The sequence below is a fragment of the Ruegeria sp. AF5 genome (assembly GCF_056541905.1).
The window spans coordinates 112,919-170,589 of the sequence record NZ_JBQFYZ010000006.1 but is presented as its reverse complement, the minus strand read 5'-3'; the positions used below and the strand labels follow the sequence as shown (position 1 = coordinate 170,589).

At 52.1% G+C, this 57,671-nt stretch carries 38 protein-coding genes, 1 tRNA gene and 4 pseudogenes (2 of these 43 running past the window's edge); 12 read left to right on the top strand and 31 right to left on the bottom strand.

Translation table 11 applies throughout. From position 1 onward, the window contains the following. On the top strand, positions 1-467 hold the 3' portion of the coding sequence (locus ACR0DS_RS11350) for a DUF6653 family protein (RefSeq protein WP_480559345.1). 46 nt of this gene lie to the left of the window's left edge; the window shows 467 of its 513 coding nt (coding positions 47-513); its start codon lies beyond the left edge, outside the window; its stop codon occupies positions 465-467. Positions 468-575: 108 nt separating this feature from the next. Here ACR0DS_RS11350 and ACR0DS_RS11345 read toward each other — a convergent pair whose 3' ends face one another. The 8 genes from ACR0DS_RS11345 to ACR0DS_RS11310 form a co-directional block, all read right to left on the bottom strand. Then, positions 576-989, bottom strand: coding sequence for a CHAP domain-containing protein (locus ACR0DS_RS11345; protein WP_480559347.1), 414 nt, complete (start codon positions 987-989; stop codon positions 576-578). Between the two features lie 327 nt (positions 990-1,316). Then, the gene (locus ACR0DS_RS11340) at positions 1,317-2,822 is read right to left on the bottom strand and encodes a VWA domain-containing protein (protein ID WP_480559349.1); all 1,506 of its coding nucleotides are present in this window, start codon (positions 2,820-2,822) and stop codon (positions 1,317-1,319) included. Beyond that, positions 2,813-4,333: an AAA family ATPase gene (locus tag ACR0DS_RS11335; RefSeq protein ID WP_480616734.1), complete on the bottom strand. Its 1,521-nt coding sequence runs from the start codon at positions 4,331-4,333 to the stop codon at positions 2,813-2,815. Before ACR0DS_RS11335 ends, ACR0DS_RS11340 begins: the two co-directional genes overlap by 10 nt. A gap of 200 nt (positions 4,334-4,533) precedes the next feature. Beyond that, positions 4,534-5,049, bottom strand: a complete 516-nt coding sequence (locus ACR0DS_RS11330; protein ID WP_480559353.1) for a hypothetical protein — start codon at positions 5,047-5,049, stop codon at positions 4,534-4,536. A gap of 124 nt (positions 5,050-5,173) precedes the next feature. Further along, positions 5,174-5,821, bottom strand: a complete 648-nt coding sequence (locus tag ACR0DS_RS11325; protein ID WP_480559355.1) for a hypothetical protein — start codon at positions 5,819-5,821, stop codon at positions 5,174-5,176. Positions 5,822-5,832: 11 nt separating this feature from the next. Next, positions 5,833-6,579: a hypothetical protein gene (locus tag ACR0DS_RS11320; protein ID WP_480559357.1), complete on the bottom strand. Its 747-nt coding sequence runs from the start codon at positions 6,577-6,579 to the stop codon at positions 5,833-5,835. Between the two features lie 585 nt (positions 6,580-7,164). Continuing rightward, positions 7,165-8,271: an alkene reductase gene (locus tag ACR0DS_RS11315; protein WP_480559359.1), complete on the bottom strand. Its 1,107-nt coding sequence runs from the start codon at positions 8,269-8,271 to the stop codon at positions 7,165-7,167. 122 nt (positions 8,272-8,393) lie between these two features. Continuing rightward, the gene (locus ACR0DS_RS11310; RefSeq protein ID WP_480559361.1) at positions 8,394-8,990 is read right to left on the bottom strand and encodes a TetR/AcrR family transcriptional regulator; all 597 of its coding nucleotides are present in this window, start codon (positions 8,988-8,990) and stop codon (positions 8,394-8,396) included. A 348-nt stretch (positions 8,991-9,338) separates the two neighbouring features. Between ACR0DS_RS11310 and ACR0DS_RS11305 the strand changes: the two genes are divergently transcribed. The 6 genes from ACR0DS_RS11305 (at position 9,339) to ACR0DS_RS11280 (ending at position 13,289) form a co-directional block, all read left to right on the top strand. Then, a complete protein-coding gene (locus ACR0DS_RS11305) occupies positions 9,339-9,875 on the top strand; it encodes a nucleoside deaminase (RefSeq protein ID WP_480559363.1) in 537 nt (178 codons plus the stop codon). A gap of 276 nt (positions 9,876-10,151) precedes the next feature. Then, positions 10,152-10,376 carry a hypothetical protein gene (locus ACR0DS_RS11300; RefSeq protein WP_480559365.1) on the top strand — a complete coding sequence of 75 codons (225 nt, stop codon included), beginning with the start codon at positions 10,152-10,154 and terminating at the stop codon, positions 10,374-10,376. Positions 10,377-10,787: 411 nt separating this feature from the next. Next, a tRNA-Ile gene (locus tag ACR0DS_RS11295) sits at positions 10,788-10,881 on the top strand. A gap of 226 nt (positions 10,882-11,107) precedes the next feature. Beyond that, entirely contained in the window at positions 11,108-11,599 is a 492-nt protein-coding gene (locus ACR0DS_RS11290) for a hypothetical protein (RefSeq protein ID WP_480559367.1), read from the top strand. Between the two features lie 2 nt (positions 11,600-11,601). Further along, positions 11,602-12,900 (top strand): AAA family ATPase, encoded by a 1,299-nt coding sequence (locus ACR0DS_RS11285; protein ID WP_480559369.1) that lies wholly within the window; start codon positions 11,602-11,604, stop codon positions 12,898-12,900. A gap of 80 nt (positions 12,901-12,980) precedes the next feature. Next, the gene (locus ACR0DS_RS11280; RefSeq protein WP_480559371.1) at positions 12,981-13,289 is read left to right on the top strand and encodes a hypothetical protein; all 309 of its coding nucleotides are present in this window, start codon (positions 12,981-12,983) and stop codon (positions 13,287-13,289) included. 164 nt (positions 13,290-13,453) lie between these two features. On the opposite strand, the gene ACR0DS_RS11275 is transcribed toward ACR0DS_RS11280, so the two are convergent. From ACR0DS_RS11275 to ACR0DS_RS11245, 7 genes and pseudogenes are all read right to left on the bottom strand, one after another. Beyond that, on the bottom strand, positions 13,454-14,164 hold the full coding sequence (locus tag ACR0DS_RS11275; RefSeq protein WP_480559373.1) for a M48 family metalloprotease: 711 nt from the start codon (positions 14,162-14,164) through the stop codon (positions 13,454-13,456). Positions 14,165-14,599: 435 nt separating this feature from the next. Beyond that, positions 14,600-14,905, bottom strand: a pseudogene (locus tag ACR0DS_RS11270) (IS110 family transposase); the annotation flags it as partial. Positions 14,906-15,113: 208 nt separating this feature from the next. Further along, positions 15,114-22,430 carry a calcium-binding protein gene (locus ACR0DS_RS11265; protein ID WP_480559375.1) on the bottom strand — a complete coding sequence of 2,439 codons (7,317 nt, stop codon included), beginning with the start codon at positions 22,428-22,430 and terminating at the stop codon, positions 15,114-15,116. A 63-nt stretch (positions 22,431-22,493) separates the two neighbouring features. Further along, complete coding sequence (locus ACR0DS_RS11260) at positions 22,494-23,411, bottom strand: hypothetical protein (RefSeq protein ID WP_480559377.1); 918 nt, start codon at positions 23,409-23,411, stop codon at positions 22,494-22,496. Positions 23,412-23,692: 281 nt separating this feature from the next. Beyond that, the gene (locus ACR0DS_RS11255) at positions 23,693-24,625 is read right to left on the bottom strand and encodes an IS5 family transposase (RefSeq protein ID WP_480559379.1); all 933 of its coding nucleotides are present in this window, start codon (positions 24,623-24,625) and stop codon (positions 23,693-23,695) included. Between the two features lie 39 nt (positions 24,626-24,664). Continuing rightward, positions 24,665-24,787 carry a hypothetical protein gene (locus tag ACR0DS_RS11250; RefSeq protein WP_480559381.1) on the bottom strand — a complete coding sequence of 41 codons (123 nt, stop codon included), beginning with the start codon at positions 24,785-24,787 and terminating at the stop codon, positions 24,665-24,667. Between the two features lie 222 nt (positions 24,788-25,009). Next, positions 25,010-25,363 (bottom strand): annotated as a pseudogene (locus tag ACR0DS_RS11245) (integrase core domain-containing protein); the annotation flags it as partial. Between the two features lie 92 nt (positions 25,364-25,455). On the opposite strand from ACR0DS_RS11245, the gene ACR0DS_RS11240 reads away from it, so the two are divergent. Then, positions 25,456-26,805 carry a right-handed parallel beta-helix repeat-containing protein gene (locus tag ACR0DS_RS11240; protein WP_480559382.1) on the top strand — a complete coding sequence of 450 codons (1,350 nt, stop codon included), beginning with the start codon at positions 25,456-25,458 and terminating at the stop codon, positions 26,803-26,805. Positions 26,806-27,343: 538 nt separating this feature from the next. On the opposite strand, the gene ACR0DS_RS11235 is transcribed toward ACR0DS_RS11240, so the two are convergent. Continuing rightward, positions 27,344-29,359, bottom strand: coding sequence for an alpha/beta hydrolase (locus tag ACR0DS_RS11235; RefSeq protein ID WP_480559384.1), 2,016 nt, complete (start codon positions 29,357-29,359; stop codon positions 27,344-27,346). A gap of 523 nt (positions 29,360-29,882) precedes the next feature. On the opposite strand from ACR0DS_RS11235, the pseudogene ACR0DS_RS11230 reads away from it, so the two are divergent. Then, positions 29,883-30,926 (top strand): annotated as a pseudogene (locus ACR0DS_RS11230) (DEAD/DEAH box helicase family protein); the annotation flags it as partial. Between the two features lie 1,714 nt (positions 30,927-32,640). Here the strand turns inward: ACR0DS_RS11230 and ACR0DS_RS11225 are convergent. Beyond that, positions 32,641-33,800 (bottom strand): IS3 family transposase gene (locus ACR0DS_RS11225; RefSeq protein WP_480559386.1). Its coding sequence is split into 2 segments (ribosomal slippage): positions 32,641-33,551 and positions 33,551-33,800, totalling 1,161 coding nucleotides; the frame shifts between segments, so codons are not numbered across the junction. On the opposite strand from ACR0DS_RS11225, the gene ACR0DS_RS11220 reads away from it, so the two are divergent. Beyond that, positions 33,781-34,296 carry a hypothetical protein gene (locus ACR0DS_RS11220; protein ID WP_480559388.1) on the top strand — a complete coding sequence of 172 codons (516 nt, stop codon included), beginning with the start codon at positions 33,781-33,783 and terminating at the stop codon, positions 34,294-34,296. The genes ACR0DS_RS11225 and ACR0DS_RS11220 overlap by 20 nt on opposite strands. Here ACR0DS_RS11220 and ACR0DS_RS11215 read toward each other — a convergent pair. The 5 genes and pseudogenes from ACR0DS_RS11215 to ACR0DS_RS11195 form a co-directional block, all read right to left on the bottom strand. After that, a complete protein-coding gene (locus tag ACR0DS_RS11215) occupies positions 34,293-35,693 on the bottom strand; it encodes a hypothetical protein (RefSeq protein WP_480559516.1) in 1,401 nt (466 codons plus the stop codon). The two genes, ACR0DS_RS11220 and ACR0DS_RS11215, sit on opposite strands and share 4 nt — an antisense overlap. Before the next feature lie 42 nt (positions 35,694-35,735). Then, positions 35,736-36,089, bottom strand: a pseudogene (locus tag ACR0DS_RS11210) (TniQ family protein); the annotation flags it as partial. Continuing rightward, positions 36,086-37,075, bottom strand: a complete 990-nt coding sequence (locus ACR0DS_RS11205) for a TniB family NTP-binding protein (protein WP_480559390.1) — start codon at positions 37,073-37,075, stop codon at positions 36,086-36,088. The pseudogene ACR0DS_RS11210 and the gene ACR0DS_RS11205, both read right to left, overlap by 4 nt. Continuing rightward, complete coding sequence (locus tag ACR0DS_RS11200) at positions 37,072-39,030, bottom strand: transposase (RefSeq protein WP_480559392.1); 1,959 nt, start codon at positions 39,028-39,030, stop codon at positions 37,072-37,074. The genes ACR0DS_RS11205 and ACR0DS_RS11200 overlap by 4 nt, the downstream gene beginning before the upstream one ends. Further along, positions 39,027-39,734, bottom strand: coding sequence for a hypothetical protein (locus ACR0DS_RS11195; protein WP_480559394.1), 708 nt, complete (start codon positions 39,732-39,734; stop codon positions 39,027-39,029). The genes ACR0DS_RS11200 and ACR0DS_RS11195 overlap by 4 nt, the downstream gene beginning before the upstream one ends. A 74-nt stretch (positions 39,735-39,808) precedes the next feature. On the opposite strand from ACR0DS_RS11195, the gene ACR0DS_RS11190 reads away from it, so the two are divergent. After that, complete coding sequence (locus tag ACR0DS_RS11190) at positions 39,809-40,636, top strand: hypothetical protein (protein ID WP_480559396.1); 828 nt, start codon at positions 39,809-39,811, stop codon at positions 40,634-40,636. Between the two features lie 232 nt (positions 40,637-40,868). Here the strand turns inward: ACR0DS_RS11190 and ACR0DS_RS11185 are convergent, their stop codons facing one another. The 4 genes from ACR0DS_RS11185 to ACR0DS_RS11170 all read right to left on the bottom strand — a co-directional run bounded on the left by ACR0DS_RS11185 (position 40,869) and on the right by ACR0DS_RS11170 (position 51,447). Next, a complete protein-coding gene (locus tag ACR0DS_RS11185; protein WP_480559398.1) occupies positions 40,869-41,537 on the bottom strand; it encodes a hypothetical protein in 669 nt (222 codons plus the stop codon). After that, entirely contained in the window at positions 41,509-47,925 is a 6,417-nt protein-coding gene (locus tag ACR0DS_RS11180; RefSeq protein WP_480559400.1) for an NACHT domain-containing protein, read from the bottom strand. The genes ACR0DS_RS11185 and ACR0DS_RS11180 overlap by 29 nt, the downstream gene beginning before the upstream one ends. 417 nt (positions 47,926-48,342) lie before the next feature. Next, positions 48,343-50,760: a DNA topoisomerase (ATP-hydrolyzing) subunit B gene (gene gyrB / locus ACR0DS_RS11175; RefSeq protein ID WP_480559402.1), complete on the bottom strand. Its 2,418-nt coding sequence runs from the start codon at positions 50,758-50,760 to the stop codon at positions 48,343-48,345. 114 nt (positions 50,761-50,874) lie between these two features. Further along, a complete protein-coding gene (locus ACR0DS_RS11170) occupies positions 50,875-51,447 on the bottom strand; it encodes a TetR/AcrR family transcriptional regulator (RefSeq protein ID WP_480488096.1) in 573 nt (190 codons plus the stop codon). Positions 51,448-51,547: 100 nt separating this feature from the next. Between ACR0DS_RS11170 and ACR0DS_RS11165 the strand changes: the two genes are divergently transcribed. Then, complete coding sequence (locus ACR0DS_RS11165) at positions 51,548-52,114, top strand: carboxymuconolactone decarboxylase family protein (RefSeq protein WP_480559404.1); 567 nt, start codon at positions 51,548-51,550, stop codon at positions 52,112-52,114. On the opposite strand, the gene recF is transcribed toward ACR0DS_RS11165, so the two are convergent. The 5 genes from recF to ACR0DS_RS11140 form a co-directional block, all read right to left on the bottom strand. Continuing rightward, positions 52,111-53,208, bottom strand: a complete 1,098-nt coding sequence (gene recF / locus ACR0DS_RS11160) for a DNA replication/repair protein RecF (RefSeq protein ID WP_480559510.1) — start codon at positions 53,206-53,208, stop codon at positions 52,111-52,113. The two genes, ACR0DS_RS11165 and recF, sit on opposite strands and share 4 nt — an antisense overlap. Positions 53,209-53,267: 59 nt before the next feature. Beyond that, on the bottom strand, positions 53,268-54,389 hold the full coding sequence (dnaN, locus tag ACR0DS_RS11155) for a DNA polymerase III subunit beta (RefSeq protein WP_480483945.1): 1,122 nt from the start codon (positions 54,387-54,389) through the stop codon (positions 53,268-53,270). A 224-nt stretch (positions 54,390-54,613) separates the two neighbouring features. Further along, positions 54,614-55,999, bottom strand: coding sequence for a chromosomal replication initiator protein DnaA (gene dnaA / locus ACR0DS_RS11150; protein WP_480488104.1), 1,386 nt, complete (start codon positions 55,997-55,999; stop codon positions 54,614-54,616). A gap of 555 nt (positions 56,000-56,554) precedes the next feature. Then, complete coding sequence (gene rpsT / locus ACR0DS_RS11145; protein ID WP_039541017.1) at positions 56,555-56,818, bottom strand: 30S ribosomal protein S20; 264 nt, start codon at positions 56,816-56,818, stop codon at positions 56,555-56,557. A gap of 225 nt (positions 56,819-57,043) precedes the next feature. Beyond that, positions 57,044-57,671: the 3' portion of an enoyl-CoA hydratase gene (locus ACR0DS_RS11140; protein ID WP_267363125.1), read on the bottom strand. 149 nt of this gene lie beyond the right edge of the window; 628 of the gene's 777 nt are visible here — the last part of the coding sequence; its start codon lies off the right edge, out of view; the stop codon is at positions 57,044-57,046.

Below are 57,671 nucleotides of genomic sequence, written 5' to 3'. Positions count from 1 at the left end.
AGGTTTGGTTGCGACATACAAATCCTTGGTCTGTCTGGACTTGCGTACTTACGCCGTTGCCCCTTTTGGCGTTGGCGATCTGGAGTCGCGCGTGGATTAGCGGCTGGGCATGGGTTGCTGTTGGCCTGGTTCTGGTCTGGGTCTGGATCAATCCGCGTACGTTTTCACAACCCAAGACTTTTGACAGCTGGTCAGCGCGAGGTGTATTGGGGGAGCGTGTCTGGCTGCGGCACCAAGACAAGATTGCGGCGCATCATATTCGAGTAACCAAAACACTTGCTTATATCAGCGGGTTGGGTCTTCTGCCGTTTGCGTACGGCCTCTGGGTGTTCGACTTGGGATTCACGTGCTTCGGCATAGTTGTGATCTCAGGTGGCAAGATGTGGTTTGTTGACCGAATGGCGTGGATCTGGAGCGACTTTCTGCGTGATGGTGGGTCGTTGGAAGACCTGGCAGTTGGGACCTAGCCGAGAAACCTGGCTTGCCCAAAGTACCAGCGGAAGCCTTCACGACCGAGATGAGGGTCGCCTGCGGCGCTTTCCACGGGATCGCGGTAGATGCGAAGAGAACTTTGGTTACTCGTTAAATTTCGGATATATGAACCCGTTCACCGGGTAGAAACTACCATACCGGCCCGGATGGGTTTCGACCCGGACCAGCGTCCAATCATTGTTTTTGGATACATCCCTGACACCCATCTTCAGTGAGACCTTGTTGCGGTGCCAGTTGGCGTGGTTCACGACGACTTCCCGCGCAGATACAACATCGGACACGACAGCTACATGGCCGAGGGGCATTCCGCGAGTTGCCCGAAACGACATAACCGAACCGACAGCAGGCTCATTGCCCCGCGCAAAACCATTGCGCGCCTTACCCCACCAATCCTTGGCATTGCCGCGAATTTCTATACCACTGAGGTTACGTGCGTAGGGTACGCACCACACCCTTTGCCCCAAAGCCTGCTTTTTAGAGACCTCTTGCAGCGTCATAAACTGACGTTCCGGATCGAGATCCGGGTCGTTTGGGCTCTGTGCGCAGGCAGAGACAAGAGTTAAAAACCCCAACGCAACCACAGCGCGTTTGGTTGTGGTTAGAAACGGCCAAATGCCACTCGTTTTTCGGGTACTGTATTGCAAGAAACCTCAACGCCGGTTTGGGTGGTCGCGGAGTTTTACGGCGATCTTGCGGGCTATGAAAAGAGACCAGTCAGTTCTCCGGCAGGAAAATGCCGGTTGCCTACGCCGCTTTTGGGGCCAATGAGCGTTTCGACGTTTGAGCACCTGAAACTACGGGGGGCCGGGCCAGATCCACAGAGTTCATGACACTCGGTCAAATATTAGGTTACTTGCTCGTTCGGACACGCGTTGCTGAAAGCCGATCAGTTCGTGTACGCTGCTTGAGACCGGATCAAACACCCATTCTTGATCAAAGAGACTCTCTAAGCGCTGCGACATGAATGTCCGATCCACAACCAGAGAATTGAAGCGATTACCTTTTGTTCTTTGCGAGTAAATCATCTCTGAAACTTGCTCGGGCAAACTCGCCATGATGAAATCGGAAACAACAAGAACATCTGCTTTTTCATAGGCCTCTTTCTCCATCACCTCTAATGAGTGAAGGAGTGCAGGAGCGACATCTGTTCCTCCGAGAAAGGACATATTCAAGAAATTCATCAACCGGTCCAAACTAAACCCGTTTGACATGTCCAGAACATCAATTTCTGTCGAGAAGTTGATTATGTAACATGGACGCTTTTGCTCTTTTGCCTTGCTAGCCATGAACAAGGCAATAGCCTTGGCAATTGCCTCCGGCGTACCGGACATGGACCCGCTAGTGTCCACGCAAATGATCATCGGTCCCAGCTGTTCCTTTTCAGTCACCTGGCGATCCTGCTCTGTTTCAACCGTTTGGACACTTGTTTGAATACCCTGCATATCAAAGCACATCAGGCGCGCTTCAAGGTACTTGATATCGAACAGCAATTCAGTTTCTGGATCGGCAAGGAGTGCTAATTCACTGGGCAAGGCGTGCTCCAGGTCGCGACCCAGCCGCACGCCGACGATTTCTTCTTTCGAGTTTATGTCTGGTTGCTGCACTTCCATCGACATTGAGACTCTGGCGCGTTCTATCCGCTCGGAAGCCTCCAGTTGACGAATTTTGCCCAATAGGTCGCAAAGTGATCGAACGCCCTCATCTTCAGCAAGATATTGCGCCCAGCTACGAAACCTCTCGATGTCTTGCGGAGATAGACTCCCAGCCGACAGATCGAACAATATCCCACTGTCCAGACCAAGCACTACAAGCGAGGTCTTCAACCTTTGGAGCAAATCAAGAAGTTCAGCAATATCTCGGATCAACTCTGAGCGCAGTTCTTCTATTCTTGCAAATTCCCATTCACTGCGCGCCTTATCGAGCGTTTTTTGCCACTCAAATGTCAACTGCTGAGGAGAAACGAGCTGTTGTCTGAGAGCTTCCTCCAAAGCGCCCTTTGGTTTTCTTTGCGTGTAAAGCAATTTCCAGTATGCAGCGTTCCTGGGCTGACCAACGGCCTCGCACAGTTCCAGATAATCCCGCACCGCGGCTTTACGCACGGATTTGAGTTTTCGCTTCTTTGATGGCAGTTGTCTCCATTCCTCGAAAGCGCGTTCGTGATCGTCGAATGGCGACTCCGCTTCCACGATGTCGCCCGCTTCTTGTTTCCAGAACCTGACTTTATCCTGAACATGGGTCTTGATGCTTTGCGCATCCTCCAGAATATCAGAGTAGCGCTTCAACGCAGACCAGATATCGCCCGCCTCTTCGAGGACCGCATTCACTCGCATAGAGCTTCGAGCCTTTGGCAGTCTGCAATCCGCTGTTCGATACTCTCGATTTGAGCGCGAATTCCAGACAACGCGATTTGGGATTTTGCCTTGGGGACAAACGGAGAGGCCAATTCCGCCTCGTACCCTTCAAACCGCTTCTTCACATCCAGAAGAGCGGTTTTGTAAGCTTTTCTAAGTTCAGCACCGCTTGCCTTGAGGTCTTTAATAAGCCGAGCGTTCACGTCGCCTTTCTTTTCCCCTTTGTGAAAAAGGACACGCGGAGAGAACGTTGTGGGTTCGATATTATGACCGTAGCTGCCTTGGATAAAGTAGTGTTCATACTCTAACTTACATGTCCCCTGCCCATCAAAGTCACACGCCACCTCAGATAGCTTGTTGCCGCTCGCATCCACCGGGTGAAACTCACCTTTACTCTTCATCTTGCTCAGGGGGATATAAAAGGTCCTATTTTCTCGACCGTATGCACCGCGATTTCGCGCTATGACCTTAAAGTACTCTTTCCCATTTTTGAGCTCCGTGTCATAGACATCTTCGGTATGGTACAGTTCCGTTCCAATTTCTTTGTCCAAGCTGTCCTTTTGCCGATCCAAGTCAGCAAAATTGAACCCGCTATCAAAGCCGGATTCCTTGATCGCCTTGGCGACGATATCCATGACTTCATCGCGGTTATCCTCATGCGTCCAAAGGCAATGTTGCAGTAGTATCGCGTCGCTATGGTTCGTTTCCGTGCGGTCATTGAAGAACGCGGCCGCTTTCATCAGCGTTGCAGCCCGCTGCCATCTGCGATCTGAAACATAGACTTTCAGCTCATCGTAGCGCTTAGCCAGTTCGGTGCGTATCAGACCAATGATGATAAAGGTCTCTTTGGACAGAGACACATCGTGAATGCGATTGTGCCAATCGGCCCATTCGTCCGTTGTGATGGCCACGTCCTCGGGAACGTCGACTTCTGCCTCGGTCGGTTTGCTGTTCAAAAGGCATTCGAAATGACCAGAGTCTTCAATAGGCCCCACCAACAGTCGGACAATGAACCGATCAAAAAGTGCCTCCAGTCCTTGATTAGGCTCGGGCGTTTCGTTGGATGCAGCGATCAACGCCTTTAGAGGGGCTGCCTCGATCTTCGTGCCATTTCTGAATATTCGTTCATTAACAAGCGTAAGAAGTGTATTCAGGATTGCCGGGCTGGATTTCCAGATTTCGTCGAGGAAAGCGAATTCGGCAGTGGGCAGATAGTTTTCCGTTTTGCGCGTGTATTTGTCTGCCTTGAGATCCTTGATGGAAACGGGGCCAAAAACTTCTTCCGGTGTGCTGAACCTGTTCATGAGGTATTCGAAATACTCAGGGCTCTCGAACGCGCTCGCAATTCGGCGGGATATCAGGCTTTTTGCAGTGCCTGGAGGACCGTAGAGAAAGATGTTCTGGCCACACATAGCCCCCAATAAAGCAACCGAGACAATTTCTTCGCGCTCGAACATGCCGTCGCACAGCACATCGATTAAAGACCGCACGCGCTCTTGGTGCCCGCTTTGGGCGAGCCGACCCTCTCTAACTATTGGGGGCTCTCGACTTTCTGCCTCAGTGTTTTGCTTCGAAACGGGTATTCCGGATGGTGTCGAAACTTCTTTGTTCAATTCCTGATTCCTTATTGCATTGAAAGTGCGGTTATCTTTTCTCTGCCGCCCCACCAGAGCTGGGTGCTTTAGACCAATCAGATACCCAGCTTTCGAAAGGCAGCCTCAACTTCGGGTTTCAGTTCCCATGTAGCGTTGTTGTTGTCGAAGTTTGCGAGGATACCACTGTAGAAGCTGGCATCACGAATGTCTGAAGCGTCCGCCGGCCACAAATCTGCTTCCCGGTTTTTGCACATTGTCCCAAAATGTAGATGCCAGGTTTGTGCGTCCCAACCAAGCGCCCTGCTGAGCTCGGTCGAAGTCGATCCAGGGCGGTTCATCAGGGCACGAATTAGTCCTACTTCAGTTTCGGTGGGTGGAGTGCGCGTGAAAGCTTGAATAACCCTATCAACCGGTTTCATTCCTGACAGTTTTTGGTTTTGAGCCCTTCGCTCCTCCTCCTCTAATCCATTGAGGGCCGCAATCAGTTGCTTCGCGGCATCCCGTTGCAATTCGGTGCCGTCTTTGATTAGCTTTTCAGCGTTTCGGAGCATGGTTTGACGCTGAGAAATACTCTTTTGCGGCAAACTATGGATGATCTTTTCAGTTTCCATTAAGTTTCCATAAAATCAGGTAGTTTTCTTGGATGGCGATCCAGACCTCGGGCATGTATCTGGCGGTTTGCCGGCAAAAATTCAGAACAGTAGCAATTCGAGACTCTTCCAACGCGCGCTGAGATTACTCACCTTCAAAGCTGATACCCTCTTCTTTGAGCAGGGACTTTACTTTGTTCAGGAAACTTTCAGTGCCACCCTCAGAGAAAAGTTCTGCCAACCTACCTTCGACATACATGCAGCGGCATCCTCCCAGAGGATGGTCGTACCACTGATCAGCTACTTCCTCCCATTCGTCGTCAGCCCACAAAGCCGCAAAATTATGCTCTGCGTTCTCTGTTGCGCGATAGGCATACAGCCAGATGACACTATCCGTTTCCTCCACGCCGGGCAGCTTGGATGGATCGGGGCCCTGAAAGCCGGGACCACTTGGGTTTTCATCGCTGTCGAACTTGTCATCTGTCCTAATGGCATATCCAATGAACCAGTCGCCTTGCTCCAAGGTTTTTTTGTTTTGGACAGGTCCTGAAGATGCCAAGACTACGTCGAAGTTAAAGTACGGCAAACCATCCCATGCCCAGCGTTTTGCAATGTTCGTGTCCCTACGAGGAGGTTGATTGAAGTCCGATGCTTCCCAATGAGAAAATGTTAGGCTAGGAAAGGTGTCCTGTATCTGACTCATCAAGTGAATTACACGCTGTTGGTAAGCAGCTACAATCCGGTAGGCTCGACGCACATCCGTAAGAGCCTTGTCGAAATCCGTGTGTTCCATGGCCTATTGCCTCAATAAAATGTTGTATTTGATTTTGTAAGCTCGCCGAGCGTCGTGTCCGGCTCTTGCATAGGTTCTAAAGCCTCCAATTGGCGTGGGACCGTACGATGGCGATATCCGAATAGGGCCAAGCTTTCTTCAATGTCAGCTAACAAACGCCCCTCTTGGAGAGAGGTCGCCCTCGCTTCGCTCACTGCTTTTGCAAGCTCATCCCAGCCAATCGAGATAAGCCCGGAAAATGGTACGAGCGGCATTTTGACCTTAACTGAGCGGTGAAATTTAGCAGGATCTATGTGTCCGCCAGAACCGCCAAGTGCCAAGATGTAAATCTGTTCAGGAAGGTGGCTATCCGCTTCGGTAAGAGACTGATGCCAACTCTCGATCTCAACCATAAGCTGGTTATGGAGTTGATGTGCACCATGCTTCGCCTCGACGATCACATGAACAAGGCGCGCTGGATCTCCTAGGCTGAACTCGATGAATACGTCTGGCTCGACGCCTTTTTGACGTTCTTCATGGGGCCAAAGTGGCCAAAACTCGATTTTAGTGATCTCTGCCACTCGATATCTTGGGAGTTGCCCCTTGGCAGCACTTGATAGGATGCGCCAAACCTCCGCCGGGTTCATGTAAGAAAACCGCTCAATAACAGTAGCGGTTACAAGGTCTTCATTTTCACGGAAGAGTTTTCGCCACGAAATTTTCTCGCCTGAATCAGCATGAAGCCGCCCTGACTTTGAGTTCAAAATTGCATTCAGCATTATTGGGAATAATCTATGATCTAAGTTTACTGGTCACACAGCGACCCAATGTGCCGTTTGAGCCTCGCTGCTTCCCAATGCAGACTTACGGCATAGGGCATGCATTCGCCACAACTTTTTGTTGAGTTACCTTACGTTAACGCCGCCTACGCGAACGTTTAAGGAGATTTCCTGAGAGAGGGTTTTTTCCTCATCCATGTGCAATCTGCCGGAGTTCAGGCTGTCCACGTGTTCAGCTTTGTCACTCCAGTCGATACAGAACGTGGTGACCGTGGAGACCTTTGAGCAGCGTTGGTTCTATTTCGGCAAATGACAAATTCGTTCTTCCACCGACCGTGGCCAAAGTCGCATCCGAAACAAGTACACCGCACATCTTCTTCAACTAAAACCGGGCGCTTCTCAATCAAGAGTGCATTCTGATTGGATATATTCAACCCTGATCATATAGCAGCAGTTCATTCGCAGGCTTGTGTTGGGCCCTCGCTTCAAGAATGGATAGCTCAGTAATTGCTAGGTGAGCGCGTCCATGCTGGCGCGCTCACTTTGCTCGGTTTAGCCCGTCGCTAAGGGGTTAGGAGCGATGTATCACTCTGCGGCGACCGCTTCCTCTTCCAGTGCCGGATAATCGGTGTACCCTTTTTCATTGCCGCCGTAGAGAGTGGTTGGATCGAGCTCATTCAGTGCGGCGTCTTTCTCCAGCCGGCTGACAAGATCCGGGTTGGAAATGAACGGCCGACCAAAGGCCACCAGATCGACGGCTCCGGATTCAACCGCTTCAATTGCCATTTCCCGGTCGTAAGAGTTGTTACCCATTTTCGCACCGTCAAACAATTCATAGAGCGCCTTCAGATCGCAACCTTCCGGAATATCGCGCGGGCCGCCGGTCTGTCCTTCTACGAGATGGAGATAGGCCAACCCATAGGTATTCAGCAATTTAATCGCATGTGCGAATGTCGTCTGCGGGTCGCTGTCGGAAATGTTATTGGCTTCCGAGAATGGGCTGAGGCGAACACCCACACGGTCGGCACCCCACACGTCGACAACCACATCCGTGACCTCTTGCAGGAACCGTGCCCTGTTCTCGATAGGACCGCCGTATTCGTCTTCACGCTTGTTGGACTCATCGCGCAGGAACTGATCAATAAGGTATCCGTTGGCTGCATGGATCTCGACACCGTCGAAACCCGCTTTCTTGGCGTTTTCCGCGGCTCTCCGGTAGTCCGCAACAATGCCAGCAATTTCTTCGTTGGCCAGTGCCCGCGGTTCAGATGTTTCAACAAACTGTTCACCATCAAACGTCTTGGCCTTAGCGCCAATTGCAGATGGCGCAACAGGGGCGCCACCACCCTGCTGCAAACTGTAATGCGAAATCCGGCCCACATGCCAAAGCTGGATCACAATCTTGCCGCCCTCAGCATGGACGGCCTCAGTCACTTTTTTCCAACCATCGATCTGCGCTTCGGAATAAATGCCGGGCGTCCAGGCATAGCCCTTGCCTTGGGGCGAGATTTGCGAAGCTTCCGTGATGATCAGGCCAGCGCCCGCCCGCTGCGCATAGTACTTGACCTGCAATTCATGGACGCTGTCATCCTCGGCTCTTGCCCGGTTGCGGGTCAGTGGCGCCATGACCACGCGGTTTTTCAGTTCGATTGCACCAGCTTTGATGCCGGAGAACAGTTTTTCATCAGCCATTGCTGTTTCCTTCTTTGGTCAACTTCGTTCAGATAATTTTGGACTGTTTAGTCCAAATTTAAAGTTACCGCTTCTTGTTGGAGTTTGTTTTTCGTTTCATGCCCTTATGGTTAGGGGAGGACTTAAGGCGAAATCACCAACCGGGCTTGTTTCAGGGTTTGCGATATCTGCTCAGCGGAAACGCCCGCCTTGCGCAATGCCAACGTGCCGATTGCAAGGGAGGCATACGCCCGCGCCTGGTCGAGGGCCCGACTCGGATCTGAAGGTTCAAGCGCTCTCGCTATTACCTCGCCAATACTCTCCAAATGGTGCCGGCCGAGAACCGCCACTTCATCATCATGCGGCGCAAGCTCAGTAAGGCAATTGATCAACATGCAGCCGTCACGACCGCCTTGCGGGTTCGCCAAAGCTTCCATCATCGCACCAACGGAGTCTTCCCCACCCGCGTCCGCAACGTCACGCAGAGATTTCAAGGCACGTCTTGAATAATGGCGGAGAGCTTTGTGAAACAAAGCCTGTTTGTTGCCGAATGCTCCATAGAAGCTGGACCGGCTCAACCCCATGGCCTTGGTCAGATCATCCACAGACGCGGTCTCGTAGCCTTTGTGCCAGAAAACGCACAAGGCTTTTTCCAAAGCTTCGGCTTCGTCAAAAGCACGAGGCCGACCCGGGCCTGCGGATGATTTGATGTCGCCAACTGGAAAAGTTTCTGTGCTCATGGGCTAGAAATGGAATGGTCAGTCCGGAAATTCAAGTCACTGGTAGAGCTTTTTTGGAATGGTCAGTCCGGATTGCAGCCAGCGACAGGATTTTTTGGCCGGTTAGGTGGAAAATCCGCTTTGTAATCTGCTGGGCGATGATCTTGCCGCCATGGAGAAAGTCTGTGCTTCGCTTAAAATTGTAAAGAGTGTAATCAGAGCCGCCGTTTGTGTCAGGGAAGCACTGTCGAGCAAACTCTAGCTTGGGGCAGTTTTCGCCAGTTTCTTTTAGATAGGCAAATACGGCAGAATTGCCAAAAAGGAGTTGGAGGTTTACGTCGTCCGAGATGCCAGGGGGAGTGCGGTCTCATGAAACCTGATCAACACACACGCCGAATGGACAATCACGAAGTTGAGGAACCGGGCTGCCATCCTGGCCCAGGTCACGCAAGGCGTGACTTGCTGACCGCAACTGGCTTTGCTGGCCTGGCGCTTGGCTTGAGCAGCATAGCTTATGGTCAAACGATTGAAGCAAAGATCGAAGCAATACTACAACCGCCTGAGCCCAACGAAGAGACTTTTATGAGGCGTGCCTTCGAGATGCGTCAGGCCGCGATTGACAAAGGCGATCAGGCGTTTGGCGCCGTCATCGTTCGCGACAGGACTATTATCGGTCAATCTTGGAGCAGAGTTATTTTAGATCAAGATCCGACAGCTCATGCCGAAATGGTCGCGATCAGGGATGCCGCCCAGCGTACCAATAGTCGAGATCTGAGCGGAACGGTGATGTATTCATCTTCCCAGCCCTGCCCGATGTGTGAGGCAGCGGCGTATTGGGCAGGGGTTAGCCAGATGATCTATGGGCGCGGCCTAGTCAAAGGCGGTTATCCAAGACTATGCCGCTAACCAGTCATTCAATTTGCTTTGGCATGCTGGCGCATCACCCCACTTCGATCCTCGGATAGGGATCGAATTTGGATTAGGATGCATCGATTTTGACTGCTCGGCATGTTTCACGGAGCGGATTGCCTTTTTTTCTAAGGCGACAGGCTAATGAACATAGCCGTGGACCAGTTCAAATGGGGAGTCTCACGACTGAACAGCCCCTTCCGACTGGTCCAAGTTGGCCGCTAGTGCACGAATTTTTTTCTCCACTTAGGATGGCTATGATAAAATGAGCGAATGGAGCCTGATCAGATCATTTCAATTGTCGCCGTCGGCATCAGTGTATTTGGTTTAGCAGCATGTTGGCTGGCATGGCAAAGTCTGCCCGAAGAGCCGAAAGCGGCGACAGACGAAGAGATTGAAAAAGTATTCTTAGATAAGACCAAGACCCGAGCAATTTTTGTTGATGACATCGAATATCAGAAAAGGATTCGGAAGGAATTCTCCGATAAAGACGAATGACTTTTTCATCTTCTTTGTGATGGTGGATCCTCAAGCCATCCAAACCTTGGGGAGCACGCTTGTTTTCATTGTTCCAATCTTATTCCTGAGACCGTGGAACCGACGAATGCTAATCGCATCCAACGTTTTCAAGGCCTTTTCCGTGACGCTGCAAATACGAATAACCTGAGCATCAGGATCGGTCGATTCTTCACTAAGGGAAGTCACGGAAGCTCGTATCAAATTTGCAGCCCCGTAACATGCCGAGAAAAATAGTTAATTATCTCAATTGACTGCGCATCATTTTACATGACGCTTCAGTTTCCATCTTGACGTAGGCGCAGGAATTGGACCAGCCTTAGCGCATGTCAAACGCACGCACCATCTGCCACCGAATATCGACCTGAGGTCGATAGCCCACGCGAAACCCGTGGGAGGCAGCATTGGTATGCGGGCGGGGCTTATACCCCTGTGATAGCTCCAGATTAGAGTGCACGAGTCGGTTCGATTCCGACGCCTCCTACCATTTTCAAAGGAGGAATTTCTTGTGCGGGAAAGTAAGACTCAGCATGAATTAAGTTGGCTTCCTAGAGGCGTTGCCCTCTATCAAGACACCCTGGAATTCAAACAGCACCTGCGCGCAGCGGGACCAAGTCTCTGGTGGTCCAAGTTCCGAGACTTGGTTGCGGACGCAATCTGTGAATACAGGGTCAAGTTGCCCCTGCGTCACCGTCAAGAAACGGGAGGCAGGTATGTCAGTGATTGATTGGGATGACATCCATAACAGCGTCGTCAGCGAGCTTGGAAAGGAGTTCCAGGGCTGGATCCGGATCGTCGAAGAAGCGCTTGAGCGCGTCAAGAAGCGCGCGATTGAGCAAAAAAAGCCTGCCCCAGAGGTTCATCAGATCAAGCAAAAATTTGGCGAGCTGCGTATCTATTATAGCTGCGCGAACACCGACGGCTATCAGGATTCGGACATTTTGGCCGCGATCACTGAGGCAAATCGTTGTTGCCAGTGGTGCGGAAACAGCTGTCGCACGCAGATCATCGATGCCTGGATCGTCAACATGTGCTGCTGGTGCATGCACCGAATGGCGGACAACACCGGCAAGTCGAAGCCCAAGTTCAACATCCAACACCTGCTGGACGATCCACTCCGGTGTCAGAGCTGTGGCTATGTCGGGCAGATTGCCTGGAAGGCAACCGGTCATCGGTGTCCGTGTTGCGTCTCCAAAGGACTGTAGAAATGGTGCTCAAGAAACGGCAATGGGAAGACGCTGAAATCAGACGGCTCTCGGGGTTCGACTGGGAGTTCCAGGACGTTGTGCGCCGCGTTGTCGAAGTTGTTGGAGACAAGCGTGAATGGGACGAACTCAAGGCGCGCATTATCGATCACCAGTCCGCCCTAGACGCGTTTAAGGTAATCAAATGCCGAGGTGCTGAAGCAGTATGCTATGCCGACACGGACGATCCAGATTGGCGCCAAACCGAAATTGACAAGCTGAAATCAGACGATCCGATCCCGACATCTTTCGCGGCATATGCAATCAACCAGATGCCCAGCATGGATGTCTGGCACCAGGTCGCTGAATTGCTTGTCAAAAACTACCAGACGAAGCTCGCAGAGGATGGTGAGTCTGAAGAAGATCCCGATAAACTCGACGCGCGTTACCTCATCGGCCAAAGCGGCTTTGACTACCTGCCGCGCAATCTCAAAAACGAAATGCCAAAACACATCCGGGAATTAGTTGACTGGAGTGGCCAGTTCGCGCGCCTCAAAGTTCCGGATCACCTTGAGAAAGTTCGCTTGCTGACAACAAATTTCCCACACTGCAAGCGGGCCGTCGACGGTATTGTTCACGACATCGAATTGAATTGGGGCATGGGATCAGATGTCATCCGGTTCCGACCGACGCTTTTGGTTGGTTCTCCTGGTATCGGCAAAACCAAGTTTTCGAGGGAGCTTTGCAAGACACTTGGGCTATACGCCCAGTCTGCCAATGTGGGCGGTATTTCGGAAAATCATCTGTTCGGTTTGTCCGCGGGGTGGCATAGCGCTCATCCGGGCATTGTAACCCAGGCTGTCGCTTCGGCACGCGTTTTAAACCCTGTCATTATCCTGGACGAGATTGACAAGACCCATTCCGGCAGAAACGGGGATATCCAGGGTGAACTCCTTGGTCTGTTGGAGCCCGAAGAAGCCAGGCGTTACCGGGAAAAATACCTGACCACCGAAGTCGATGCATCACATGTGAACTGGATATTCACCGCAAACGTACTGGACAAGGTCTCGGCGCCGCTGCGGAGCCGTTGCAAGGTCTATGAGATCCCGCAACCGACGCAGGAGCAGGTGCCTGCCATCATCAACAGTCTCGTCGGTGGATATGCGGCGGACCACGGTCTCAGGCGGGAGTTCTTCTCGCTTGATATCGGCGAGGTCGAAGCACTGGCTGACACGTACAAGGTGCATAAATCCATCCGCATTCTGGGGCGGCTGGTGCACGGATACCTCCATGAGAAATCAATAGAACTGCCGTCTGCATGATCCGCGCGGCGAGGAAGCAGTTAAAGTTGGTCTCCCGGCAAAACTGAGCGTGACAAAATCGAAATTTAAAGGAGAAACCCATGACGACGACAAAGTCTGATACAGCAACCAAACCTCTCCAGTTCATGGTCTCGGAGGAAATGTTTGAGCATTTTGGCGCACTGGCCGTCCAGTTTGCAGGCCATGGGAAAGGAGCCAAAACCGCTCTCTTTCTCGAACTAATCGCCTTCTATGAACGCACCCCGACGAGCGAAACGGCAAAAGTGGCTGAACTCGAAGGCGAGCTTCGTGAAGCCAGGGTGCAAGAGGAAGAACTGGCGGTGGAACTGGAACGAATGGTCCGGCGGCAAAATGCACTACTGGATCTGCTCGCAGAGCAAAGTGTGTGAGGAATACCGGGCAATCGTCGCGTCTTGAATTAAGGTCGACAGAGCGCATTAAATCTTACGATGCACTCTCCAAAATCTATGCCCGCTTTTCAGCCCGAAGCAGACCTTTATCACTCAGCTTTGCAAAACCTAGATCAGGATTGCAAAACCTGAACTCAAATTGGTCAACGACCAATCTGGGCCATTGTGTTTTGCACCGCATAATATCGTTGAGCATTGGGAGGATGCGTCCCTAGAAACCGATCACCAGGATCAGGAACTCGTGCGAAGTAGAGCGCACCTTTGAGTGGATCATAGCCCGCGTTGTAAGCTATCACCGTGCCTAGCCGATCAGCTTCCAGCTCGAAGTCTTTCGAATAGCTGCGCCCACCAACAAAGGCTCCAAGGTCTTGTGCTGCGGCAATGTCATTCGGTCCAGTCCCGGCTATTGTTGCCAGACCCGCCAAAATAACTGCACCAGCGGCTGCGTTTTGAGCTCGTCGCGCCAAATGACCTTGAATATGGTGCGCGACTTCATGCGCCATAACAAATGCAAGTTCATCGGTATTGTTTACATCTCGTGTCAGCGCTTGGGTCATTGTGATAACGGGGCGTCCAGACTTGCTTAAACTCTGATACGCGTTTGAGGGTGCTTTTTTGTTTGGATCGACTCGGATCAAAAAGTCACAATTCACTCCCCGAGTTTGGCGGCGACATTCGCTTTCTGCGACGGGTTCAATTCGAGAGGCGACCTGCTGTAATCTCACTTGTGCCTGCTGTGAACTGACCTGTGCACTCGCGCGACCGGGATTTGGGATGGGTGCCGATGGCGGAACCGCGGTTGACACGCATCCCGTTAGCAACAAAACAGCCAACACCAAGGCAACTCGCTTCATTGACACACCTTTCCTCCTTTTTTGAGAGCCGGAATAGAAATCGTAGTTGTCGATAGACCAACACCCAAGTCCGAACCTTAGGACCCGTCCAAATTGTTATTCAATAACAGAGGGGATTGAGTGTGATAGCACAACGCTTCAGATACCGCCAAAATGGCAAGCACAGCAAATGACATTGAGTCGAACGATCAGCCTGTCTGCCACCCCGTCACAAACGACCTAAACCGCGTTGAACGCCGCATCAGAGGCCGCTATTTCGGCTGCACGACGGCTTCAGATCTATCTACTTCGCGGTAAAGGGAATGCTGCCTCTGGACCGCCCGCCGCTCCCCGCGTGGCCGCTTCTGGTCCTGATCGAACAGCTCCTGAAGTCGAAGATCAAACTCATTGCAAAGTTTGTGCCGAACCGGCGGGGCCCGGCGCTGGTAGCTCGGCACGCGTTGCGGTTTCCGCGATTGCCTCGGCATCCGTTGCATCGTTTTTCCGACGTTTTCTGAATGGCTTGACGTATTGTGGTGGGATCAGCCGGACATCATGCCCAAGCCTTTCAATCTCTCTCCCCCAATAGTGAGAACTGGCGCAGGCTTCCATCGCAACAAGACAGTGCGGTAACCCAGCCAGGAAATCCAGAACACCCGCGCGCCGGATCTTGCGGCGGAAAACAGCAGACCCATCCACTGCCGCGCCGTGAAACTGAAACACATTCTTGGCAATATCGATCCCGATTATGCTAACTTCCATCGTGGTCGTCTCCTCTGTAGCTACGTTCAACACCGCTACCTTGGCACAAAGCGATGCCGCGAGGAGGCGCCCACTCCATCATATTTGGGCGTTGTGAGGAACAATAGCAGAACATGGTGCCCAGTGATCATTTGTTGCCGAGTTATGCAGATTGACCGCGACCAAGCTGCCGCTCGACACTTACAGGCCGAACGGCAGTTCCATGTTGTCAAACGAAGGCGAACTGATCTTCGGTCAGCGACGCCGCTGCTATATTCTCAAGTTCGACAGATCCGTTTGTCCACTCGACGCGTGTTCCTGAACCGGTATCGACGAATGTCAGGTCAGAATAGCTGACACCCGCCAGTTCAAGCGTATCCGTATTCAACTCGAAATCCGTCACGACATCAGCACCTGTATCGGTCACTGTGTTGAACACAAACACATCTGTTCCTGTGCCACCGGTCAAGACATCATCTCCAGCCAGACCTTCGATACGGTCGTTTCCGGCACCGCCATTGATCTCGTTGCTTGCGCTGGAGCCGATCAGCACGTTGTTGCCGGACCCGGCAATGATGTTTTCGAAGTTCAGGACCTGTTCCGTAAATCCACTTGTGAACACAGCCTGGGATTGAGACAGATTAAGGGTGAAGTTGTCGGTGGAATAGGAAAAATCGACAGTGTCAACTCCGTCTCCTCCGTCAAAATGATCACCTCCAACGCTGCCCAATATTACATCGTCGCCTGCGCCGCCGTAATGGTTGTCGTCGCCAGCACCGCCAGAAAGATAATCGTTCCCATCACCTCCGTAGAGGTTGTCGTGACCGTCTTCCCCATACAGCGTATCATTGCCTGCATCGCCGCGAAGTTCGTCATTTCCATTGTAGCCGGCGATCAGATCATCGCCTTCGCCACCGTAGTGGACGTCGTTTCCGTTACCACCACGAAGCTCGTCATTGCCATCCTCGCCGTACAGAATATCGTTACCATTGCTGCCGAAGATGAAGTCGTCGCCGGCCTGTCCGTGCATTGTCTCACTCAGGGTGGTTCCGAGGTAACGATCATTTCCGACAGTGCCGACGAAGTATTCGGTGGAATAAAGCTCAGCCAGGCTTGTATTTGAGCCATCCGCAAATTCGACATAGTCGATGGTCTGAGCCAATAGCCCGATATCATCGAAAGCATCTTTTATAGTGATCGATTGCGATGTTCCGGCAATGGTTATGACAAGGTTGCCTTTCCCGTTGCCATCAGCGTCGGACACTGCAAATTCCAGCATGTCACGGGTGATACCCGCACCAAAGATCAGCCGGTCTGTCCCGGTCTCATCGAACACGGTGTCAACGCCATCACCCAGATTGATGAAGTAGCGGTCGTTCCCTTCCCAACCGTGAAGAAAGTCATCACCGGCACCGCCGTAATGATCGTCATTCCCGTGGCCACCCAAAACATCGTCGTTGCCGTCGCCGCCATAGATGACGTCGTTACCGCTACTGCCAAACAGAAAATCATTCCCGGCCTGGCCGTGCATGGTTTCGCCCAGGGTGGTTCCCAGATAGCGGTCATCTCCCGACGTTCCGACAAAATACTCGGTCGAATAAAGCTCCGCGAGGCTTGTACTGGAGCCATCCGCAAACTCCACGTAGTCAATGGTTTGAGCCAGCAAACCAATGTCATCAAACGCGTCTTTGAGGGTGATCGTCTGCGATGTGCCCCCGATTGTTATGACAAGATTGCCTTTCCCATTGCCATCGGTGTCAGACACTGAAAGCTCCAGCATATCCCGCGTGATCCCTGCACCAAAGACAATCCGGTCGCCGCTACCGCTCTGATCGAGTATCGTGTCCGACCCGTCTCCAAGATCAATGAAGTAGCGGTCATTTCCGCTGCCACCTTGCAGATCATCGTCACCTGTGCCGCCATACAGATCGTCGTTGCCGCCGCCAGCGTTAATTGTGTCGTTACCGGCACCCGCATAGAAGGTTTCACTTGCCGATGTGCCTGTGAATGTGTTGTCGCCTGTATTGTCCAGAAGACTTATCCATTCCGCTACAACCAAGTTTTCAACCAGAATTGAGTCCCCGGTTCCATAACTGATGAGGACATCAGACCCCTGATCGGTCAGTGTGACGCCAGAGGGAGGAGCGTTGGGGTCAAGGGTTTCACCGTTGATTTCAATAGTGTCGCGCCCTGGAACAAAATCAGTAAGGATGTCCTGCCCATCGCCGCTGCCGAACACGAACGTGTCGTCGCCTGTACCGCCGGTAAGAGTATCTGAACCCGCACCGCCCGTGATGGTATCGCTGCCTGCACCGCCCTCAATCACGTTGTCCTGGGATGTCCCGATGATTGTGTTGTCCCCTGCACCTGCGACAACGTTCTCGAAGTTCAGAACCTGTTCGGTTGCACCGCTGGAAAACACCAGCTGAGACTGGGACAGGTCGAGCGTATAGTTGTCATTGGTATCCGTGACCTCGATTGTATCGACGCCCTCGCCACCGTCGTAGAAATCATCGCCACCACCGGCGACAACCCTGTCATCGCCCGCGCCGCCGTAGATTTGGTCATCACCTGCGCCACCATCAAGGGTGTCATTGCCGGTGCCACCGGACAGATAATCATGACCTTCCCAGCCAAAAATCAGGTCGTTACCCGCATCTCCGTAATGGAAGTCATCCCCCCAACCGCCACGTAGCTCATCATTTCCATCACCACCATAAAGGTGATCATTGCCAGCCTCGCCGAACATGTAATCGTCACCCTCAAGGCCGTACATGTACTCTCCGAGACCGGTTCCGGAATAGCTGTCATTCCCGGATGTTCCCTGATATCGGGTACTGGAATAAAGCTCACCCAGGTCAACAACTGTTCCATCGTCAAACTCAAGGAACTCAATAGCCTGGTTGTTTTCGACAGATGTGAAGAACGTGTCTTCAATCGTAACGGTCTGGCTCGTTCCTTGTATGGACAGCACGATGTTGTCATGACCGTCCCCATCTGCATCCGAGACAGAAAGCGATATCATGTCGGCTGTGATCCCGGCCCCGAATATTATTCGGTCGCCGAAGCTGTTACCGTATCCTTCGTGGATCACATCGTTACCGTCGCCCAGGTTGATCAAGTAGGTGTCATCACCTCTTTGACCTTTCAGAACGTCATCACCCGCACCACCGGAAAGGGTATCAACACCGTCACCGCCCGTGATGGCATCGTTGCCGTCTTCACCATAGAATGCGTTATCACCAGTTCCGCTGGTCAAAATATCGTCGCCAGCACCCCCATGTATAATGTCATTTCCACCGACCCCGTGTAGCTGGTTGTTTCCATCATCTCCGATGAGGATGTCGTCACCACTGGTTCCGGTTACGTTCTCGATGCTGACAAGATGCTCGATTCCGTTTTGAAGGTTCAGCCATTCAACAACGCCTGCGTTTAGATCAACGCGAGCTCCGGCACCGTTAGCGGGTCCAAAATCATCCTGCAAATCAACCGTATCTATACCGTCGCCACCATCATAACGATCCTGGCCAAACCCGCCTCTGAAATAATCGTCACCGTCCCCACCGACCAGGATATCATCGCCGTCCCAACCGTACAGATCATCATTTCCGGTTCCGCCTAATAGCTCATCCTCACCGCGACCGCCGAACAGACTGTCATCGCCCTGACCGCCAAGCAAATAGTCATCACCGTCTTCGCCTTTCAGGCTGTCATGTCCAGCGCCACCAATGAGAATATCGTCACCAGATGTTCCTGTAAAATCATCGTCCCCCGCAGTGGGAAGGAAGGGGTTCGAAGCGACATGTTTCCACGCATCGAGCGAGATGTCTTCCAGTACGATTGCGTCATCCCCACCGAACATTATGTAGGTGTCGCCGTTGATTTCCTGAAGAGTGACGCCGGCCGGTGGGTTGTTGGGATCCACGTAAACCTCGTTCACCACGATCAGCGATTTCGCAATGTTGAAGTTTGCAAGTGTGGTTTTCGAAGCCTTGTCTGGATCGGTGCTGGCGATGAATGCGTTTCGGTCCAGGTGAACTGCATCCGGGCTACTGGCCACGCCATCCACGACCAGGGTCACGGAACCGGTTTTTTCCACACCGGATGCGTCAGTAGCAGTGTATGTAACCGACTCTGTCACGGTTTGACCCGGTTCAAGCCACGCGTAAGCGCCGCCCTGGTCAAATTCCAGTGTGCCGTCGGCCAACATGGTCAGTGTGGCCCCGGACTCCAGTCGGATCATGGTGCCAGTCGCCATCGTGGTGTCACCGATTTTCACAACCGAGATCGGGTTCCCACCGGATTCAATGTCGTTTTCGGTAAGATCAACAACCGAAGAACCACCTTCATCAACCCTGAAATAATCATCAATCACTTCAAATTCGGTCAGAAGCGGCCCTGCGATGTCAGCGTAGCTCAGCGTCGTGTCGTTGAATTCGATGAATTCCACATCATCGAATATCACAAACGTGCCACTGTCCATGTCCGAAGAGAAGTCTGGGTGCGAACTGTCAATCGAGACACGCACCCCCCCATCGACAAGATCATAGGTCACGGTTGTACTCAGTGCATTGATTTTGGCCGTGTCTATACCCGTCCCGCCAAACAAACGATCATCGCCATTTCCACCGATCAGGGTGTCGTTTCCGGCGCCACCGTAAATCACGTCGTCACCGTCGCCGCCGTTCAGGACGTTATCAATGACGCTGCCGTAGATCCTATCATTTCCATCCGATGCGACGGCGTTTTCGATAGAGGAGAGCTGAATGACATCGCCAGACTCGGCCCAAACTACCTGGCCTGCTTCAAGGTCGATTTCTGCATCCATGGGCGACAGTGTCTGGAATGTATCTATCCCCGCGCCGCCATCATATACGCCGTTCCCGGCTTCATAGGTGGTGACCCAACCCTGCCCCGAAACAAATTCAACCCCGACGTAACCTCGGTTTATCAGGAGATCGTCACCGTCCCCACCAGAGACGCGATCATATCCTGTCCAGGTTTCGATGGTGTCGTTGCCTGCACCGCCGTCCAAAAGATTGTTGCCAAAATCGGTGGTCAGCAGATCGTTGCCTTCCCCGCCGTACAGTTCGTTGTTACCTGAGCGGCCACGAAGCTCGTCGTTCCCCAGGCCGCCCCGCAGAACATTGTTTCCGTCATCCCCTTCCAGAATGTCGTCAAAATCAGAGCCGGTCAGGTTTTCGATGGACACAAGCACATCGCCAAGTTCTTCACCAGATGCACCCGCCAATGCCCCCGTAACACCGACTTTCACACCGGATGCCGCATTCGCATAAGACGCAGTGTCGATCCCGGATCCGCCATCCAGATGATCGGCACCCAACCCTCCGATCAGGGTATCCTTAGCGCCTCCAGCCAAAATGGTGTCGTTGGTATCACCGCCTACGAGGAGTTCAGCCTCTATGGAGCCATGGAGGTTGTTTTCTGCATTCTGGTCACCCTGGATAGTCTCGGTCGCCACAGAGCGCTCATCTTCCAACGCACCCAAAGCCGCAAAAGCGTTGTCACTCAATGTGCCATTTTTAAACGTCAGGTTTCCATTGCTCGGGTCGGAAACCGATGACGGCCAATCCAGAAACCCGTCTTCGAATTCTAGACCAAACGGAACAACGATAGACGGAGCGATTGTTACAATCTCGCCATTTGCACCCACCGTTTGGAAACCAATCACGGTTTCAATTGTCAGGCTGGCGTTCTCGTTGACGATGATCTCAATCGTGCCAACGGTCATATAATGTTCCAACTCCACGGGATCAGGATCCCAAAACCAACCGGAGAAAATCGGATCAAAGTCGAACACTTCTGTCCCAAGGGACACCGTCTCAAAGCTGTAGTTGACGGTCACGTCATATTTGCTGATCCCCTGGAACTGAACCAAGTCGACAAAATGGCCATCGCCCTTAATCAGATCATGACCGAAATCAGCGCCGTCATCCCCCAGAACAAGTGTCAGGTTATCCGCCGCTGCCGTGCTACCCTCAGCACGCTCAGTGGCCATGTAAATGTCATTGCCTTTGCCGCCGTAATAGGTGTCCGTACCGCCCGAATAGACCAGGATATCCGAACCATCACCGGCGCGGATTTCGTCATTACCCTCACCATCATAAGCCTGCACACGGATGTCATATTCCTCGGCAGTCTCGTCCTCTCGGATGTCAATGTCCGCACCCCGGTCATAGATGATATCGGCACCATCGCCGCCTTTTATGACGTCACCGCCCTCACCGCCGTGGATTTCATCGTGGCCTTCACCGCCGTCGATGACATCGACCTCATCGCCGCCGCGCAGGTCGTTGCGACCACCTCCGCCCGTGATCGTATCATTGTATTCTGAACCAATTGCATTCTCTATGTTGCTGAAGACGATCTCGGCATCAGTTGAATTGTCGGCACCACCGATAGCACCAGTGACAAATCCGAGATCCTCATCTGTTTCCAAGGAAATTTTTACACCACTCCCTTCGACACCGGAAAGGTCAATTGTGTCGCCACTCGCTTCATTTGCTCCATCTTTGCCGTCAAATTGGAGGGAATCCAACGGCGATTCTGAAGCTAAAACTCCCTGAAACTTAAAAACATCGTCATAGGTCGTGCCTGACACCAACTCAATAGAGGCAAGTGTATCCGTTCCGCCGAGGCCGTCATCTACAGTGCCGGATTTTTCGGCATCAAGCGACGCTATAATGCCTTTAGTTCGCTCATCCACCGACTGGTCGTGAATCTGAGCATACTCCGCTGTGTCGAAATCATCACCGCCGTTGAGAACGTCATCCCCCTTACCTCCAATGAGAATGTCGTCACCTTCCCCCCCGGCTAGTGTGTCATTGTCATCTTCGCCGAAGAGGAAGTCATTTCCCGCGTCCCCGGACAGGATGTCATCACCTCGGTTACCATAAATGATATCATCTCCACCACCACCGCTAAGTTCGCTTTCACCATGTCCACCGATGATGAGGTCATTTTTGTTATCGTCAGCGGCTTGGGCTGGATTAGGCCAAATTTCACCATTCGACCACGCCCTGTGAACCGTTGTATTGTCAGGTGTATAGTCCCTCCCAACTTCTAAATTATCAGAAGCTGGTGTATATGTACTGCCAGGATAGGAGAGTTGTTCATCAAGATTCAACTCAACAAATATCTCATTTGCACGGGTAACGGTGTCTCCGGCGTAATTTTCAGACTTATACCAACTTGGTTCATCGTCGAACCCGGTTAAGGCGTGAACCAGTTCATGAGCAACCGTGCCCTGAACTTGCTCTTGAACAGCTACGCCCTCTTTATTTATATAAACAAAATTTGAACTAAAGGCAGGATCAAAAACCACCTCACCACTTGGAGTTCCGCCGTGCGGCGGCACTGCGCCTGCACCTTCACCAACAAATGTAAACGAAATCGGTTTAGAGTACTTTGCGAAATAGCTATCGATCAGCTCTTTGCCCTTAACAGTGGCATAGATGGCGTTAAGCGCGTCTTCTATCTGTTGCCGTTGCTCGTCAGAGTATTGGGTAGGCGTCGGTATATTCATGTCTGGAAGGGGTTTGTTGAATACAATCTTACCGTCGGAAATGAAATTTGAAATTGTCATAAACTACTCTTTCTGTTTTTTTTCGGATGTAACTTTATCGAAAAGATTCCAAGCATTCTCTTGATAGAGCCTCTGAACCTCAGGGCGATCAATATCGCCAATACCAATTATTTGTTTGGAGTTGTCTGAAGCAAACGCTTCGTCAATTGTTGCCTTAGTCATAGCTGTGTAGCCAGCAACAGATGCTTCCGTCATAGTTACAACATTACTATGAACGAAGCCGTTGAAAGGGCCTCTTGTTGATTGAATAGTCGTCGACATCAAACCGAACAGGTCTTTAGGGATTTTTGGATTGAATTGACTTGCAATGTTTTCAGACTCCGATTCCGGAAACCGGAAAATCAAATCGTTAACATAAGCATTTATCGAATCTTGATATAACTCCTCAAGAAATGGCAGAAGCGGTAGTTCTTCATCAAAATCCCAACCATCAAGCGTAAGCTGATCACGCAACATCCTGCGCGGATTCCAGATTACGGTTGCGTCGACCGTTTGGCTTGCACGATTGATAGATACCTCGGCATACGACCCGCGAACACCGATTTGTGCAGACTTCAAGCGCCCCAATTCAACGTTGCTTGCAGTGATACCTAATTCGACGACATTTATGTTGATTATTATAGGTTGCCCAATCTTATTTTCGTCACACAGATATTGGCTGGCCGTGCCGATAATAGCTTGCTCGGTTGCCAACGCAAAAATTATAAACGGATAACTCTGGTTTCGGCCTTGAAATGCTTCCGCTACCGACCTGTAGTGCTTTCTGGGCTCGTTTTCCGAGAGTTGGAATTTACTGACACTAACCGCGAACGAGCACATTGGAGACGCCCAGTTCTTGGTCGGAATAACACTGAAAAGGACAATTATCAGTAGCCACAGGATGAGCCTGCTGCGTAGTTTCCTTTGGTGAATCTCAAACATCGTTCCCTCTGAGGGTGAATTTTGTGTCAAATCTGGAACCTAGACCAACGCTCACGCAAACCGCGCAGCCTTCAAGCCCGAATTGTTTCCTAGTAAATTCATACTCGCGCATTCCACTTGATGAAGGCACAGCAATCACATGAATACATGCATAGCTTGCCAAACTAGTCAACACATACCTTTTAGGTTGTATATTTGCTCAGTCCCGGTATTTGGTGGATCGGATCGGCGCTGTTGCATAAATCAGGGTCTGAGCGTGGCTCCCCTTTCCCCGGACGGACCTATCCTACGGGCTCTGTAACGGGGATGCCAAGTGCGGTGTAGCCGTTGAGCGCGGCGATACGCACTTGCAGTTCTGCGACCTGGCGGTCGAAGTCTCGGGCCATCAAGGATTGGCCGAGCAGCTTGATGCAGTTCATCTTGGCCTCGACGCGACTCCGGCGGTGGTATCCGCTCCACCGTCGCCAGATGGCACGGCCCAGGTACTTCGAAGTGCGCAGGGCTTCGTTTCGAGCGACGGCGCCAGGGCTTGTCGGTTTCCACGCCTTCGCGTTCTTGCGGGGCGGGATGACAGCAGCGGCACCGCGAGCGGCAATCGCTTCGTGACATTTGCGGGTGTCGTAGGCGCCGTCGGCAGTGACCGATCCGATCTGCTCGTCAGCCGGGATCTGATCCAGGAGATCGGGCAAAATAGGTGCATCACCGATGTTGCTGCCCGTGACCTCGACGGCCCGGACTTCCAGCGTTTCCTCGTCAATTCCGATGTGTATCTTGCGCCAGATGCGCCGCTTCGGGCCACCGTGTTTGCGGGCGTTCCATTCGCCTTCACCCTCGGCCTTGATGCCGGTGCTATCAATCAGCAGGTTCAGCGGGCCATTGCCACCGCGGTATGGGATAGCCACGTTCAGCTTCCGTTGGCGGCGGCACAGGGTGCTGAAGTCTGGTACGTTCCAGTCCAACCCGACCAGCCGAAGAAGGCTCTGCACGAACCCCGTCGTTTGCCTCAGCGGCATGCCAAACAGCATCTTCATGGTCAGGCAGGTCTGGATCGCGGCATTGCTGAAACTCGGCTGCCGCCCGCGCCTCCCCGTCGGGGGCGGCCTCCACACCATGTCGGGATCAAACCACACCGTCAGCGAATCGCGCCGCCTCAGTGCTTCATTGTAAGCCGACCAATTCGTGGTCTTGTACTTCGTAGGGGCCCAACTGCTCATACCATCCAGCTATCATGCTGGATTCATGTAGTGAATCCCTCAACCGATTTGCGCAACAAAGCCTAGAAGATGCAAAGCCGAAATTATCTTTTGTTTCTGCTCGTCGCTAAATGCTTGATCAAACGTAATTATCTCATCATCGAGAAGCTGCTGCATGCTCATTTGAAGTTCCTTAGTAAATATTAAGATTTGATAAAGATTAGGTCTTCAATAGGGCGCGGGAGGCGATTCCTTTAATGATTTAAAGGGTTCAAGATTGTTTCTATGAAGGGTGCCATTGCCATCCTTGACACTTCGACATGAGTAATAAAGTGTCGGCCCGTCTTTTTGTTTTAGCTTAATGCCCCTTTTGAGCAGCCTCATCTGACTGGTCCAAGTTGATTGTTAGTGCATCATCGGCCTGTGATCCATCGGGATGATGGTTTCAGGTGCCGGCGGGCGATAGCCCAGTGCACTGTGGGGGCGTTTTGTATTGTAGTGTCTCCTCCATTGTTCGATCAGGATTTGTGCTTCGCGCAGGCTGTAGAAGATTTCGCCGTTGAGTAGTTCGTCCCTGAACCGGCCATTGAAGCTTTCGCAGTATCCGTTCTCCCACGGGCTCCCAGGTTCAATGTAAGCCGTCTGGGCGCCAACTGCGGCGGTCCAGTCTCGGACAGCCTGGGCGACAAATTCTGGCCCATTGTCTGAACGTATGAAACAGGGTGCCCCCCGAAGTATGAACAGATCCGTCAGGGCGTCGGTTGTGGAATGAGTGGGTTTGGCACCAATTCAAGAAGAAGCCTACCAAAGGTCCGTGGGCTGGCGATCCAGAATGGGAAGATGTGCGGTTTATGAATGGTGGATTTGTCGTCACCGAGCATATGGCTGGTTCGCTCATAGTACGCCACAATCAAATGCGGTTTGCCTTCAACGCGGTCATGCTTATGACCCATGAAGACCAAAGCAAACGTCGAGCATTAAACCCCGAGGATTTGGGAGATGCGCCAAAGATTATTGCCGATCCCGAGCAGTTTTTGTTCAACTATGAGCCGCCTGATCCAACTCGCAACACGAACATCGAGATCTATGGCAACACAATCGAATATATTCGGGATAACGCGGTTGAGCCTGAGTACGGTGCGACAAACCTATGGGTCTGGAACAACCGAATCCGAAACGTGCACAAGGCTTGGTCCATTCACAACAATGGCGGAGGTTTTTGGTACTTCTTTGGAAATGTAGGTGCGCATGATGAAGTTCCACCCGCCCAAGTCAACGAACCCCCTGCTTGGCGAAAGAACAAACCCGAACCCAGAAAACTAGGCGGTTCAATTTTCAAGTTGCTGTACGGACCTCCGCTTCCGGAGTTGCCTTGTTTTGCGTTTCACAACAGCTGGCGCCCCCGAGGCAGCGTGTTAAATGACGGCGAACTGCGCAACTTCACGCATCTAAACAATGCCGTTGAGCACTGTGCCCCGAGAGAACCAACGGACTTGTACTGCCGGGCGAAACGGTTTGCCCGTTCGTTAGAGGATGGCAAACCATTCCTGTATGGTTTCGCGACCAAAGTTCCGCCTACGACGCCGGGTGCCGTCAATATTCATGACGGCGATGTCTCAACCGGTGATGACTTCCCAGACGAGGCTCGAGCACAAAACCAGGAAGCGAATGGCATAAGTTCTGATCTCATTTTTAACCCCGAGAAGCGTGCACAGTACATATTGCACGACGATAGCCCAGCTCGCGGAGCGGCAAGGCCGATAAAACTGCAAGGGCACAAAGACTGGCCTGCGGCGGAGGATTGGGTATCAGAAGCGTCAGACGTAGGGGCCGTTCAGCCGAGTGGACATTTTCAAGGGCCCATTTTCGCACATCACCCTAATCCGCACTACGATGAGCAACCACGACTTGTAGGATTGGAGACTGATGGCGCCCAATTGTCGCTTGTGTATTCAGTACCTCTTGTCAGCGATATTCCTAGCGGTGCTGGAGTAATAAATCTTGATACCGGTGCGCAGTTAGTCGCAAAACATATGGCTGTAAGCGGCCGTCGTCTGGTGCTAGATCTTGGCACAACTGTTTCTGTCAACGCCATCGCAGCCATTCACCTGCCACATGGTTTTCAGGGGGAAGCAGACGGCAAAGAGCTTCCGATGACTACTTGGGGAAGTATTGTGCCTTTGGAAATTGCACCTGGGTGAAAATCACCAACAACTGGATATTCGTGAGCTGTGGTCCTAATCCTCCCCCTCTGAAGTCGTCCGCCATTTTGGTTAAGAGAACGGAGGAACCACATGGCGAACAAGCGACCAAATATGTCAATATTCACGCTTTATTTGCTCCAGAGAATGATAATACGACGCAGTAGAGCATTTTTCCAATCAAAAAAAATACTAGCCATCCAACCAATACAGCAATCCACATTAACTCCCTATCAAGGATGTCTGGCCTATAAAAATAGGAGATCAATGGCACTGCTGGCAGAAATATAACGACTGCAACCGACAAACCGAAGCCCCGCAACAAGCTCTTGTTTCGGCAACGAGGTGAAGGTGTCCTTTTCGCTCTGACTATACCAAGTAAAACAAATCCAAAGCACACAATAGCTTTTAGAAAAAAATCAAAATCTGCGAAGCAGAGTCCTAACTCGTTCATCCAAGTATTTATGTAGCGCATTTGAGATAACTGATCATAAGGTAAACTACGCCGCGTTCTCTCATATTTGATTTCCAAGCGCGGCTATTGAAGATAGTAGTAAGTTAATCCCCGTAACGTGTTGCTGGGTAAACTACGTTCTGATGCGTTAGACCTTTCACGTAGTAGCACTTTGGCGTCTTGCGCGACTTCTTCAATGTCAAAAACGTGAGTGTGATTGTTGCCAATCCACTCGTTGTCGAGGCTTGAAACGTCTATAGTATCAAGGCCACTCATTACAAAAAGATGTTCTCCAGCTAGGCCAGCTGGGAGAAGGCCACGGCTTACCAACCGGGATGCATTCAAAGGGCGATCAAAGCTATTGCAATAAAGACTAACCAATTCACCATTACTTACGTATTCTCTGAGTTCGCTGCCAAACTGTGCTTGAGGAACATCCGGCGCAACAAAAACGGAATTTGTTATTTCAAAGTTGTTATTTGCTGATTCTTCCAAGAATTTCAGCCCCACTGTCCCACCCATGCTGTGGGCAATCAATGACATCTCGTAGTCCATCCCCTGACGCGCTAAGCTCCGCACAAATCCTCGGGTGAATGCGTTGTTGAAGTCTGTCGCCCTCAGATCTCGAATGTATCCACTCTTGGTTCCCTCAGAAGGCCAACTCCACAACACTACGGGATCTTCTATTTCTAGATCCAAAGCCATTGAGATTGCGCGCTCTAGCCCTTCTTTGAAAGAAGTATTGTAGCCGTGGATAAACAGAGTGATCTCCTGTTCATCGGAGTTTCTAGCGACCTCGGCAAACATCTGGGCGCATGCTTCTGTACCTTCAAGAATATTGGCATCTATAACGTTCACAGGACCGCTGTATGGTTCACCAAATCTGCGTTGGTGACTACGGTCATAGTCAAACTCACCGCACTTCAACTGCACGTCGGAAAGTTGACTAATTCCAAATCGCTTTCGAATATCCGAGTGCGCTTCTTCATTGCGATTAGTGACAAAAAAAACCCGACCAACGGCTTGGTTGGTCGGCGCATCCAATTCTTGCCGTGGCAGTTGCCCAGCTTCCCAAACTTGAGCGAGTTTGTTTTCGACGAAGTCGTCTTCTGCATCGTACAATTCGTTCCAGGCAGAAACTGCGGCCAAGACAATTTGATCATCTTCTCTGCTGCGTTCTTCAACGGAAAGGAACTGGATGTCTTGGCTTAGAGCAAACTCGCGAGCTGTCTCGAATTCGGATTGTACAACCTCTCTAGCCGAAGTCTTCGACTCTTCAACAGCCTCGTCGATGGCCTGCCGCTCAGCCTCTGTGATGCTGAGCCAAAACTCCAGATTGGCAAGTAGAAACCCACTTCTTTGGTCAGTGTTCGCAACAACACTTCCACCGCGAAATGCGCTCTGAAACTGCTCCGAAAACTCAGCGTTGAAGGCCAATTCCGCAGCGTCAATGTTTCCTGCTCGAAGTTCATCAAAAACTGATCCGCCAGGACCAAAGATCGGCTCAACGGAAAGCTGCAAAAGCGTTTGTTCTGACCTCTCGCTGAATGTTCGGACTTTTGCACCCTCCAATGTGCTCAGCCCACCTTCGCCGAACCTTTTTGGCGACCACAAAGATCTATTGATTGTGTTCCAGAATGACAAGAAAACGAAACCTTTTGCTCCCAACTCCATTGCCACAGCATCACCGAAAACTGAGTCCTCAAGTAAAAATGTTTCTTCTGGAGAACGTGTGAGACCGGGTTGAGACGCCAGGGTTGAAATGTTTAAACCTGGATCCTCTCCTATTCCTGGGAAGAGCAGAGCGGGTAATAAAGCCATGTCGGTTTTTCGATCAAGAAGGCTTTGCGCAATTTGATTGGGCTCCGAGACTTCTTCGTAAGTTACTCTTATAATAGAGATATCATCAGCCTTTGACGCACTTGAACTTTCCAAAGACGACAAGAATCGCTCGGTAGCGGGGTCAATGATTTGAGGCACCATCACACTTATCTCAAGTGCGCGAGCACTATTAGGGAACAAGAGAAACACGCTCGCGAGCACAGAGAGCGTTAGCTTTGCCGCACTTAGAAATCGGCTTTTGTTCGAATCCCAAAACATCTATAATTTCCAATAAATTATCAACCTTCTTATAATTTCTTAAGGATACGCTGTTTTAGAAAAAATGTCCAATTTACAACCTTTCTAGCCCCCGGATTCCCACATAAACCATTGAATAAAAAGGGATTTTTACATGGCAAGCCATGAACACTCGACTTTCTGGTTTTTGCATGAACAATACTCGCTTGTATTGGCGTCGGATATGAACTTTGTCCATTTCGATCTTTCTACTTTTTTGGTTAAACACCTTGAAGGATCACGGACATAGTATCGCACTCGAAATCACTCCACTTAAACCAAGTCTTGTTCATTGTTTTCACTCCCTGATTGGCTGCGTTCCAAGCCAAAGCAGCTCACCGAAGCAAATCAAAAGCCCGCAAGCGAGCTTGATGCCGAACCGGTTGCGAAGGTCGGCACCAATATCGACCGGCCGGTCATCAATCTTTATCGACCCCATATCACCTCTGGGGATTGTCTGATTGTCACCGGGTATCAAGACTTCTTGTCTTCGCTGTCGATTTTGATGAAGGAATTGCCCGAGCTGAGGGATCTGGAAAACGACAGCGGTTTCCGGATCCGGATATCGTTCGGAATCGACACTGCGAATACCAAAAGGCTGACCAACCCCAAACCAGTCACCGAAGAAATGAAACTCTACTGGCTGGAGCGCTCCGGGCTTCAAGTGGAGGAGGATCACGATCTCATCGCAGTGCTGGCAAAACACGCCATCAAAACCGGGAAAATTGATCTGCGTGTCTTCGATCCGGAGCTCGCCAAACGCAAGTTGGGGATATCTGGGGATCGGCGGCTACACTCAAAAATCGTCAGCTCACCAAAAGGTGCCGTCGCCGGGTCCGCAAATTTTTCCTACTCAGGGCTCTACAGAAACATCGAGTATGCCGATGACCTGGATGCGGGTACTCATGAACTTCAGGTCGAACGCACAGAAGCCGCTGAGCAGGCTTGGGATGTGTCTGTCGATTGGAATACCGAAGCGCTGGAGATACTCGAAAAGCTTATCAAACCGGTGACCGCTGAAGACGCGATGGCGCGAACTATCTCGGAGCAAAAGGGGTTTGAACCTTGGCTGACTGGCGCCCGAAAAGAGATCACGAGCCATACGCTGTTTGGGTATCAACAGGAGCTGACCTATGAGGCGTGTTCCATCGTCTATGACCATGGGATCGCCTTCGTAGAAGCGCCGACCGGTTCGGGAAAGACAGAGATCGGCTGTCATCTGGCTGAAGCATTGTCAGAAACATTCTCAGAAGTTGTCCCCCGTTCCCCGGTCCATGGCGTTGCGCGAAAAAATGCAGCTGTAATTGCCCCGCCCAAAGTTATTCCCAGTTGGCGCAAGTACTCGACAAACTCGCTCCAACCTGTCGCAAATAGCAAGCTTGCGAAACAACACCTCCGCGGCGCTGGCGATGAAGAAAAATCTGGGCTCAGGCTCGATCAGTTTGGCATTCTGATAATCGATGAAAGCCACACAGTTACACCGGGCTTTGAACAAGCATCTCAAATGGCATCAGCTATTGAGCTTGCCCCGCCAAGCTGGAACGTCTGTCTGTCGGCAACGCTGCTAGGGAACCGGGATGTCGACTGGTTGACCCATATGCAGGAGAAGCGGGCGTCCATTTTCATGACCCCAACCTTCATTCAGGCCATGGGTGAGTTGTTCGAGCGCGAAACCCATGTTCCCAAGGATATCTTCAACCAGGATGCACAACTCGCCGTTTTGTCAGAACCTGACACGACGCTCACGCGAGAGGCTCGCACCGAACTCGCTCAACTTGTTTCGCCGTTTTTGACACGCAGACAAAGGCGATGCATTGGCGAGGACGAAGATCCCAAGAAGCACAGTTACCCGAAACTTGAAAACCACGGGCGCCCGAAGAAACTTAAGGTGACAAAGCCTCAGCAAACGCGCCTGGATGAGATTGTGACACTCTGCAAAGAACTTGCGCCTGGCGGTAGGGTGACCGCTGTCGAAAAAAGCCGGTTCGGGCACGTCAGCACGCAACAAAGCACGCAGGACCAACTCTACATCCGCAACCTTTTGAACATTCTGCGCGTGAGCGCCGCCCAGGCCAATTGGGAGATGTCTCATGGAGCAATCGGCAAATCGCTTCGCGACTTCGAGCGTGGTGGGAAATCGAAGAAAAAGGTATCCCACCGCGACCAGTCCGACATGTTCGCAGCATTGGGAATAGAAGCGCCTGAACCCACAAAGAAATGCGACGCTCTAAACCAAAAACTGGGTCTCAGTGCTCTCAAGGAGCTTGATGAAAAGCGGTATGAGGCGTGCCTGAGAATACAAAAAGAAAAAGACAGAGTCGTCTTTCTCGCAGAACGGACGGACACACTCGAGATTTTTGCAGAAGCACTGTCGCGCAGAGGCAACCACACCAACTATGTCGTGGGAAACCAAACCAAGGGTGAAGATCGCGCCGTGAAGGCGATCTTTGGAGGTGGCCCCGACAGCTTCAAGCGTATCACACAGGGCAAGTCCGTTGAGTCTTACTTCCGACCTGGAGGAAAGAACGAACCAAAAGGATCTGCCTCGGTTTTTCTGACTTACAAGATGGCTGAAGGTATCAACCTTCAGTCGTCAGACACGCTGGTGTTGCTTGGCCTGACCTCAAACCTGAAAGAGCTCATCCAAGGTCTGGGGAGGATCGACAGGATCGATAGTGAGTTCGGGGTCGTCAATTACCACCTTGTTGATGTGCCAGTAGGCCAGTTTGCATCGGACGAAAAAATCGCCCAGCGCATAGAGAACTATAAAACTTTGGCTGGGGAGGCGCTAATCGACGCGGTCTTAGAAGAAAGCACCGAAGACGCAGAACTGATCCTCGGTAGTGTTGTTGAATATCTGCGATCCCCACGGCGGCTTCGCGACAATAACTTTCACGACGTGCTGGAACGCACAAAGCAAACAATCCCCGAAGACCGCTACAAACTCATCGACAAGGCCAAAATCCAGGGCACCTGGGGTGCAGAGTTGGCGCTCCTATCGGCCCGCGAGAAATTCACGGCGCTACATCTCAAAGGACTTAGCAAGAGTAATAGCTTCTTTCCGCCTCGCCTGCTGCTTCTTAAGGATACTGCGCCAGGCCTTATATTGGAACGCGACCAGCTAGCCTGCGTCCAATCGCTGGAGACTGCATACGAACGGACCAGAAGCCTTGGCATGGAGCACGCCCACATGTCTCTGGAAGATCTCTCTGAAGCGCTAGAGACGATTTCAGAGCATGACCTGCCCCCCGAGGCTCCCTCGTTCATAACGAGAGTCTGCGGGTCTGGTTTTCATATTCTTCGGTTTTGGTTTGGGCAAGCGCGCCGGGCGCGGAGCCCTCATTTTGCTCAAGCGTCCGGCGCGCTTCTGCGGGTGTTTGGTTTCCGAGCGACGAGTGCGGTCTGACGTTGTTGTAGTCGTAGCGCCAGAGGGCCAGCTTTCGCCGCGCATCTTCCAAGCTGTCGAACATCTCCTCGTTCAGCAACTCGTCCCGGAGGCTGCCATTGAATGACTCGATGAAGGCGTTCTGCTGCGGCTTGCCCGGGTCGATGTAATGCCAGTCCACGCCGTTTTCGTTCGCCCATTTCAGGATCGCCCGACTGGTGAACTCGGTGCCGTTATCACTGACGATACTGGCGGGCTTGCCATAGATGCGCACCAGCGCGTCCAACTCCCGTGCCACCCGTGCGCCCGAGATGCTGGTATCGGCCATCAGGCACAGGTTCTCACGGCAGCAATCATCGTTTACGGCCAGAATGCGGAACCGGCGCGATGCCCCGAACGTGTCGGACAGGAAGTCGAGCGACCAGCGTTCGCCCGGCCTCAGCGCCTCCGGCATCGGTGTCCGCAAGCCACGGGCCCGTTTGCGGCCCCTTCGCCGCCTGACGCCCAGCTTCTCATCCGTGTAGAGCCGGTAGAGTTTCTTGTGGTTCATGATCATCCCCTTGCGTTCCAGCATCACGCCGATCCGCCGATAGCCGAACCTGCGCCGCTTGGCAGCGACGGCCTTCATCTCCTTCCTGATCTCAGGATTGTCGGGCGGGCGTTCACGCCTGACAGTTTTGGGATCGACACCAACGAGCCTGCACGCTCGGCGTTGCGAGATGTCATGATCCCGCATCGCCCTGAGCGCCGCACCCCGCCGCTCGGTTGGCGTCGTCAGTTCTTTCCCAAAAGATCCTTCAGAACAGCATTGTCCAGCATCGTATCGGCCAGCAGGCGTTTGAGCCTGGCGTTCTCGTCTTCCAGCGACCGCAGCTTGGCGACATCCGACACCTCCATGCCGCCATACTTCGATTTGTATTTGTAGAACGTACCCTGGCTGAGGCCGTGCTTGCGGCACACCTCCGCCGTCGGCATTCCGGCTTCCTGTTCTTTGATCATCCCGATAATCTGCGCCTCGGTGAAACGGCTCTTTCGCATTCGTTTGCTCCTTCGAAAGGTTGAGCAAACTCTACATCAGAACGAGGGAAGTTTCGGGGAGCAGGTCAAGCAGATCGGCAAGCTGACCGAGTGGGACTTACGCCCGGCGCGCGTTGAAAGCCTCATGAAAGCCTGCGCCGAGTTCATGGGACGCAAATGTGGCATCGAACTCAGCGATCAGAAACTGTTTAGCCATCTGTCCCTGCCCGCCGTGGAAATGGTGTGCGAGGCATGGAGCCGTGAGCTTGATCCCTTCTGGGAACAAGCAAAACACGAAGTGCGTGACAGCTTCGCCTATGAGGATCTCCCCAAGGGGTACATCGCGCTTAAGGTTATCTTGGAAAAGCTCGAAAGCGATCATCAGGCGTCCGCTGAGATCCATGAAAAGATGGTCCGGGTCATCGAGGAAGCAGAGCAGGTTTCACGCGACCACGAACCCGCTATTGGACAGCGCATTTCAGTGGTGTTCTTTTCGGATGGTGCAGGCGAGCACTAGGCAGCCTCAGACAACAGCGAAGCCAGATCACTCAGTTTTACCAAGTGTCCTCGCGTCGTCTTACCTTCCATTTGCGCACCATGGGTCTCAATCCCTTTGCTCTCAAAATCAGACAGGAGCTTTCGGGACGTAGTTCCTCTTGACCTAGCCAGTGTAGCTACGGGCATGTACTCGCTTTGAAAGATCGCAAGCTGCTGTGGCCTGACCAAGAAAGATTCGCCTGCGCCATGTGGAACGGTGCGAGATCCGAGTAGGCCCAGCTTACACCAGTGAGTCACAGCCTGAGCCTTCCAGCCCGTTAGCTTCGCGACATCATTTGCAGTCCAGTCCAACGAGTGCCGTTCTGATCTGAGAAGTTCTTCAACAGCAGATTTGTGGAACCTGAAGTCACCGAGTTTGACATCCTGATCTTCCAATGCAGCAGCGACAGAACCGTCACAGATCAGATGAATGAGTTTCTTCAGCGCCGTCTTGTCTGTTGTTCGTTTGAGCGTAAGCTCTTTGAACAAAACTGCGTCTCCTGTCATTTCTGTAGCGGATGCTCTAATTTTAAGGACGAGATCCTTCACAGAATTCGAGTGGAACCAGCCATCTACGAGCGGTGGCCGCTCTGAAGCTGGGATTTCACCAACCACACCAAGTTCTTTGAGAAATCGGAATTGTGTACGCCCAACTCCCAGATAATCACATGTTTCTACCGCGCTCCAGAAGCGCCGACGATCTGCTGCAACGTTGAGAACTTCGAACTTGGGAACGACTGTTTGGCTGTGTCCAAATCCACGCTGACTGATTTTACCAGCGATTTCTTTTTTCTGGACCGCCGCAACCAGACGCTGTGCAGAAATTCCGAGTTGTCGCGCCGCTTCCGTTGCGGGCAACCACTCTCTCGATGAAGTAGAAGCCAAATGACCCGGATGGAAGCCATTGAAGTCTCTCTCAATCACGCGAGCCACTGCATCCTTAAACACATCGTATTCGGGCTCCCGAAACCGCATTAAGCGATGATACCAGTTACCAAGCCGCTCCAGAGCGGAAGTGGCATCAGGATCACCTTCATTCAGCAGCTTTTTCACATAGCCTTCGAAACCGTGCGGCCAGTTTGCCAACAGGGGTTCGACCGGCGCCATTAGTCGAACTGCGTCTTCAACGGTCTTCGGAATCTTCGTTTTTCCGGACTTGCCGGTACGGCTAGCTTGAAACCCAGAGGCCAGGAAGTGAACGAACTTACCGATGTTGCTCGGGGGTCTGGTTCCGGTTTCGGCATTTAGGACCAATGGACCGGTGCCTGATATTGCAGATGCTATACCGCACTCGTGTTCTGAAGCTTGATAACGCGGCAGTTTATCAAGGGTAAACCCACAACTGCACAAACGATATCCACCTACCTGCGGCGTCAATCTCTCCGAACAGTTTGGACAAACATCAACCAGCCTCAATCGATGTTCATGACATGCAGTTACCAGGGAGTGACGCCAATGCGCTCGATATGGTTTCTTTTCCGCAAGGCATTGGGGGCAAACTGGGTCAGAGTGAAGACGTTCGTATTGCCAGTCTCGGCTAGGATCTTTCGGTGGAGAGCTAGGTGCGAGACGTTGAAGTGTCCCGGGTGGAACCCCCAACTCCTCTTCAATGGCTGCGATATCATCAACCAATCGACGCCCGTATCGATTACCAAGTTCTGCCAAGAAGTCCGACGTAAAGTAGTGTGCTTTTGCTCGCCCTAAACGCCTAATATAGCCCAACAGGCTTTCCGAAATTTCTGGTCGCAGGAAGTCAGAGCGTTTCGATGTCATGCGGCCTCTAACGCCTCAAGGTCAATGAGTGACTCTGGGGTCACATCCAAGCCAGCGTCCTGCATGACTTGAATGTAGGATCGAACAAGGTCGATTTTCTGCGGTGTTTCATCCCCAAAAAAGTAACCAGCGTTTAGGCTCTTTTGCGTTAACTGAATTGCGCTGTCTGAGATAACTTTGGATGTCAGCGTCTTCGACTTCATCTTGAGTGCGGCGACTTGGAGGATGCGCACAAGCATTCCAACGCGACCTCCAGTTACGCCGTACAATCTGACCACAAGCTCCTCAAAATCAAAGTCAAACTGGCCACCAGCGGCTTGCATGTTGCATAGAGCTTCAGAGAACGCTGCGGCAAAGCTTGTAGCATCGGCGCCATTCGACCAAGCATACGGAAACAGCTCGATGGTCGACAATGTTCTGTCCCTCAATTGCTCGTTTTCATCAATGAGCCCCTGAAACTTAGGTAAGCCGGCGAGGATCAACGTGACCCCTGTTTGATCGATTAGCCATTTGAAATGGTCGGTTGCTCCACGTTTTGACAGATGAGCACCCCGTTCGGCGCAGTGGCTACATTCGTCCAGCGCGATTGTGCGAATACCCTTTTCACGCACTGCGAAGCACAAACGGGCCTGTAGATCATGCGCGCTTTGGTTTGGTCCCGCTTTAACCCCGACGGCTTCCAGCATCGCTGTAAGAAGTGTCTTACTGTTTGGTTTGGTCGGAATACTACCGATGACAAAATCACACGCTCCGCCCAAGCCAGAATACTCAAGCAGGTCAGTGCTGAGATCTGGTAACTTGCCGAGTTCAACTTGAACGTCATTCAAGAGTTGCGTCTTTCCGCAACGTGTAGGCCCGGACAAGAAAATTGCGGCGCCGTTCAACTTGCGAGACATGGAGACAGCTTCAACCAATTGGTCTTTGGCAACCACATAGCTTGGATGTGCAATTGTCCGGTCGAGGACTTCAAACACTCGCTCTGTCATTGCGGACACCCTCCTTTGGAGACAAAACTTGGCATTTTGCTGGGCAGATCAAACTCGGGTTTTTCCGTCCTGTACGGCGGCTCTGAATGCCCGTGCTTATCCATGACTCTCTTGGATTGGGCGAAGATTTCCTGTCTTCGCTCCTCTTTGGCGGCCTTCTCGCGAGACTTTGCGGTCTTTGTCTTTGCCTTTGGCACTTCTTCATAAAGGTGTAGAGCCATCGCAGAGATCAGCGCCTTTTCTTGAAGCTCTTCGTCTTCCGCCGTGAAGGTTTGCTTTCGTAGTCTAGCCAACTCATCAAAGGACAGAGCCGGGCAATCTTCATACTTTGCAGGTACGAAGAAATGTTCGTTGGTCATGCGGTCCAGAACTGCAATTTCTCGAATGTCATTCGGGTCAACGCGGATTTCGACCGACGCAGGCACACCGACCATTTTCAAATAGTTGGCGAGTTCCGAGCTATGGTATGTCACTCCGCCGTAGGAGATACCGTACCGTTGCACAGTTCTCGTTGCCGCCTGAACCATGAACATTTCTCTGAGTTCGTAGGGGTCCGGGGGCATTGGTACAAAACACTCTTTGGAAGTCCTGTTCCAAGATTGCATCGGACATTCCTGTGTGCGGAGCACGTGTTGTACGCGTCGCCTAGGCGTGCGCAGGTACACATCGTAGCGCCATCTTTGCAGTCGCGTTTCAATCTCTTGCAAGGTTAGGCAGGCCTCTTTTTGGGCCTTGTCCGTCCGATCTCTCGGGCCGATGAGAGACGTTTGCGAAGCACCAGGAAATTGAGTGACAAACCGGCTCAACTCCAAGAAGAAACGTTCGATGAACGGTTTTTTGTCCGGTCGACCTGGGATCATCTTGCGCCATTCCAGGCTCGAACAATCGATGATCGTGTGGAAAACGTCACCGCTGTTTTCACTGCCCTGGTCTGTAATCAAAAGCTGAGGCGTCCCAAAAGTTTGAAAATTGTTCTCGACATCGTGCATCAAGAAAAAATCAGCTGTTTTGGGCTCTAGGATTTCCCTTACTGTTCGAGAAACCAACGCGGTGTCGGGACGGCTCCAGCTAAGCTGCATCCCAAGAATAACACCAGTCGCGCAATCAATTGCTACGCAAATGTAGGGGCGACCAATTGGCTTTCCGTCATCATCGACGCACCAAAGATCGAGCATGGTGCAATCCAATTCCACTCTTTCGAGCGGGGTTGACACTCTTTGGTACTCCAGCGCCATCAGATAGCGTCTATTTGCCTCTGCGTCACCTAAGCGCTGTTTTAGGAGCCCGGCATGCGGCAGGCCATAAACAATTGATTCAACGCTCTTTCTTCCGCATGGGCCTGGCACTTTGCCTTCGGATTTGCATTGCCTTCGGTACAGCCGCTCGGCTTGCCGCGCAATCCAGGTGATAGATTTTAGGTCATTGTTAAGAAAATGTTCTTCCAACAGACCCAAAACGATCTCGCGGAACTCCGAGTTATACCTTTGAGTACGATTGCCGGAATTACCTGTTTTGGATCGTAGACCTGCTTTTCCTGAAGTAAGGTACTGGGAGCGCCAATGCTGAATGGTCCTTACTGTCGGAAATGGTTTCTTCCGATTTACGTGAAGCGGATGCGAGGCGAACTCACCTGCCAATTTGTTTCTAATCTTAGCCCACGAGTAACCTTGTCTTTGTAGTTCAGTTACTCTGACAAGGATCAGTTCTCGAAAGTACGTTTCGGTGCTCTCCTCTGGTGTGCCCAATCTTTTGGAAGTCTTACCTAGAACATGCGGGCTGTTTACCACACCGAGAGAATAGAGCGCCCTAAACTCATCATTGGTAATTGCTTTGTATGTCCCTTCTTCATCCTGAAGCAAAACGTGATCTCGGTGATGATCAACCTCCTTGACGACGAAAGCTTCTTTCCCGATGAGAGCATTCCATCCGACATAGTTAGGGCCTTGCTGCGTCATAGTGGAAAGATCTCCAGATGAGATTTTTGGCCGTGGGCTAGCCGTCCGACAGATTTGGGTCGGAGCATGCCTGCTCTAAGATCAACTGAGATGTGGCCCAATACGATTGAACTTAGTAAGTCGATCTGGCTACATCCCAGTTCTTTTAGGAGATATTCTAGGCGGAATGTTTCGTCTTCAATTGAAGACAGGTTGCGAAGGAACTCGTTAGTCGGAGATCTCTGAATGTAGGGGTGCAGAGATCGGATATTGTGCACCAAATCTCTGGTGAGAAATTGATCGGTGAGGATCAGCAGCTCTAAACCGAGGCTTCTAAAGGTATTTGGCAGCAGCAACGTGCTCTCATTGTGCTTCAACAATCTAGAGTGTCGCACTTCCACGAAGAGCCTCCGACCATCAAAACAACTGACCTCAAAATCAGGGGTGTACGGTTTCGGCTTGTACCCTGTTCCCTTGAACTTGGCGATGAGCTCGGCTTTTGTTGGATAAACACGCCCTGACTTCAGATCAAAAGTGCATGGTTGTGGCCTAATAGCCTTAACTTTCGGGTCCAGATCACAACCAAAAGCAAAACTTGCCTCCAGTCCGCTTTCGGTCCGAATTACTCCCTGCGCTTTCCTTGCCGACAAAAAGTGAGACTTCTTATTTTGCCCTCTTTGCCAAACTTGGCGCGCAGGAGTTTCTGCTCTAGTGTCAATTCTCATAGGGAAGAACCTACAATATCAGCGTCGCCAACTGCAATAAATTATTGGCAACGCACAATAGCAATGGAAAACCGATGCTAAATAGCAACGGCCTCGAAGACGTGGCAAACAAAGAAAATTGGATCGATTTTGGCGAAGCCCTTAATGAAGCGGTTGAAAACCCAATAAAATATGGCCTTCGCACACCTGCGGAAGTTCTAAACAAGGTTGCAGAGCTTAGGGGGAAGCGCTCTCACACTCTGAGGAATCCGCTCGAAGCCTATAAGTGGCTAAATAAGAGATTTCCTGAAGTACAAAGAGAAAGACCAGCTTGGCTTGGCATGACGCTGGTCATGTTTTTGATGAAAATAGAAGAATTGGACAGAGCTACAGCTGAACGACTTGCACCATTAGTCTTTGGAGGTCAGATGCGGCAAGTCCAATTGAAGGCTGAATTTGACCGTCTCAGACAAGAGCGCGCTGAACGACATTCACAAGAAGATCTTTCGAAACTATCCTCTCCTCAAAGGGCACAGATTTTTGACCAAACTGTTTTTTCCTTCCTCGGACAATATGGTCCCAAGTTGTTCGGGTCCAAGAACGCAGTCCTCAAAGACGGAAGAAGCCTGGGTTCATTGTATCCCGACTACGTCATCGAAGTTGACGGGAAGCCTAAAGTCGCAATTGAGATAAATGCCCACCGGACAAGAGTGGAAAGACAGTTCACAATAAATACACTTGGCTATTTGTGGCTCCTTAGAAGGCTTGTACCTCAGGCTTTATTGGTTGTCCCTCAAGACTCCGGTTACGACCTTAGGCAGCTAGCAAAGCTCAGAGATGAAATTGGTCTGGATGGAATCCGCTTCGCAACCCTTCCCGAAGCCGGAGCCAAGTGTTTTGAAGATTTGGTGCTTCAGGACTAGGAAACGAACAAAGGATAGTCGATTCAGCTATACAGCCCAAAGCGGGCCTTGAAACGTTAACGCCCAGCGGCACCGCCGCGTGGCATAGATTGCAGACTTTCTCGATGCTCTGATCCTGCTTGGCAATTAAAAACCCAAACTAACCGTTGGCATCAAATTTGCGCTATTCACACTACTCGTTCTGAGATCTCTAGTTTTTGGAGCGTGTCCTAGAATTGGGCGCTCATGCCCTTCATGCCTTCGGTTTGACTGGATCATTGATGCGGGCTTTAAAATTTTGCAGGTTTTCAATTATCTCGTCCACTGCTTGCGAAAACAAAACCCGAGAACGTTCATCAGGTTCTAGGCTCTCCAGTTTTGCTGCCTCAGCCGCCCTCGCCTCTTCCTCCTCAGCGTATACGACTCTAAGTGCGGGCACAGTTGGTTTTCTTTGCTCCAAGAAGTGCATCCAGCCACTCATACCAATGATGAACTGCCGCTCCTCTTCGGACAGATACTCGAAGGTTTCAGTCGTATACTCTGGGATCTCTTTCTGATCTGCGAGTAGCAACACGCCGTGAGCTACCAACTGGCGCAGGCCATCGAATAGATTGGCCAATGCGCGTTCACGTTCAATTTGACTGTGGCGATAAAACGGTGATGAATCTGGTCCGATGCGCTCTAGAACCCCCATTGCTCGTTTCAGAGATTTCATAGGATCGGCAGTACCGGGTAATGAGTTCTTATGCTCCCACAACTTTAGTATTAACTCGACCGCTTCTCGGCTTTTTGGAGATTGTGGATCGTCTGAATCGTTGGCAGCATTAACGACTGAAGCTAGGTGATGCGCCATCCATTTTCCTAGGGTATCGACCCCGTCAGTCAATTCTAACTCACGGACAATCTTCTCTCCAAGGGCCAAAGTCCTGTTCGGCTCCTCTAGTTTCTCCAGATCGCTGGAGGAGAAGTAATCTGTTGTACGTTGCCGCCCTCTCTGCTTCCTCAAAAACGTTTTGTCTTCCTTGGCTGTTGTCACTTTTCGTTATTCCTATATCTACTATGAGGTCTGAATGTTCTTCTGTTAGTAGTCTGGTCAAGGCACTCTTAGCCACCATCAACCGATGCCCTGAGCTTACTACACGATCTCCCAAGTAGCGGTTTCTCTCACCCGCGTCTTTGTCGCCCCACAACTCCAAACGAAAAATTGGCTCCCTAGAAGAGGGATCGATCCATTTAACGCCATCTTCTAGTACTTCTTGCAGGCTGAAGAGTTTTTGAGCGCTTGAGCCTGGAAAGTGGCTTGGTCGGCCGGCTCCCAATTGCAATGGGTCTTTATCGTCAAATCTAGAATCACCTTCGTGTAGCTGGATCCAGCCTTCAAGTTTGAAGCCATGTTCATCAATTTCAAGATCATGCCCTTCAGGGCAAACGTAGAAATCAAAATCATTTGGGCAGGTTTGCAACGCACGTACCAGTGACATCGCTGAATCTGGAGAGACCAGTCCAGTACTGATTTTTGTGTTTAGTTGCCAACGATCTGATCGAGTGTCGATGTACTGGTCTACAACAATCCAACCAGGTTCAGAAGCTGGGAACAGTTCTCGAAGAAATTCAGCGTCTTCTATTTTCTCGACCCACTCGGTGGCATCTGTGAAATCTTTAGCCCAATGGTGCACGTCTAAAGGATGTGATGTTACGAAGTCCGCCAACCAATAGGGCGGTTTGGTGAGTTTGCCGTATGAAATCTGGAAGCATAGTTCGCTATACTCATCACCGTCATCATACTCGGATTTCTTGAGGGGGTGGCTAGCAAGGAATTCACCGGCCGCGCACCATTTGGCATGCCATTCCAGATGGGTTCGATACCGTTCCAACGTCGGAAGGGAACCGTGACTAGAGTCGCTAAGGTGGTACTCACGACCATTGAACCTGTTTTCTCGCGGTTCTCGGAAACCGTAGGGCTTTTGGTCAACCACGCCCCATTTGTCCACAATCCACCGCTCGGCCGACTTGAGGAAGTTCTCTGTGTTCGCGCCCTCAAACACTCTTAACCACGGAGTATACCAGTATCTAAGTGTATCCAAGGCATCAAAATGGAACCTTTCGGTTTCTCGATCAGCTTTGAAGAAATCATATGAGCCTGTCCGCTCAGATTTTGCCCCGGTTGTCGGGATGCCCGCATTAACAGTTGATATTTCCATCAGCTGGTCTTTGGTCAACTTAAGGATATCGGCTTGATGCAATTTCATGCATGCATCCGCTGCAAAAGCTCTAACGAGAATATGAGGAAACGACGTGTCTAGAGCTATCCGATATAGTTGGTTGCCAAGGCAATCTAAGGCGGCTGGTGCTTCTTCGCTGATGCGATCAAACATGATCATCATCCATAGTCTAACGGCCAGCCAATAGTATGGTTTCTTAGCTGCTCGAAATACGTCGTCCTCAGTATCTGGATACAGCTCCAAAATGTTAGCAAATACTTGTGAGTGGTTTAGTCTTGCGAGGCGCCGCCCCGCGTGAGCAGCTCGCCATCTAAGGCGTAGGTCTACGTCACTCATGTAGGTAACCAGAAAACGTGCAATCGCTTTGGATGGAGTGCCCGGGATTTCAGACGATACGATGTTTTCTCGGTCTTCTTCATCAATCTTTTCGACCAATCGACCTAAATACCACGATAGCACGGTGCCGCATTCCGCGTCTGAAAGCGAGCGAGAAAGGAATTGGGTCAACTGAAATATTTGTGGAGAACTTAGCCACAGAGCATTTTTTTCAAGGCCGCGCAAAATGATTTGTTCAGCAGAGTGCTTTTCAAGTTTGGCAAGAGCGAGCGCTGTTTCGAGTCTACTAACATCTCCAGCATAGCGGCTGATTAGGAAAGGGAAGGCAGATTCAATAAAAGAGGGCAAAGCCCTTTCACACCATCCGGCGACTGAAAGCTGTGACGACCACGCCTCTATCGTTTTGAATAGCGTGTCGACGATTTGTTGCTCGTCGTGTTCAACTATGATTTTCACCAACGCATCCAAGAATTTAACGCGATTTCCGACCACAACCTGCGATGCGGCGTGCGATAAAACGTGGGCCAGTGAAATGTATTCACCTTTGTCCCGTGCAGTATTCAATAACTGATCTGTGGAAGCGTGAAGAAGCTCTACATGGCAAAGTGTTTCTTGCTGCCAATTATGCTGATTCAAAATTAATTTTGATTTCTCCTTCGCTTTGGGCTGCTCGCGTTGTTTCTTTGGCTGCTCTGATACAACTGCCTTTTGCCTGGTTAATCTTCGCAAGCGTTCTGACCACCGCCCACCGTTCTGAGAGAGCAAAATGCCTTCGACATCCCTAGAAGCGTCCATCTCGCCTGTGACGATGTCGTGAGCAAACTCTTCTACAAGCTCTTTTTCGATTGGAGACGACGCATGCAAAACTGATTTGATTACGTTGTCTCGGGGACGGTCGGTCAGTTTTAGAAGCGCCGCCGCTTGAGCAGAGTCTATGTTCTTCAATTTGATGCCGCACGCAATTACGGCTTCTAGAGTTTGATAAACGCTTGCAAACCCGCTGTCGTCCCATCGTGCTACACATGCCAAGGCCGTGGAAAAATCCAGCGCGGCTATCCCTTCCATGGCCTCCGCCCAAGGAAAGTGCTCAACATTCTCTAAGCGTATCCCCGCATCAATCGCAAATTCTGCCAACTTCGCAGCATGCTCACGTCTATCAGTGGCCAATTCTTGGCTTCGGTTAACGATCAGTGCATTTAGAAACCTGATTTGATCCATCGCTTCAGAGTCTAGCTCATGGGCAACGGCGATGGCTTTCTGGAAGACGATGTTCCCGTCCTCCGGACTTATTGGAACAAGAAATTCCGCGAAGCTAGCCAACACTTCGGACTTTTCTCGAGCCCCCATCCGCTGTTTTTCAAAGCTGTTTACTGCGCTCGTCACTCGATTTAGCAGGTCAAAGTGCTGTGAATTGAATGCCGCAAGCGAGTTAAAGAAGGAAGTGATATTGCCTTCACCATATGGCAAGAAACCCTTGGCGACTTCGAACCCGAGTTTGGATATCAAGTCAATCGGAACATTCGCGGCGACCAAAACGACCAGTTTTTTCGCCATAATAGAACGGAGTCGCATCGAGCTGTGGTTTCGGTCAAACTGCCAATGATCTCGAGAGAATGATTTCTCTAGCTTCGCCAAGCGACCACTATCTGTGTTGACACTAGATTTCTGGAACAGGACTTCAGCCCGTCGAGCATAAAATGTAGCTACATGACCGACAAAATCTCTCAAGCCCTTTTCGTTATCGCTGCGGGAGCGCTTCTGCTTGCCGTCTTGTTGGTCTAATTCAGGAGGGGCCTCAGCCAGAATGCTCTGTCTGTCAATGGGTGAGCCGACGCAAAGTTCATAAAGAAAGTAAGATCGAATTATAGAGTCTATCAGACTAGATTGATGATCGTAGAGTTTGTCTACCCGACGTGCCTCAGCTAACCACAGTGGCTTCGTAATCGCTTTGACAAGTTCAATGTCAGAGTTGTTGGCGGCAAGGATTTCGGCACCGTCAAGCAGTACGCTTGATATTACGCTCCTTAATGTGCTCTCACCACTGTAGTTGTCCAATGATTTCGCTGAAATAGGATAACGCCGAGACAATAAAGTGAGGCCGTGCGCCAGCTTTTTCAGATCTATTGGCTGTCCTGCAAGGCGAAGAGGCACCAAGACGAATGGGGCTAGAAGTGGGCTCAGGTCTTTACCAATCTCTTGTAAGACTTCGAACCGTTGATCCGCCACAAGTCGCCTGATCGCAACGCGCGCAGCTCTGGCCGCAAAATCGAGAGGCCAACACCGAAACAGTTCGATTGCAGACTCTGCACCCGCTTCTAACGCCCGAGCCACCAGAGCATTGGCCATATCTTTGGGTTGGATACGCCAGCCCGAAACATGTCCGAATTCGTCTTCCTCTTTTTGCAAGGCTTCATCGCGCAAATCAAACCATGCTGCTATCCTTCTGCGAATTTCGCGAACTTGACCAAAGTTACCGTTTAATGCCTCGCGAGCGAGCAAATTTAGAAGTAGAGGTCCATGCTCCTCGACCTGATCAGGATCGCCCAAGATCAATCGGCTTCCAGTCGCACCTGCAAATCGAGAAGTGAGGTTGGGAAAATCAAGTAAAATTTTCCTTGTTGCATCATCGGTTTCTAGTGCTTCTGCGCCGATCAAAATGAACCGAATTGCTCTTTCCAAATTTCCAGCTGAACGGCAGACACCGATTGCATTAGTAAGGCGTTGGTTCCTTATTTCCATCCTCAACACTGGGTCTGGCACATTGCTAGCCAATGGTTCTGGTTCGGCTTGTACCAAGTCTAGCAACTCAGCTCCCATGTCGGACTTCAAGAGCAGTGGGACGACATTCAACGCTGCATATTCAGAGTGTCGGTGGTTCTCCAAGAACCTTTTTGCGACCTTGGACACAGTATCCGGAATTGATTTTTGACCTTTGCCGAATGCGAAGTGTTCAAAGTCTTCATCCGCGAAACTAATAGTATTTCCATGCAAGCGAACACCTGGTTCTAGATCGGTACAAATATCGCGTATTTGTGCTGTCGTTAGCTCCAAAGTGCCCGCCAGTTCCTTAATCGGAATTGGTCTTGGCAGCACCGCCAATGCTGCGCAGGCATCTTCTACATTAGCCGCTTTACCGGATTTCTTGACTGCTTCCGCGAACTGTTCTTCAAATATACCTTCCAGAGATTTGCCATTAGGCAGAAGCGGTTCGAGGGCCTTATTGGGGAATTTGGCCGTTTTTCCAAACGCGTAGTTTTGCACCCTCGGTGTACCGTTCGTGAGCTTGTGAAAATCATCTATCCAAGTTTCGGGGGCATCCCAAAAGAAGCGGACAAATTCTTCCGTCTCCTGTCGATTGAATGGAAGTAGTTCGAAAGGTTTAAACGAGCTTGGTAGGTTTAGGTCATCGAGCCTCCCGGTTCGTGCGCTCACTATAAGTGTCACGTTGCTCGGAAGATTTTCAAAGGAAACTAAATCGCCAACAAAACTTGGTTCTTTAGGCTCTCGGGCTTCTCCAGCGCTGATTGAATTGTCAGCCGCATCAATAACGATTGCGAGTTTTGCGTCTTGCCTAGTTCCGGCGAGTGTTTCGGCCGCTAATACAAGTCTTTTGTGGAACGCCCGGGAAAAGTCAGTGTCTGGCCTGGGTTCAAGGAAGGCCGGCAAGTTTAAACGGCTGGCCAATTCGTTGGATAGCTGCACGAAAGCATCGCGCGGCCTGTGGCGCATCGCGCTTGCATCCATGTATGATCCTGCGCCGTAGCAATCAAATACAACTACTTCTGAATCATCAGGGAGAAGTGTTTGAAATTCTTGTAGAACGGTGCTCTTCCCAACGCCGCCAGAGCCATGCAATAAGATGCGCTGTTCTCCAGCTACAATAGCATTGCGCAGATCAAGCGAGACTTGACGCGATACAAAATTCTCAACTGGCGTTACATTTGCAGGGCAGGGAAATAGAGCACGAGTATCTGATACCCCAAACTGTAGAAGCACTGACTCCTTGCTGATGCTCTCTCCAGCGGCTTCCGGCATCATCATTTTGTTTCGGACATAGTCTCGCAGTCTTAAAGCGACTTCTGAAAACTCGGACTCAGTCCATGCCGAAATCTCTATCAGCATTTTCTCTTCCATGAGAAAACGAGAGTTGGTCTGACTAACGAACTTTAGGCAGCGGGCGAATTCTTCAAATTCTTTAGGGGACAGGCCGCTCGCATACACGAGTCGGTGTAGTCTATCACCACCTGCTTGCCACTGATCCTTGAACGAACGAGGGACACCCTCGAGTTTTGCTTTCTCGATTGAATTAAGTACGAGTTCTGAAATGGGTTGGTTGGTAACTAGTTCTATTGAAATGTCGCTAAGGTTACCACCAGTTCGAAGCTTAACGGTCTCACGGAAAGCCTTACCCAACCCTCGCATAAGAGATGAAGAGGGGTCCACAGAACTAGGGCCATGGCATGCTCGAGATGGCGTCCATGATTTACTTGGTTCGCTGGCTGAATACTTGAGTTGTTGAAGTACAACGCGATCTGCATCTTGTATGCTTTCGCCACCGTACAAAAGCGTGCAGTCTACCCCATCCCATTGATGGCCCGACCCGTCAGCGGCAGGTACACCTTCTACTGTTATAGCTTCCAAATCACTTGAGCTGTCTAGTAGCTGCAACGCCGCACGTACCGCCCACAGTTCATGATAAACATCGCCTGTATTTGAACCGCGCGCTCCGCCGAAATCTATTTTTCTTGTCATCTAAATTGAAGACCTGATCACCTGTGAGAAATGAACCATTCAGACCATAAGCGTTTGTCAGAGTCCGGTACAGTACTTGCGTTCGACCACTAAAAAACGCCCGCTACTAACAAGCTACATCGTAGTGATTCATAGCGATCCTGAAGGCATCAAAGGGCCTTGTCGAGACTTTGCACAGTTCTTTTCCTGCGCCATTTCAGGCCTCTCTGAGCAACTACGCGAAACTTGCACCCGCCGTTGCTTGTTTGTGGAGGGCGCGTTTCGTTTCGAGAAACGTCAATTTCCCTGAACCGCAAGAGTTGCTCAGCGAATTGGTCGCATTCATCAGCGCGACATATATACCCACAGCGCAAAACTATGGGCAAACTACGCAAACTTATGGGGCGTGCGAAGTGTTATGCGCACACCTACACACCGTCAGAAATCCAGATTCTCGACGCTCAAAGCGTTTTTCTGGATAAATTCCCGACGAGGTTCGACAACATCACCCATTAGCTTGGTGAACAGATCGTCAGCTTCCACCATATCGTCTACGCGCACCTGAAGCAGCGTGCGTGCATGCGGGTCCAAAGTTGTTTCCCAAAGCTGGTCGGGGTTCATCTCTCCCAGACCTTTGTAGCGCTGCAGGGACAGGCCCTTTTCCCCTTCTTCCAGAATGGCGCGCAGAAGGTCCAGCGGACCGTGGATCAATTGGCTACGATCACGGCGCATCAACGTGGCCGAGGTGTTGTAGACCTCTTGCAGGCTTTGCGTGAAGCTGCCTGTTTTGCGGGCCTCCCCCGACCGCAGCATCGGGCCGTCCAAGGTGCGAACCTCTTCGACACCACGCAGAATGCGGGCTAGGCGAATTCCGTGATCCTGCGTTATCCGGCCCTGCCAGCCACGCTCATACTCCAACGCGATCAGATCAAGACGGGCGGCAACCTTGTCAGCCACCCCTTGCAGGTCGGCGTCCACCGCACCCGGCACAAAGGCACCGGCAACGGCTGCCTGTTCCAGAATGTGGCGCGGGTAGTGCGTCGGGAAGGCGTCCAGAACACGTTTCAACTGGCGCGCTTCGTCCACCACGCGGGCCAGATCCTGACCAATGATCTCTTCGCCCGATCCCAGTTTCAGCACGGCGCCCTCGATCCCCTGATTGACGAGATAATCGTCCAGTGCCGCCTGATCTTTCAGATAAACCTCTGATTTACCGCGCGAAACCTTATAAAGCGGCGGTTGCGCAATATAGAGATACCCACCTTCGATCAGTTCAGGCATTTGCCGGTAGAAGAACGTCAGCAACAGGGTCCGGATGTGCGCACCGTCCACATCCGCGTCAGTCATGATGACAATCTTGTGGTAACGCAGCTTTTCGATGTTGAACTCATCGCGGCCAATACCCGTGCCCAGCGCCATGACAAGATTGCCAATCTCTTGCGAGGACAACATCCGGTCAAACCGCGCGCGTTCCACGTTCAGAATCTTACCGCGCAGCGGCAGAACCGCCTGAGTCAGCCGGTCACGGCCCGTTTGCGCCGACCCTCCGGCTGAATCCCCCTCAACAAGGAAGACTTCGGTTTTGGAGGGGTCTTTTTCGGAACAATCCTTCAGCTTGCCCGCCAGATAGTTCACATCCATCGCCGTTTTGCGGCGGGTCAGTTCACGCGCCTTTCGCGCGGCCTCGCGTGCCAGCGCGGCCTCGATGATCTTGCCGACGATCGCCTTGGCCTCGGTCGGGTTTTCTTCAAACCACTCGGCAAGTTTTTCGTTCATCAGACCTTCGACCGCCGGACGAACCTCGGAACTGACCAGCTTGTCTTTCGTCTGTGACGAGAATTTCGGATCAGGCACTTTGACTGACAGCACACAGGTCAGACCTTCGCGCGCGTCATCACCGGTAAAGCTGACCTTTTCCTTTTTCGCGATCCCGCTGGACTGCGCGTAGTTGTTGATCGTCCGGGTCAGGGCACCTCGGAAACCCGCCACATGGGTACCGCCATCGCGCTGAGGTATATTGTTGGTAAAGGGCAGGACAGATTCGTGATAGCTGTCATTCCACCACATTGCGATTTCCACGCCGATATCGTCGCGCTCGCCCTTGATATAGATCGGCTCGGACATGGCGGGGGTTTTGGACCGGTCGAGGTACTTGACGAATTCCTTGACCCCACCTTCATAGAACAACTCGGTTTCCAGCCGCTCCGCCGGACGCTCGTCAATCAGGATGATCCGCACGCCCGAATTCAGGAAAGCCAGTTCGCGCAGGCGTTTTTCCAATGTCTCGAATGAGTATTCGAGGTTCGAGAATGTATCGGTCGAAGCCAGAAACCGCACTTCTGTTCCTGTCCGGTCTCCGCATTCACCGACAACCTTCAGGTGCTCAGCGGTTTCGCCACCTTCAAACCGCGCGACATGCTCTTTGCCATTGCGCCAGACACGCAGTTCCAACCAATCCGAAAGCGCGTTCACCACGGAAACACCCACACCGTGCAGGCCGCCTGACACCTTGTACGAGTTGCTGTCGAATTTTCCGCCGGCATGCAGTTGGGTCATGATGACCTCGGCCGCCGACACGCCTTCTTCCGGGTGGATGTCCACCGGAATACCACGCCCATTGTCGCTGACCGAAACACTGGAATCGGCGTGAATTTTCACCGTCACATGGTCAGCATGACCCGCCAGAGCCTCGTCAATCCCGTTGTCGACAACCTCATACACCATATGGTGCAGACCCGAGCCATCATCCGTGTCCCCGATATACATGCCGGGGCGTTTGCGAACTGCCTCCAAGCCTTTGAGAACCTTGATAGAATCTGCGCCGTATTCTTGAGGGGCCTGTGCGTCTTCGGACATTCAGTCAGTACCTATATTATTTTGGTAACTTATACGTTTTCTGGTAGGGATTGTCACGCCATCCCCCAATATTTTGTGGTTTTCCGGATCGTTTTTTGCCGCCCCGAGAGGGGCTCACAAACGATCGATATCAGACGCGATATCCGCTGCAATTTGCGCCGCATCAACGTCTGTGCGTTCAGCGGACAAGCGCAGCCCCAGAATGTCTGACTGATACCTGGCCGCCAAACGATCCGGATCACGTCCCGCCCCGATTTCACCGGCATCCTGAGCCTTGCGAAACAGATCAGCGAAACAGTCTTTCATTTCCGCCATGTAATGCGCCGCCTGATCCGCAAGGTCATGATCCTTCGCCTTCAACTCGGCATATGTCTTTGCCAACATGCAGGCCTTTGCCGGGGTCTCGGCTGCTTCGATCACCAATCGGGGCTGTGCCTTCAGCGCCTCCTTCGGACCCAGTCTCTCAGCCAGGGCCTTTAGGCGCGCCAAACCTTCTTGCGTATAACTCTCCAGCGTCAGCGCATAGAGCGCATCTTTCGACCCGAACGCCGCATAAAAACTGCCGGGCTTCAGCTTCAGTTCCCGCTCCAGATCCTTCAGCGATGTACCAGCCCAGCCCTGACGCCAGAAGATATCCTTCGCCTTCGCGATCAACACGTCACGATCGTATGCGGGTTTGCGGGGCATCAGCATCACCAATTCTTGAACGTTCACTCAAATATATACTTGAGCGATCACTCAAGAAACCCTAAATACGACCCATCGCGCCAGAAACAGGAGTTCCGACATGGCCAATTTCCCGTCTCACGACCTCGAAACCGCGCCTGAAGCGTCCAAACCGCTGCTGCAAAAGTCTCAGGCCGCTTTTGGTCGCTTGCCCGGCCTGCATAAGGTCATGGCCGAAAGCCCTCAACATCTGGAAGGCTACCAGATTTTGCACGGCCTGTTCCTGAAAACCGATTTCGACAATGATGAGAAAACCGTCGTCTGGCAGACCATCAATGTTGAAAACGAGTGCCACTACTGCGTGCCCGCCCACACCGGGATCGCCAAGATGATGAAGATCTCGGACGAGATATCGGACGCCCTGCGTAACGAAACTCCGTTGCCTTCAGCCAAACTCGAAGCACTGCGCACCTTCACCCTGCAAGTGATGGAAACCCGCGGCAACCCGACCGGCGACCAGCTTCAGGCGTTCTTTGACGCGGGCTATTCACACCGCGCGGTTCTGGATGTCGTGCTGGGTCTGGCCCAGAAAACCATGTCGAACTACGTCAACCACATGGCCAAAACCCCGGTGGACGAGGTTATGCGCGGCTTTCTGTGGGAACGCAAAATCAGCGAACCGGCCTAAGCGGTCACGACCGAGCCCTGATCGCTGTCGGTAACGATCAGCGTCTGGGCCCGGTCGCCCATTTCCGCAAACAGTTCGGGCCCGGTACCCGTCATCCAGGCCTGAGCGCCCAGCGCGCAAATCTCGTCATAAAGCGCTGCGCGCCGCCCAGCATCCAGATGCGCGGCCACCTCATCCAGCAGAACGATCGGAGGTGCGCCCAGCATTGCCGCCAGCGCCCGCGCATTGGACAGGATCAGCGACACCAAGAGCGCTTTCTGCTCACCAGTGGAACACTCCCTTGCCGGCACGCCCTTGGCCGCGAACACACCATACAGGTCGGACCGATGCGGCCCCACCAGGGTCCGGCCTGCTGCCAGATCCCTAAACCGGCTCTCGCCCAACGCGTCTCGCAAATCTTCCGCCGTCTCGGGCATTGCGCCTTCGGTTTGCACCAACTCCAGCTCGGCCGAAGGAAAGACCGTTTCCGCCCTGTCCTGCGCTGCCCGCAGAAGATCCAGCGACCTCAACCGCGCGGTATGGATGCGGTGCCCTGTCTCGGCCAACTGCCCTTCAAGCGCGGCGTACCAATGCGCATCCCTGATCTGCTCTTTCAGCAAACGGTTACGTTCGCGCATCGCTTTTTCATAGATCAGCGATGCTTCAGCGTGGGCTGGGTCAAAACTCAGCGCGATACGGTCCAGAAACCGCCGACGCCCTTCCGCCCCTTCAATCCACAGACGGTCCATTGACGGGGTCAGCCAGACAACTCGCGCAAGTTTCCCCAGATCGATCTGCGTCACCGACTTGCCATCAATTCGCACCTGTCGCGCTGCACCGCCCTCGGACCAAGTTTCGATCTCAAACCGCTGCCCCTGAGCGTCCAGCAACCCAGACAGTTTCCAACCCAACGCCTCGGGCCGTCGGGTCATCTCGGCTGCACTCGCCCGCCGCATTCCGCGACCGGGTGAAAACAACGACACCGCTTCAAGAAGATTGGTCTTCCCGGCCCCATTTGGCCCGTGAATAGCAACGGGACGTCCGTCCAGAGACAACCGCGCCAGCTTATGAGATCGAAAATGCGAGACCGTAAGCTCGGTCAGGGCCAATCCCATGACCCCTCCCTTCATCTTTTCAAAATTACTCCCGCCGGAGGCATCGCGCGTCCGCGCGATCAGACGCGCATCGGCATGACGACGTATACAGCACTCAGGTCGTTGCCTTCACGCATCAATGTCGGGTCACCAGCCGAGTTGAACAGGAAAACTGCATTCTCACGATCCACCTGAGACGCAATCTCCAACAGGTATTTGGCGTTGAACCCGATCTCCAACCGCTCATCCCCGTAAGCGACAGCCAATTCCTCCTCGGCCGCGCCGCTGTCAGGAGCATTCACCGACAAGATCAGCTTGTCGCCTTCCAATTGCAACTTCACTGCCCGCGACCGTTCCGACGAAACAGTCGCCACGCGATCTACGGCCTGCGCGAATTCAGCAGCATCCACTTCAAGCTTGCGGGTATTTCCTTGCGGGATAACACGTGTGTAGTCGGGGAAGGTGCCGTCAATAACCTTCGACGTCAGCGTGATATCCGGCGTGGCAAAGCGTACCTTGGTTTCACTGACCGAAACGGCGATATCCATCTCGTCGTCATCCAACAGCTTGCGCAACTCGCCCACTGTTTTGCGAGGCACGATCACGCCCGGCATATCCGCCGCGCCATCCGGCAAATCTGCGTCAATTCTCGCTAGCCGGTGGCCATCGGTGGCCACACAACGCAACACTTTTCCACCCTCGGACCCATCCGCCACATGCATGTACACACCGTTCAGATAGTACCGGGTCTCTTCGGTCGAGATGGCGAATTTGGACTTGTCGAACAACCGGCGCAGCAATGCTGCCGACGCGCTGAAATTCGATTGATATTCCGAGGACGCCATCACCGGAAAATCTTCTTTTGGCAGTGTCGCCAGCGAAAAATTCGACCGACCCGCTTCAACTGTCAGCCGTCCTGCGGCGCTGTCAGCAGTCAATGTCACCAGCGCACCGTCCGGCAGTTTGCGCACAATCTCATGCAGGGTTGTTGCCGCGACGGTCGTCGCGCCCGCCTTTTCGACCTGTGCGGGTGCCTTATCGACCACTTCGATATCCAGATCGGTGGCACGGAACTGGACCTGATCGCCTTCGGCCTCGATCAGGACATTGGCAAGTATAGGAATGGTATTGCGACGTTCTACAACGGACTGAGCCTGCGAAACGGCTTTAAGAAGGGTGCCGCGTTCAATGCTGATCTTCATACCCTCAATTCCTCTGACTTGCGTACCGACATGGGCGGGACTGGCACGTTAGCGGTTCCACCCCGAGGCACAAGGATTTTTTACGGATTTCTGGGTTGGAATGCACCAACCGTCAAGTGCGGCGTGCCCCACACGCCTCAGTTCTGGTGCAACCGTGGATTCTTACGCACAAAAAACGCCCCGGCGCAGAAGCCCGGAGCGTTTCATAGCACCGCTGGCACGGTTCAGGCTTCGAGAGAACGGCGCAGCATTTCCACGTCTTCAGCGATCTGACCATCGGTCAGTTTCAGCTCTTCAATGCGCTTGACGCCATGCATGACCGTGGTGTGGTCGCGCCCGCCGAACCGGCGGCCGATCTCTGGCAGCGACCGGCTGGTCAGCTGCTTGCACAGATACATCGCCACCTGACGGGGGCGCGCGTAGGATCGCAGGCGCTTGGGACCGATGATATCAGACATGCGGATGTTGTAGTATTCGGATACTTTCCGCTGAATCTCTTCAACCGTGATCTTACGCTCGGATGCGCGCAGGACATCTGCCAGACAATCCTGCGTCAGCTCCATGTCGATCTCGCGTCCAACCAACGAGGCAAAGGCAAACAGACGTGTCAGAGCACCTTCCAGCACGCGGACATTGGTCGAGATACGATGAGCCAAAAATTCAAGGACGCCATCTGCAATCGTCAGGTCGGGATAGGAACTGCTATATTGCTGGACCTTGTTCTGAAGAATGCCCAGACGCAATTCATAGTCGGTCGGATGCAGGTCAACGACCAAACCACATTGAAGGCGGGACTTTACACGATCTTCCAGATCCTTGATTTCGCCCGGGGCGCGGTCGGCCGAGATGATGATCTGCTTGTTCTGATCCACCAGCGCATTGAACGTATGGAAAAACTCTTCCTGAGTAGAATCCTTTCCGGCAATGAACTGCACGTCATCGACCATCAACACATCGACCGAACGGAACAAATGTTTGAAATCCATCATCCGGCGTTCCCGCAGGGCCTGCACGAAGCGATACATGAACTGTTCGGCTGACAGGTACAGGACATTCAGTTCCGGATGCTTGGTTTTCAGCTCCCAGGCAATTGCGTGCATCAGGTGGGTCTTACCCAGACCCACTCCACCATACAGAACAAGCGGGTTGAATGTTACCGGGCCGCCTTCGGACACACGGCGCGCGGCAGCATGGGCCAGCTCGTTGGGTTTACCCACCACAAAACTGTCAAAGGTGAAACGTGAATCGAGCGGCGCGGCCTGCAACGACTCCAAAGCGTTCTGCGCACTATCCGTCGCCGCTAAGGGTACCGGCTCAGGCTGAGTTTCGGTGACCACCTTGGCTGCGGGCTTGGGACGCGCGGGCGAGTTGGCAGCAACACGGAAGTCCAGACGCTGAACGGTTTCCCCAGCCGTATTCAGCTCGTACAAGATGAGGTCCGCAAAATTCTGGCTAACGTAGTTCCCCATAAAGTTCGTTGGCACGGAAAAAACCGCCACACCATCCTGCAGCTCTTTAAATTCCAGAGGCTCGATCCATGTGGTGTAATTATTCCGACCGACAGCCTTCAGCAATTTGTTACGCAGTAGTCCCCATTTCTCTTGTGTCATTCAGCGCCTCACGCATCCCATTCTTATTGGCCTGTCGGCCTTATCATACGAAGCCGGTTGCCCGGTCTTGCATTCACACACCCAAAGGGAACCTGTCGCCAAACCTAACGGTTTGGCGGGGATTGCCCCTGAAAGTTCGGTGCACCCGGATTTTCGACGCTCAAAAATAGATGAGCGTCCCGAAACTCGGGCTGCACGTCACAATCTCAATTTTCAGACAGGGCCGAGAATCCCGGATAACCCGGACTTCGCGGCAGATCGGCAGCCCAGCTTGCGCCAGTCGTCGACGAATGTTTCCAGATCGATCTGATGCCCGTCAGTCCGATCGAGTAAACAGCCTGTCCCCCCAAGCGAGTGAATCGCTGACATCAGTGGTAGCAACTTGAAATGGGGCGCGGCAACGAAACTCTGATATTGACTCGGGTCTTTGGTCGAAAGAATCTCTCGGTTTCGTGAAGGCGCGGTATTCCGGCAACACGAAAAAAGCGCCGCAATGCGCAGCGCCTTTGACATTAGTTCAGCCTTGCTGACTTGACCTAAGGTAACCCTCAGGCTTTAGCCCAGAGCTTTGACCCGGGCCGACAGGCGCGACATTTTACGCGCGGCAGTGTTCTTGTGGAACACGCCTTTGGTGACGCCGCGCATCAGCTCAGGCTGGGCGGCGCGCAGTGCTGCGGTTGCCGCATCTTTGTCACCGGATGCAATCGCTTCTTCGACTTTACGCAGATAGGTGCGGATGCGCGAACGACGCGCTTTGTTAACAGCGAAACGCTTTTCGTTCTGACGGGCGCGTTTCTTTGCCTGGGGCGAATTTGCCATGTGTCTCTGACCTTCGTTCGGTACGGTTATCAAGGGTTGCGCGCCACGGATATATCCGCACCGGATCAGAAATCACGAGTGTGAGTCGGGCCAAGCGGGCCGCACGCGCATGTATTGCGGCGCTCAATACCGAACATTTCAAGGATTGCCAAGCCGATTCTTGGGGCTCACAAATCGGGTAAAGAAAAGGCGGGCATAGCCCGCCTTTCATTAGTCTCTTGCGTTTTACTTGTCGCGAAACTGCGCAGCCCGCTTTTCAAGAAACGCCGCCATGCCCTCTTTCTGGTCCTCGGTGGCAAACATGGAATGGAAGACGCGACGCTCAAACAGCATTCCTTCACTCAGCGGAAGCTCGTAACTGCGATTGACCGCTTCTTTTGCCGCCGCTGCCGTCAGTGCCGATTTCTCGGCTATTTTTTGCGCCGCACCGACGGCTTCCTCGATCAGCTTCTTGGCCGGTACGACCCGGCTGACCAAACCAGCGCGCTCGGCTTCGTCCGCGTCCATAAACCGACCAGTCAGGTTCATGTCCATCGCCTTGGACTTGCCGACAAAGCGCGTCAAACGCTGGGTGCCGCCCAACCCGGCTATGACGCCAAGGTTGATTTCAGGCTGGCCGAATTTTGCAGTGTCCGCCGCAATGATGAAATCGCAAAGCATTGCCAACTCGCATCCCCCACCCAGAGCATAGCCCGCAACCGCGGCGATGATCGGTTTGCGAATCGCCAAAACCCGGTTGTTTGCATCAGCAAAAAGGTTGGTGGTGTAGACATCGACAAAGCTCATCTCGGACATTTCCCTGATGTCCGCGCCTGCGGCAAAGGCCTTGTCCGATCCGGTGATGACGATGCAA

Excerpts from the sequence above, each read along its gene's own strand:
- ACR0DS_RS11345 (WP_480559347.1), bottom strand. The coding sequence starts at position 989 with ATGACGCTGCAAGAGGTCTCTAAAAAGCAGGCTTTGGGGCAAAGGGTG.
- ACR0DS_RS11340 (WP_480559349.1), bottom strand. The coding sequence starts at position 2,822 with ATGCGAGTGAATGCGGTCCTCGAAGAGGCGGGCGATATCTGGTCTGCG.
- ACR0DS_RS11330 (WP_480559353.1), bottom strand. The coding sequence starts at position 5,049 with ATGGAAACTGAAAAGATCATCCATAGTTTGCCGCAAAAGAGTATTTCT.
- ACR0DS_RS11325 (WP_480559355.1), bottom strand. The coding sequence starts at position 5,821 with ATGGAACACACGGATTTCGACAAGGCTCTTACGGATGTGCGTCGAGCC.
- ACR0DS_RS11320 (WP_480559357.1), bottom strand. The coding sequence starts at position 6,579 with ATGCTGAATGCAATTTTGAACTCAAAGTCAGGGCGGCTTCATGCTGAT.
- ACR0DS_RS11315 (WP_480559359.1), bottom strand. The coding sequence starts at position 8,271 with ATGGCTGATGAAAAACTGTTCTCCGGCATCAAAGCTGGTGCAATCGAA.
- ACR0DS_RS11310 (WP_480559361.1), bottom strand. The coding sequence starts at position 8,990 with ATGAGCACAGAAACTTTTCCAGTTGGCGACATCAAATCATCCGCAGGC.
- ACR0DS_RS11305 (WP_480559363.1), top strand. The coding sequence starts at position 9,339 with ATGAAACCTGATCAACACACACGCCGAATGGACAATCACGAAGTTGAG.
- ACR0DS_RS11300 (WP_480559365.1), top strand. The coding sequence starts at position 10,152 with ATGGAGCCTGATCAGATCATTTCAATTGTCGCCGTCGGCATCAGTGTA.
- ACR0DS_RS11290 (WP_480559367.1), top strand. The coding sequence starts at position 11,108 with ATGTCAGTGATTGATTGGGATGACATCCATAACAGCGTCGTCAGCGAG.
- ACR0DS_RS11285 (WP_480559369.1), top strand. The coding sequence starts at position 11,602 with ATGGTGCTCAAGAAACGGCAATGGGAAGACGCTGAAATCAGACGGCTC.
- ACR0DS_RS11280 (WP_480559371.1), top strand. The coding sequence starts at position 12,981 with ATGACGACGACAAAGTCTGATACAGCAACCAAACCTCTCCAGTTCATG.
- ACR0DS_RS11275 (WP_480559373.1), bottom strand. The coding sequence starts at position 14,164 with ATGAAGCGAGTTGCCTTGGTGTTGGCTGTTTTGTTGCTAACGGGATGC.
- ACR0DS_RS11265 (WP_480559375.1), bottom strand. The coding sequence starts at position 22,430 with ATGAATATACCGACGCCTACCCAATACTCTGACGAGCAACGGCAACAG.
- ACR0DS_RS11260 (WP_480559377.1), bottom strand. The coding sequence starts at position 23,411 with ATGTTTGAGATTCACCAAAGGAAACTACGCAGCAGGCTCATCCTGTGG.
- ACR0DS_RS11255 (WP_480559379.1), bottom strand. The coding sequence starts at position 24,625 with ATGAGCAGTTGGGCCCCTACGAAGTACAAGACCACGAATTGGTCGGCT.
- ACR0DS_RS11250 (WP_480559381.1), bottom strand. The coding sequence starts at position 24,787 with ATGAGCATGCAGCAGCTTCTCGATGATGAGATAATTACGTTTGATCAA.
- ACR0DS_RS11240 (WP_480559382.1), top strand. The coding sequence starts at position 25,456 with ATGAATGGTGGATTTGTCGTCACCGAGCATATGGCTGGTTCGCTCATA.
- ACR0DS_RS11235 (WP_480559384.1), bottom strand. The coding sequence starts at position 29,359 with ATGTTTTGGGATTCGAACAAAAGCCGATTTCTAAGTGCGGCAAAGCTA.
- ACR0DS_RS11205 (WP_480559390.1), bottom strand. The coding sequence starts at position 37,075 with ATGACAGAGCGAGTGTTTGAAGTCCTCGACCGGACAATTGCACATCCA.
- ACR0DS_RS11200 (WP_480559392.1), bottom strand. The coding sequence starts at position 39,030 with ATGACGCAGCAAGGCCCTAACTATGTCGGATGGAATGCTCTCATCGGG.
- ACR0DS_RS11195 (WP_480559394.1), bottom strand. The coding sequence starts at position 39,734 with ATGAGAATTGACACTAGAGCAGAAACTCCTGCGCGCCAAGTTTGGCAA.
- ACR0DS_RS11190 (WP_480559396.1), top strand. The coding sequence starts at position 39,809 with ATGCTAAATAGCAACGGCCTCGAAGACGTGGCAAACAAAGAAAATTGG.
- ACR0DS_RS11180 (WP_480559400.1), bottom strand. The coding sequence starts at position 47,925 with ATGACAAGAAAAATAGATTTCGGCGGAGCGCGCGGTTCAAATACAGGC.
- gyrB (WP_480559402.1), bottom strand. The coding sequence starts at position 50,760 with ATGTCCGAAGACGCACAGGCCCCTCAAGAATACGGCGCAGATTCTATC.
- ACR0DS_RS11170 (WP_480488096.1), bottom strand. The coding sequence starts at position 51,447 with ATGCCCCGCAAACCCGCATACGATCGTGACGTGTTGATCGCGAAGGCG.
- ACR0DS_RS11165 (WP_480559404.1), top strand. The coding sequence starts at position 51,548 with ATGGCCAATTTCCCGTCTCACGACCTCGAAACCGCGCCTGAAGCGTCC.
- recF (WP_480559510.1), bottom strand. The coding sequence starts at position 53,208 with ATGGGATTGGCCCTGACCGAGCTTACGGTCTCGCATTTTCGATCTCAT.
- dnaN (WP_480483945.1), bottom strand. The coding sequence starts at position 54,389 with ATGAAGATCAGCATTGAACGCGGCACCCTTCTTAAAGCCGTTTCGCAG.
- dnaA (WP_480488104.1), bottom strand. The coding sequence starts at position 55,999 with ATGACACAAGAGAAATGGGGACTACTGCGTAACAAATTGCTGAAGGCT.
- rpsT (WP_039541017.1), bottom strand. The coding sequence starts at position 56,818 with ATGGCAAATTCGCCCCAGGCAAAGAAACGCGCCCGTCAGAACGAAAAG.